Source organism: Ruegeria sp. BHSC029 (assembly GCF_059613085.1).
The window spans coordinates 109389-166742 of record NZ_JBXWRU010000002.1 but is presented as its reverse complement, the minus strand read 5'-3'; the positions used below and the strand labels follow the sequence as shown (position 1 = coordinate 166742).

51 protein-coding genes and 1 pseudogene (2 of these 52 running past the window's edge) are annotated in these 57354 nt (G+C 61.1%); 26 read left to right on the top strand and 26 right to left on the bottom strand.

Going from position 1 to position 57354, the window contains the following annotated elements; translation table 11 throughout:
* Both AC2FML_RS04425 and AC2FML_RS04420 read left to right on the top strand, forming a co-directional pair.
* On the top strand, positions 1–3274 hold the 3' portion of the coding sequence (locus AC2FML_RS04425) for a baseplate multidomain protein megatron (RefSeq protein ID WP_496782167.1). Its footprint begins 692 nt before the window's first position; the window shows 3274 of its 3966 coding nt (coding positions 693–3966); its start codon lies beyond the left edge, outside the window; its stop codon occupies positions 3272–3274.
* A 7-nt stretch (positions 3275–3281) separates the two neighbouring features.
* The gene (locus tag AC2FML_RS04420; RefSeq protein ID WP_170358782.1) at positions 3282–3578 is read left to right on the top strand and encodes a DUF7742 family protein; all 297 of its coding nucleotides are present in this window, start codon (positions 3282–3284) and stop codon (positions 3576–3578) included.
* On the opposite strand, the gene AC2FML_RS04415 is transcribed toward AC2FML_RS04420, so the two are convergent.
* Entirely contained in the window at positions 3559–3897 is a 339-nt protein-coding gene (locus AC2FML_RS04415; protein WP_170338608.1) for a TraR/DksA family transcriptional regulator, read from the bottom strand. The two genes, AC2FML_RS04420 and AC2FML_RS04415, sit on opposite strands and share 20 nt — an antisense overlap.
* A gap of 86 nt (positions 3898–3983) precedes the next feature.
* Between AC2FML_RS04415 and cysE the strand changes: the two genes are divergently transcribed.
* Positions 3984–4793, top strand: a complete 810-nt coding sequence (cysE, locus tag AC2FML_RS04410) for a serine O-acetyltransferase (protein ID WP_093962389.1) — start codon at positions 3984–3986, stop codon at positions 4791–4793.
* Between the two features lie 69 nt (positions 4794–4862).
* Here the strand turns inward: cysE and AC2FML_RS04405 are convergent, their stop codons facing one another.
* The 3 genes from AC2FML_RS04405 to pdhA are packed head-to-tail and all read right to left on the bottom strand — an operon-like array spanning position 4863 to position 8563.
* On the bottom strand, positions 4863–6170 hold the full coding sequence (locus AC2FML_RS04405; RefSeq protein WP_496735516.1) for a pyruvate dehydrogenase complex dihydrolipoamide acetyltransferase: 1308 nt from the start codon (positions 6168–6170) through the stop codon (positions 4863–4865).
* Positions 6171–6184: 14 nt separating this feature from the next.
* The gene (locus AC2FML_RS04400; protein WP_170358788.1) at positions 6185–7558 is read right to left on the bottom strand and encodes a pyruvate dehydrogenase complex E1 component subunit beta; all 1374 of its coding nucleotides are present in this window, start codon (positions 7556–7558) and stop codon (positions 6185–6187) included.
* Positions 7559–7573: 15 nt separating this feature from the next.
* Positions 7574–8563 carry a pyruvate dehydrogenase (acetyl-transferring) E1 component subunit alpha gene (gene pdhA, locus AC2FML_RS04395; RefSeq protein WP_093962386.1) on the bottom strand — a complete coding sequence of 330 codons (990 nt, stop codon included), beginning with the start codon at positions 8561–8563 and terminating at the stop codon, positions 7574–7576.
* Between the two features lie 462 nt (positions 8564–9025).
* On the opposite strand from pdhA, the gene AC2FML_RS04390 reads away from it, so the two are divergent.
* A complete protein-coding gene (locus tag AC2FML_RS04390; protein WP_496782165.1) occupies positions 9026–9265 on the top strand; it encodes a hypothetical protein in 240 nt (79 codons plus the stop codon).
* Here the strand turns inward: AC2FML_RS04390 and AC2FML_RS04385 are convergent.
* The 3 genes and pseudogenes from AC2FML_RS04385 to AC2FML_RS04375 form a co-directional block, all read right to left on the bottom strand.
* The gene (locus AC2FML_RS04385) at positions 9262–9561 is read right to left on the bottom strand and encodes an FtsB family cell division protein (protein WP_170338112.1); all 300 of its coding nucleotides are present in this window, start codon (positions 9559–9561) and stop codon (positions 9262–9264) included. The genes AC2FML_RS04390 and AC2FML_RS04385 overlap by 4 nt on opposite strands.
* Positions 9562–9725: 164 nt before the next feature.
* Positions 9726–10069, bottom strand: a pseudogene (locus tag AC2FML_RS04380) (lysozyme inhibitor LprI family protein).
* A 59-nt stretch (positions 10070–10128) separates the two neighbouring features.
* Complete coding sequence (locus AC2FML_RS04375) at positions 10129–11319, bottom strand: phosphoglycerate kinase (RefSeq protein WP_496782163.1); 1191 nt, start codon at positions 11317–11319, stop codon at positions 10129–10131.
* A 134-nt stretch (positions 11320–11453) separates the two neighbouring features.
* Between AC2FML_RS04375 and AC2FML_RS04370 the strand changes: the two genes are divergently transcribed.
* From AC2FML_RS04370 to AC2FML_RS04360, 3 genes are all read left to right on the top strand, one after another.
* On the top strand, positions 11454–11960 hold the full coding sequence (locus tag AC2FML_RS04370) for a peptidylprolyl isomerase (RefSeq protein ID WP_496782161.1): 507 nt from the start codon (positions 11454–11456) through the stop codon (positions 11958–11960).
* Positions 11953–12498, top strand: coding sequence for a peptidylprolyl isomerase (locus tag AC2FML_RS04365; RefSeq protein WP_170338115.1), 546 nt, complete (start codon positions 11953–11955; stop codon positions 12496–12498). The genes AC2FML_RS04370 and AC2FML_RS04365 overlap by 8 nt, the downstream gene beginning before the upstream one ends.
* Before the next feature lie 122 nt (positions 12499–12620).
* Positions 12621–13583 carry a DUF3179 domain-containing protein gene (locus AC2FML_RS04360; protein WP_496782159.1) on the top strand — a complete coding sequence of 321 codons (963 nt, stop codon included), beginning with the start codon at positions 12621–12623 and terminating at the stop codon, positions 13581–13583.
* 16 nt (positions 13584–13599) lie between these two features.
* Here AC2FML_RS04360 and AC2FML_RS04355 read toward each other — a convergent pair whose 3' ends face one another.
* From AC2FML_RS04355 to AC2FML_RS04330, 6 genes are all read right to left on the bottom strand, one after another.
* Positions 13600–14889 (bottom strand): hypothetical protein, encoded by a 1290-nt coding sequence (locus AC2FML_RS04355; RefSeq protein ID WP_496782157.1) that lies wholly within the window; start codon positions 14887–14889, stop codon positions 13600–13602.
* Between the two features lie 168 nt (positions 14890–15057).
* Positions 15058–15747, bottom strand: a complete 690-nt coding sequence (gene aqpZ / locus AC2FML_RS04350) for an aquaporin Z (protein WP_170455643.1) — start codon at positions 15745–15747, stop codon at positions 15058–15060.
* Between the two features lie 179 nt (positions 15748–15926).
* A complete protein-coding gene (locus AC2FML_RS04345) occupies positions 15927–16430 on the bottom strand; it encodes a bactofilin family protein (protein WP_170338122.1) in 504 nt (167 codons plus the stop codon).
* Positions 16420–17745: a DUF5930 domain-containing protein gene (locus AC2FML_RS04340; protein WP_170358803.1), complete on the bottom strand. Its 1326-nt coding sequence runs from the start codon at positions 17743–17745 to the stop codon at positions 16420–16422. The genes AC2FML_RS04345 and AC2FML_RS04340 overlap by 11 nt, the downstream gene beginning before the upstream one ends.
* 175 nt (positions 17746–17920) lie before the next feature.
* The gene (locus AC2FML_RS04335) at positions 17921–18739 is read right to left on the bottom strand and encodes a ferritin-like domain-containing protein (protein ID WP_170443710.1); all 819 of its coding nucleotides are present in this window, start codon (positions 18737–18739) and stop codon (positions 17921–17923) included.
* A 77-nt stretch (positions 18740–18816) separates the two neighbouring features.
* Positions 18817–19278, bottom strand: coding sequence for a peroxiredoxin (locus AC2FML_RS04330; protein ID WP_496735498.1), 462 nt, complete (start codon positions 19276–19278; stop codon positions 18817–18819).
* Between the two features lie 68 nt (positions 19279–19346).
* Here AC2FML_RS04330 and AC2FML_RS04325 point away from each other — a divergent pair, with 68 nt between their 5' ends.
* From AC2FML_RS04325 to AC2FML_RS04310, 4 genes are all read left to right on the top strand, one after another.
* Positions 19347–22733, top strand: coding sequence for a YhdP family protein (locus tag AC2FML_RS04325; RefSeq protein ID WP_496782154.1), 3387 nt, complete (start codon positions 19347–19349; stop codon positions 22731–22733).
* A 44-nt stretch (positions 22734–22777) separates the two neighbouring features.
* Positions 22778–23824, top strand: a complete 1047-nt coding sequence (gene queA, locus AC2FML_RS04320; protein WP_170368918.1) for a tRNA preQ1(34) S-adenosylmethionine ribosyltransferase-isomerase QueA — start codon at positions 22778–22780, stop codon at positions 23822–23824.
* A gap of 108 nt (positions 23825–23932) precedes the next feature.
* Positions 23933–25204, top strand: coding sequence for an MFS transporter (locus AC2FML_RS04315; protein WP_170358807.1), 1272 nt, complete (start codon positions 23933–23935; stop codon positions 25202–25204).
* Positions 25205–25312: 108 nt separating this feature from the next.
* Entirely contained in the window at positions 25313–25891 is a 579-nt protein-coding gene (locus AC2FML_RS04310) for a DUF924 family protein (RefSeq protein WP_170338132.1), read from the top strand.
* Here the strand turns inward: AC2FML_RS04310 and AC2FML_RS04305 are convergent.
* Complete coding sequence (locus tag AC2FML_RS04305) at positions 25888–26319, bottom strand: hypothetical protein (protein ID WP_496782152.1); 432 nt, start codon at positions 26317–26319, stop codon at positions 25888–25890. The genes AC2FML_RS04310 and AC2FML_RS04305 overlap by 4 nt on opposite strands.
* Before the next feature lie 211 nt (positions 26320–26530).
* On the opposite strand from AC2FML_RS04305, the gene lpdA reads away from it, so the two are divergent.
* Positions 26531–27925, top strand: coding sequence for a dihydrolipoyl dehydrogenase (lpdA, locus tag AC2FML_RS04300; RefSeq protein ID WP_170358809.1), 1395 nt, complete (start codon positions 26531–26533; stop codon positions 27923–27925).
* 158 nt (positions 27926–28083) lie between these two features.
* Here lpdA and AC2FML_RS04295 read toward each other — a convergent pair whose 3' ends face one another.
* Positions 28084–29469: a dipeptidase gene (locus tag AC2FML_RS04295; RefSeq protein ID WP_496782150.1), complete on the bottom strand. Its 1386-nt coding sequence runs from the start codon at positions 29467–29469 to the stop codon at positions 28084–28086.
* Positions 29470–29810: 341 nt separating this feature from the next.
* Here AC2FML_RS04295 and hemA point away from each other — a divergent pair, with 341 nt between their 5' ends.
* The 4 genes from hemA (at position 29811) to AC2FML_RS04275 (ending at position 34253) form a co-directional block, all read left to right on the top strand.
* Positions 29811–31034: a 5-aminolevulinate synthase gene (hemA, locus tag AC2FML_RS04290; protein WP_170338140.1), complete on the top strand. Its 1224-nt coding sequence runs from the start codon at positions 29811–29813 to the stop codon at positions 31032–31034.
* A gap of 129 nt (positions 31035–31163) precedes the next feature.
* The gene (locus tag AC2FML_RS04285) at positions 31164–32384 is read left to right on the top strand and encodes a helix-turn-helix domain-containing protein (RefSeq protein WP_170338648.1); all 1221 of its coding nucleotides are present in this window, start codon (positions 31164–31166) and stop codon (positions 32382–32384) included.
* Between the two features lie 72 nt (positions 32385–32456).
* Complete coding sequence (ispG, locus tag AC2FML_RS04280; protein WP_170358814.1) at positions 32457–33578, top strand: flavodoxin-dependent (E)-4-hydroxy-3-methylbut-2-enyl-diphosphate synthase; 1122 nt, start codon at positions 32457–32459, stop codon at positions 33576–33578.
* Positions 33579–33857: 279 nt separating this feature from the next.
* Positions 33858–34253: a hypothetical protein gene (locus tag AC2FML_RS04275; protein ID WP_496782148.1), complete on the top strand. Its 396-nt coding sequence runs from the start codon at positions 33858–33860 to the stop codon at positions 34251–34253.
* Between the two features lie 43 nt (positions 34254–34296).
* On the opposite strand, the gene AC2FML_RS04270 is transcribed toward AC2FML_RS04275, so the two are convergent.
* Both AC2FML_RS04270 and AC2FML_RS04265 read right to left on the bottom strand, forming a co-directional pair.
* Entirely contained in the window at positions 34297–35055 is a 759-nt protein-coding gene (locus tag AC2FML_RS04270; protein WP_170438938.1) for a DsbA family protein, read from the bottom strand.
* A complete protein-coding gene (locus tag AC2FML_RS04265; RefSeq protein ID WP_496782146.1) occupies positions 35052–36434 on the bottom strand; it encodes a M48 family metalloprotease in 1383 nt (460 codons plus the stop codon). The genes AC2FML_RS04270 and AC2FML_RS04265 overlap by 4 nt, the downstream gene beginning before the upstream one ends.
* Between AC2FML_RS04265 and AC2FML_RS04260 the strand changes: the two genes are divergently transcribed.
* From AC2FML_RS04260 to AC2FML_RS04250, 3 genes are all read left to right on the top strand, one after another.
* The gene (locus AC2FML_RS04260; protein WP_496782144.1) at positions 36433–37596 is read left to right on the top strand and encodes a pyridoxal phosphate-dependent aminotransferase; all 1164 of its coding nucleotides are present in this window, start codon (positions 36433–36435) and stop codon (positions 37594–37596) included. The genes AC2FML_RS04265 and AC2FML_RS04260 overlap by 2 nt on opposite strands.
* Before the next feature lie 65 nt (positions 37597–37661).
* Complete coding sequence (locus AC2FML_RS04255; RefSeq protein ID WP_496782142.1) at positions 37662–38882, top strand: N-acetylmuramoyl-L-alanine amidase; 1221 nt, start codon at positions 37662–37664, stop codon at positions 38880–38882.
* Positions 38883–38977: 95 nt separating this feature from the next.
* On the top strand, positions 38978–41467 hold the full coding sequence (locus AC2FML_RS04250; protein ID WP_170338660.1) for a penicillin-binding protein 1A: 2490 nt from the start codon (positions 38978–38980) through the stop codon (positions 41465–41467).
* Here AC2FML_RS04250 and AC2FML_RS04245 read toward each other — a convergent pair.
* The gene (locus AC2FML_RS04245; RefSeq protein WP_496782140.1) at positions 41461–42294 is read right to left on the bottom strand and encodes an aminoglycoside phosphotransferase family protein; all 834 of its coding nucleotides are present in this window, start codon (positions 42292–42294) and stop codon (positions 41461–41463) included. The two genes, AC2FML_RS04250 and AC2FML_RS04245, sit on opposite strands and share 7 nt — an antisense overlap.
* Positions 42295–42372: 78 nt before the next feature.
* Between AC2FML_RS04245 and prfB the strand changes: the two genes are divergently transcribed.
* From prfB to AC2FML_RS04230, 3 genes are all read left to right on the top strand, one after another.
* Positions 42373–43500 (top strand): peptide chain release factor 2, encoded by a 1128-nt coding sequence (gene prfB / locus AC2FML_RS04240; RefSeq protein ID WP_496782138.1) that lies wholly within the window; start codon positions 42373–42375, stop codon positions 43498–43500.
* Positions 43501–43605: 105 nt separating this feature from the next.
* Complete coding sequence (locus AC2FML_RS04235) at positions 43606–45006, top strand: amidase (protein ID WP_496782137.1); 1401 nt, start codon at positions 43606–43608, stop codon at positions 45004–45006.
* A gap of 24 nt (positions 45007–45030) precedes the next feature.
* Positions 45031–45834 carry a DUF2189 domain-containing protein gene (locus tag AC2FML_RS04230; protein WP_496782135.1) on the top strand — a complete coding sequence of 268 codons (804 nt, stop codon included), beginning with the start codon at positions 45031–45033 and terminating at the stop codon, positions 45832–45834.
* Between the two features lie 10 nt (positions 45835–45844).
* Here AC2FML_RS04230 and AC2FML_RS04225 read toward each other — a convergent pair whose 3' ends face one another.
* The 6 genes from AC2FML_RS04225 to AC2FML_RS04200 form a co-directional block, all read right to left on the bottom strand.
* Positions 45845–46066, bottom strand: a complete 222-nt coding sequence (locus AC2FML_RS04225) for a hypothetical protein (protein WP_170528838.1) — start codon at positions 46064–46066, stop codon at positions 45845–45847.
* Positions 46063–47220, bottom strand: coding sequence for an aromatic ring-hydroxylating oxygenase subunit alpha (locus AC2FML_RS04220; RefSeq protein ID WP_496782133.1), 1158 nt, complete (start codon positions 47218–47220; stop codon positions 46063–46065). Before AC2FML_RS04220 ends, AC2FML_RS04225 begins: the two co-directional genes overlap by 4 nt.
* Before the next feature lie 111 nt (positions 47221–47331).
* Positions 47332–48048: a helix-turn-helix domain-containing protein gene (locus AC2FML_RS04215; protein ID WP_496782131.1), complete on the bottom strand. Its 717-nt coding sequence runs from the start codon at positions 48046–48048 to the stop codon at positions 47332–47334.
* 278 nt (positions 48049–48326) lie between these two features.
* Positions 48327–48887, bottom strand: coding sequence for an acetolactate synthase small subunit (gene ilvN / locus AC2FML_RS04210; protein WP_093962354.1), 561 nt, complete (start codon positions 48885–48887; stop codon positions 48327–48329).
* A complete protein-coding gene (locus AC2FML_RS04205) occupies positions 48884–50140 on the bottom strand; it encodes a glycosyltransferase family 87 protein (RefSeq protein WP_496782129.1) in 1257 nt (418 codons plus the stop codon). Before AC2FML_RS04205 ends, ilvN begins: the two co-directional genes overlap by 4 nt.
* Positions 50141–50204: 64 nt before the next feature.
* Positions 50205–51956, bottom strand: coding sequence for an acetolactate synthase 3 large subunit (locus AC2FML_RS04200; protein ID WP_496782127.1), 1752 nt, complete (start codon positions 51954–51956; stop codon positions 50205–50207).
* A gap of 418 nt (positions 51957–52374) precedes the next feature.
* Here AC2FML_RS04200 and AC2FML_RS04195 point away from each other — a divergent pair, with 418 nt between their 5' ends.
* Entirely contained in the window at positions 52375–53220 is an 846-nt protein-coding gene (locus AC2FML_RS04195; protein WP_170358840.1) for a HalD/BesD family halogenase, read from the top strand.
* A gap of 44 nt (positions 53221–53264) precedes the next feature.
* Positions 53265–53639 carry a bleomycin resistance protein gene (locus AC2FML_RS04190; protein ID WP_496782125.1) on the top strand — a complete coding sequence of 125 codons (375 nt, stop codon included), beginning with the start codon at positions 53265–53267 and terminating at the stop codon, positions 53637–53639.
* Positions 53640–53669: 30 nt separating this feature from the next.
* Here AC2FML_RS04190 and AC2FML_RS04185 read toward each other — a convergent pair whose 3' ends face one another.
* Positions 53670–54314: a response regulator transcription factor gene (locus AC2FML_RS04185; protein WP_170338171.1), complete on the bottom strand. Its 645-nt coding sequence runs from the start codon at positions 54312–54314 to the stop codon at positions 53670–53672.
* Complete coding sequence (locus AC2FML_RS04180) at positions 54314–55747, bottom strand: cache domain-containing protein (RefSeq protein WP_170418374.1); 1434 nt, start codon at positions 55745–55747, stop codon at positions 54314–54316. Before AC2FML_RS04180 ends, AC2FML_RS04185 begins: the two co-directional genes overlap by 1 nt.
* A gap of 247 nt (positions 55748–55994) precedes the next feature.
* Between AC2FML_RS04180 and AC2FML_RS04175 the strand changes: the two genes are divergently transcribed.
* Entirely contained in the window at positions 55995–57077 is a 1083-nt protein-coding gene (locus AC2FML_RS04175) for a TRAP transporter substrate-binding protein (RefSeq protein WP_170338175.1), read from the top strand.
* Positions 57078–57201: 124 nt separating this feature from the next.
* Positions 57202–57354 carry the start of a TRAP transporter small permease subunit gene (locus AC2FML_RS04170; RefSeq protein ID WP_170338177.1) on the top strand. Its footprint extends 774 nt past the window's final position, so 153 of the gene's 927 nt are visible here — the first part of the coding sequence; the start codon lies at positions 57202–57204; its stop codon lies beyond the right edge, outside the window.

Sequence of the window (57354 nt, the reverse complement as noted above, 5' to 3'; positions counted from 1 at the left end):
GCAACAGATTGTCCGGGCCGTGGCCCTGATGCCTGGCACCGGGGAATACACGCTGGCCAGCACGCAGGTAAACTATTCCAAAGGGTCGGGCCAAAGCTGGGCCGCCAACGTCAATTCGCCCTCGGGCGAGCCCGATCTGGTGGCCTCGGTGCGTGCCCTGAACAAAGAACTTCCGGGCTGCAAGGCTGCGTCACTGGTGGTCTCTTGGTTCGGAGATGACTTGCGTTGCGGCGCTTGCAGCGTTCGACCCAAGGTGATCCGCGACGACGTGGACGGCGCAAACATGCCGTGGAAAGTCTCTGGGCTGAAGCGCAAATCGGCCCAGGTCGTGCAGCATGTGGACGGGCGACCGATCTATGGCGGTACCCCGGCCGATGCGTCGGTGGTTCAGGCCATTCAACACCTCAAGGAATCCGGCAGCCGGGTGATGTTTTATCCTTTCATCCTGATGGATCAGATGCAGGGTAATGGTCTTCCAGACCCATGGTCGGATGCCGGCGATCAGCCGCCTCTGCCGTGGCGCGGCCGGATCACGCTGGACGTGGCTCCGGGGCGTCCGGGGTCGGTGGACGGAACCGCAGGTGCGGACGCTCAGGTGGCAAGCTTCTTTGGTGCAGCCCAAGCCTCGGATTTCATCATCGGTAATGGCACTGTCACCTATACCGGCCCGGAAGAATGGAGCATGCGCCGTTTCATTCTTCACTACGCGGCGTTGTGCAAGGCCGCAGGCGGGGTCGAGGCGTTTTGCATCGGCTCGGAAATGCGTGGCCTTACCCAGATACGCGGCGCGTCCGGGTTCGCGGCCGTTGCTCAGCTGAAGGCATTGGCGGCGGAAGCGCGGCAGATACTGGGGCCAGACACCAAGATAGGCTACGCCGCGGATTGGACGGAATATTTCGGGTACCAGCCTGCCGATGGCAGCGGTGACCGATACTTCCATCTGGACCCTCTGTGGGCAGACGAAAACATCGATTTCGTCGGGATCGACAACTACATGCCGGTCTCGGACTGGCGGGATGGCAACGAGCATCTGGATGCGCTGGATGGTGCTAGGTCAATCTACGACCTGGATTATTTGCGCGGCAACATCGAAGGCGGTGAAGGATACGACTGGTACTATCCAACACCCGAAGAACAGGACGCGCAGATAAGGTATCCGATCGAGGACGGCGAACATGCAGAGCCATGGGTGTGGCGATACAAAGACATCCGCAACTGGTGGTCGAACTTGCACCACGAACGGATCGGAGGAGTGCGCAAAGCTGACCCGACCGATTGGGTTCCGGGATCAAAGCCGATCTGGTTCACGGAATTGGGCTGTGCGGCCATAGACAAGGGAACGAACCAACCCAACAAGTTTTTGGATCCGAAATCCTCGGAATCCGATCTGCCTAAATACTCGAACGGTCAACGCGACGATTTCATTCAGGTTCAGTATTTGAAGGCAGTTCTTGGATATTGGACCGATCCGCAGATCAACCCAGTTTCGGACATCTACGATGGTCCGATGGTGGACGTTTCGAACGCCTATGTATGGGCGTGGGACGCGAGACCTTTCCCGACATTCCCGAACCTGCGTTCACAGTGGAGCGACGGCGAAAACTACGCCCGTGGTCATTGGTTGAACGGACGTTCTGGTGCCAGGACACTGGCCTCGGTGGTGGCCGAGATTTGTCAGGCTGCCGGCGTCTCCGATTTTGATGTGTCTGCGCTGGACGGAGTTGTCCGTGGATACGTGATCGAAGATGTTTCGGACGCGCGGGCGGCCCTTCAGCCACTGATGCTGCGCTACGGATTTGATGCGATCGAGCGAGACGGTGTTCTGACATTCCGCATGAGGGCCGGGCGCCGGGCATTCGATCTGTCGCTGGATCAGGTCGCGGAAAGCCCCGAGGTCGATGGCAGGGTCCAGTACCAGCGCGAAGCCGAGGCCGAAATGGCCGGCCGCGTGCGTCTGCGTTTTGTTCAGTCGGATGCGGACCATGATGTGGTAGCGGAGGAGGCCGTGCTGCCCGATGATCGGACCCATTCTGTAGCCGTGAACGAAATGCCTCTGTCGATGACCCGCTCCGAAGGACGGCAGACGGTCGAACGCTGGCTGGCCGAGGCCCGCGTCGCGCGCAATACCGCTCGCTTTGCGCTGCCGCCGTCGCAGATGAATCTGGGCGCCGGCGACATTGTTCGACTTCCATCCTGGAATGGGGGAGCCGGTGCGCTGTATCGCATAGACCGGTTGGAACAGGCTGACATCCAGCTGGCAGATGCCGTGCGGATCGAGCCCGGGGTCTATTCCCCGTCTGACATGGCGGATGATGGGTATGTCTCACAACCCTTTGTGGCCCCAGTCCCGGTTCTTCCGATTTTTCTGGACCTGCCACTCATTACCGGCGCCGAAGAGCCGCACGCCCCTTATCTGGCCGTCACGGCCGATCCCTGGCAAGGCAGCGTCGCCGTCTATTCCTCGGACAGTGACGAGGGCTACGCGCTGCGCGATCTGGTGACTGGTCAGGCTGTGATCGGGTTCACCGAATCCTCCTTGCCTTCCGCGAGCGCAGGGGTTTGGGATGAAGGTGCGCCGCTGCGCGTGCGCCTTGTCGATGGCGTCTTGCAGTCGCGGTCGCGTGACTCGCTTTTGACGGGAGCCAACTTGGCGGCGATCGGAGACGGCACGCCCGGAACTTGGGAAGTGTTTCAATTCGCGGATGCCGTCTTGCAGGAACCCGGGGTCTATGCCCTGTCTGGCCGCCTGCGCGGCCAATTGGGTACGGACGCAGTCATGCCTGAAAGCTGGCCGGAGGGTTCCGTGTTCGTGTTGCTTGACGAGAGGGTTCTTCAGACCAGCCTGCTGCGGACCGAACGCCGAATTGCCCGGCACTACCGGATCGGGCCTGCCACCCGCGGATACGAAGACGATTCCTATGTCCATAAGGTCGAGGTCTTTGATGGAAGCGGTCTGCGCCCCTACGCGCCAGTTCATCTGAAGGTCGAAATACACGGGGGCGATGACCTCTTCACCTGGGTACGCCGAACCCGGATCGACGGCGACGATTGGGACGTGCTGGACGTGCCGCTGGGCGAGGAGTCCGAGACTTATCTGATCCGGATTCGGTCAGGTGGCACCCTTGTTCGGGAAGAGATCGCCACGACGCCAATTTGGACCTATTCCGCGGCGGCACAGTCTTCGGACGGGGTCACGGGCCTATACGAGGTCGAGGTGGCGCAGGTTTCGGCCAGCTACGGGCCGGGCGCGGCCGCGAGTCTGAGTGTGGGGTAGAGGGATCATGCGCCCTGTTTTGCACGGCGATGTCAGTTCTGCGGCGCGGGTTTTGCTGACCGTGCCGCAAGCCCAGCGTGAGCGGCTGTGCGCGCGCATGATCGCCGAGGCCGAGTTGGCTGACCGTCACGTGGCCGCGACGGGTCGTTTGCATCCTGTTTACGGGAACGGAGCATTGATGGCAGCTGCACGCAGCCGCCCGTTGGCAGACGAGCCAAGTTTCAGCGACACCGAGTATTGCCGGTGTTTCGAGACGGTACTGCGCCATCTTATCCGGTTTCAACTCAACCGGCCGCGCAGCTGACGCACTTGCTGGCGGCCGGGTCCAGGTCCAGCCGTCTGCGCGGAATGTCGTCACCGCAATCCTCGCAATACCCGAATTCGCCCTCGGCCATCCGGTCGAGGGCGGCTCTCAGCCTTCGGGCTTCGAGATCTCGTCGCGTTTGTTGCGCCTTGGCCATGGCCTGATTCTGCAACGCATCCATTCGGCTGAGCCGCCCGACCGCCTGCTGGTCAAGCTCGACCACGGATTGAGCGTCCTGACCGGCGAGGGAATTGCGTTCCAATTCCTCCAGCCGGGACAGGATAAGTGTTTCAAATTCCCTGAGTTCGGACCGGTTCATTTTCTGTTGTGTTGCACATCAAGGGTTTGCGTTTGGCCTTTTTGGGCCTAGATGGCTATTCTAGGCGCAGCAGAGGATCAAAAGCCATGTTTGAAACGCGCACCCAAGTTACGTCAGTTGACCCCGTCTGGGACCGGATCACGGCCGAAGCACAGGCCGCCGTCGAAAAAGAGCCTTTGATGGGCGGACTGGTGCATGCCTGTATCCTGCACCACAAGTCTCTGGAACGTGCGTTGTCCTATCGCATCTCTGCCAAGCTGTGCTCGAACGAGATGTCGATGATGGTTCTGCGTGAAATCGTCGAAGAGGCCTATGCCGATGACAAGGCGCTGATGAATGCCGCCCGCGCGGACCTGATGGCCGTGTACGAGCGCGACCCGGCCTGCCACCGTCTGCTGCAGCCAATTCTGTATTTCAAAGGCTACCAAGCCATGCAGGCCTATCGCGTGGCCCACTGGCTTTGGCAGAAGGGCCGGCACGATCTGGCCTATTTCTTCCAGATGCGCAGTTCGGAAATCTTCGGGATCGACATTCATCCCGCCGCGAAGATCGGCAAGGGCATCATGATCGACCACGCGCATTCTATCGTAATCGGTGAAACTGCGGTTGTGGGTGACAATGTCTCGATGCTGCATTCGGTGACCCTGGGCGGGACCGGCAAGGAAGAAGAGGACCGCCATCCCAAAATTGAGGATGGCGTTCTGATCGGGGCCGGGGCCAAGGTTCTTGGCAATATCCGCGTCGGTCATTGCAGCCGCATCGCCGCCGGTTCGGTGGTGCTGCAGGATGTGCCCCCCTGCAAGACCGTGGCCGGCATCCCCGCCAAGATCGTGGGTGAGGCGGGATGCGACCAGCCCTCGATCTCGATGGATCACATGCTGGGCAAGGATCAGTAAGCCTGTTCTCAGGTGCGAAAAAAGCCGCCTCGGGGTCCGAGGCGGCTTTTTTGATTTTTGTGACTTGGATCAGGCCAGCATGACCATCGGATTTTCCAGGTTGTCCACGATGGCCTGCAGGAGCTGTGCTCCAAGCGCGCCGTCGATCACCCGGTGATCGACCGACATGGTTACCGACATCACGGTCGCCACGGTCAACTCGCCGTCTTCGCCCACGACCGGCTTCTTGGCACCGGTGCCGACGGCCAGGATGCCCGCATGCGGCGGGTTCACGATGGCGTCGAAATTGTCGATGCCATACATGCCCAGGTTCGAAACCGCGAAGGTGCCGCCTTGATACTCGTGCGGGGCCAGCTTGCGTTCCCGCGCACGCGCGGCCAGGTCCTTCATCTCGGTCGAAAGGGCCGACAAAGATTTGGTGTCGGCGTCCTTCAGGACCGGGGTGAACAGGCCGCCTTCGATCGCCACGGCCACGGCCACGTCCGAAGGTTTCAACTGCAGCACCCTGTCGCCCGCCCATACGGCGTTGCACTCGGGCACCTGCTGCAGCGCGTTGGCGACGGCCTTGATTATGAAGTCGTTGACGCTCAGCTTCACGCCGCGGGCTTCCAGCTGCTTGTTCAGCTGGCTGCGGAATTTCAGCAGCGCGTCCAGCTTGATGTCGCGGCGCAGGTAGAAATGCGGGATGGTCTGCTTGGCCTCGGCCAGACGGGCGGCGATGGTCTTGCGCATGCCGTTCAGCTTGACCTCTTCGTACTCGCGGCCTTCGTACATGCGGGCCACCATGTCGGCCGAGGGGCCTGCAGGAGCAGCAGCAGGGGCGGGCGCCGCGCTTGCCGAAGCAGCCGGTGCCGCTGTCGGAGCGGTTGCGCCTTCGACATCCGCTTTGACTATGCGGCCATGCGGGCCCGAGCCCTTGATCTGCGCCAGGTCCAGACCCTTTTGGGCGGCAATGCGACGGGCCAGCGGCGAGGCAAAGATGCGACCGCCATCGGCCTTGGTCGGAGCCGCCGGAGCCGGGGCAGGGGCGGGCGCCGCGGATGCCGCAGGGGCGGCAGCCTCGTTGTCCGCGTCGGCTGCGGGCGCAGCCTCGGGTGCCTTGGTCGGGGCCGCGGCGATGTCATCGGCGCTTTCGCCCTCTTCCAGCAGAACGGCGATGGGGGTGTTCACCTTGACCCCCTCGGTGCCTTCAGGAACCAGGATCTTGCCGACGACGCCTTCGTCAACGGCTTCGAACTCCATCGTGGCCTTGTCGGTCTCGATCTCGGCCAGCAGGTCGCCGGAGGAGACGGTGTCGCCTTCCTTGACCAGCCATTTGGCGAGCGTGCCTTCCTCCATGGTCGGCGAAAGGGCGGGCATCAGAATTTCGGTGGGCATCTGTCAGTCGCTCCTTACCGATAGGTCACTTGTTTGACGGCGGCGATCACTTCGTCGGTGGTAATCAGCGCCAGCTTTTCCAGGTTCGCCGCATAGGGCATGGGCACGTCCTTGCCGGTCAGCGTGATGACGGGCGCGTCCAGATAGTCGAACGCTTCCTGCATGACCACGGAGCTGATGTAGCTGCCGACCGAGCCTTGCGGCCAGCCTTCTTCCACTGTGACCAGACGGTTGGTTTTCATCACCGAATTGATGATCGCACCGGTGTCCATCGGGCGGATGGTGCGCAGGTCGATCACCTCGGCGCTGATGCCATCCTCAGCCAGCTTGTCGGCGGCTTCCAATGCGTATTGCATACCGATCCCAAAGCTGACGATGGTCACATCGGTGCCTTCGCGCCAGATGCGGGCCTTGCCCAGCGGCACGGTCAGATCATCGACCTGCGGCACGTCGAACGACCGACCATAAAGGATTTCGTTTTCCAGGAACACGACCGGGTTGGGATCGCGGATCGCCGATTTCAGCAGGCCTTTGGCATCGGCTGCCGAATAGGGCATCACGACCTTCAGGCCCGGGATCTGCATGTACCAGGCGGCATAGTCCTGAGAGTGCTGGGCCGCCACGCGCGCGGCGGCGCCGTTGGGGCCGCGGAACACGATCGGACAGCCCATCTGACCGCCGGACATATACAGCGTCTTGGCGGCAGAGTTGATGATCTGGTCGATCGCCTGCATGGCGAAGTTGAATGTCATGAACTCGACGATCGGCTTCAGGCCGCCAAAGGCGGAACCCACGGCAATGCCGGTAAAGCCATGCTCGGTGATTGGCGTGTCGATCACGCGTTTTGCGCCGAATTCGTCCAGCAGGCCTTGGCTCACCTTGTAGGCGCCTTGGTATTCACCGACTTCTTCGCCCATCAGGTAGACGTCTTCGTCCGAGCGCATTTCCTCGGCCATCGCGTCGCGCAGAGCCTCGCGGACCGTCATCGATTTCATCTCGGCATCTGCTGGCCAGTCCGGCGACAGGTCCACGGTTGGCACGGCCGGTGCAGCAGGGGCAGGAGCGGGGGCCTCAACCGCCGCCGGGGCGGCTTCGGCCTCCGCTGCGGCTGCGGGGGCAGCCGCGGTCACGGCCGAGGCGTCTTCGCCCTCTTCGACCAGGATCGCGATCGGCGTGTTGACCTTCACGCCTTCGGTGCCCTCGGCAATCAGGATTTTGCCGACGATGCCTTCATCGACGGCTTCGAACTCCATCGTGGCCTTGTCGGTTTCGATCTCGGCCAGAATGTCGCCAGAGCTTACGGTGTCGCCTTCCTTGACCAGCCACTTGGCCAGTGTGCCTTCCTCCATGGTCGGCGAAAGGGCGGGCATGAGAATTTCGGTTGCCATGTCTTATTCGTCCTCTCAGGCGTAAATGTCGGTCCAGAGCTCGTCCAGCGACGGCTCGGGGCTTTCCTTGGCGAACTCGGCGGCCTGGTTGACGACCTCCTTGATTTCCTTGTCGATCGCCTTCAGGTCATCCTCGGTGGCGTGCTTGCCGGTCAGCAGCAGCTCGCGCACGTGTTCGATCGGGTCGCTCTGCTCGCGCACCTTCTGCACCTCTTCGCGGGTGCGGTACTTGGCGGGATCCGACATCGAGTGTCCGCGGTAACGGTAGGTCTTGACCTCGAGGATGTAAGGGCCCTTCCCAGCCCGGCAGTGCGCCACGGCCTTTTCGCCGGCCTCTTTCACTGCCAGCACGTCCATTCCGTTGACGATTTCGCCCGGGATGCCGAACGCCTCACCGCGGTGATAGATGTCCTTGGTCGAGGTTGAGCGCGATTGCGCCGTGCCCATCGCGTACTGGTTGTTCTCGATCACGAAGACCACCGGCAATTGCCAGATGGCCGCCATGTTGAAGGTTTCATAGACTTGACCCTGGTTCGCTGCGCCGTCACCGAAATAGGTAAAGGTCACGCGGCCGTTGTCTTTGTACTTGTCTGCAAAGGCAAGGCCCGCACCCAGCGGAACCTGTGCGCCGACGATTCCATGGCCACCATAGAAATGCTTTTCTTTTGAGAACATGTGCATCGAGCCGCCCTTGCCCTTGGACAAGCCGCCTTCGCGTCCGGTCAATTCAGCCATGACGCCGCCCGGATCCATGCCGCAGGCCAGCATATGGCCGTGGTCGCGGTAGGAGGTGATGCGCTTGTCGCCATCCTCGGCCGCAGCTTCGAGCCCCACGACGACGGCTTCCTGACCGATGTAGAGGTGGCAGAAACCGCCGATCAGACCCATCCCGTACAGTTGACCGGCCTTTTCCTCGAATCGGCGGATCAGCAGCATCTCGCGGTAGTAGGTTTTGAGTTCTTCCGCAGAAACATTTGGTTTCTTTGTGGTTTTTCGCGCAGCCATCGTGGCGACCTCTCCCTTCCGGCAAGATAGTTTAGCGTTAAACTATCTCATAAAGCATTTCGTGCTTTCTGGCGAGCGGAAATGTGACGCAGCGTCCTGGGCGGGGTGGGGGTATCTGTTTCTACCCGAAATCCGGCAGGTTTTCGCCTTTCTGATAGGCAGTTAACAGACCGAGCCAAGGGCGAAGTCCATGCTCGCTACCCTCACAATGGGATCGGCGTGGTCAATCGGTATCTGTCCGGTATTGCGGAGGGCTGCAGCAGCATTTGCGTTGAGAGAAACCCTTGGGACAAGGCTGTCTCAGCGTTCTATTTCTGGATGCATCAGCGCGGAACACAGATAAACGACGCAAGCGCACTGTTCCTGAGCTTTTGCCGGACTCGCCTGAAGTTCTTCTCTGACTTCCATCTTTATTCTGAGGGCGGGGAGATCGCGTTTGATCGGGTGTTGCGATACTAAAGCTTGGACAGCGATCTGGCGCAGGTGCTCGATGACTTCGGCCTTGGCGATGTCAGTCTCGGCGACAAGCGTTTGAATTCCGGCATTCGGAAATCAAAGCAGTTCGATGTTTTCTACGGCGAATACTGGGACGGTGAAGCCGTGGACCTGGTGGCTGACCTGTTCCGACGGGAAATCGACGCTTTCGGATATCAGTTGCCAACTGCAGAGGAACCCGGGGCGGTCAGGCAAACAGCTAGTTAGCGGATGACGATTTCATCAGCCCGGATCATTCCCAAAACGGTTCGGGCCTGCTGATCCAGCAGGTCGAGATCCAGGTAGGTGTCCGAAAGGCGTCGGGTCAGGTTTTCCATCCGAGCGATGTCGGCGTTCAGCGCCGCAAGGTCGCGTGACAGAGCGTCCCGTTCCGCTGAAATCTCGATCCGTCGGAACAAGCCGTAGTCGCCCTGAACGGCAGCAAAGGTGAAATAGACACCCAGCATGAAAGCCACCGAGAAGAATGCGACTGCGCCCAGACCGGGCCGATTGGAACGGGACACTCTGTTGACCGCCGTATGAATACTGCCTCAAAAAACGTGCCCTTTGCGGGCATCTGTCGGCACTATGTCACAGGTGATTCGGGTTGTGAATCCCCCGATTCGCACTTTTTGCAATTCGACGAAAAAAGTGATGCTCGAAGAGCCATGACCGCGTAGGTATCCGCTCAACGCAAAGCGGTCAGTTCCCTATTTCGCTTCAGGGTCTGTTCTTCCATGCAGGACCAATAGAACATATGCGCGGCACTGCCATCGCTTTTGAGTTCGGGATCACAAGTTGCATCCCTGCGTTTCAACCAGTACGCTGTTCGTTCAACAAAGCCTCGCCGTTTCCGCGCCTGTCCGCCGCTGATTTGACCTCTTTCCAGAGGCGGTTCAGTTCTTTGTCAGCGATTTCCCATTTCTCTTTGGCACAGAAAGTGGCGTCGATCTGAGTTTGCCCGGCGCAATGGGACTGCGCGCCAGAAACACTGGGCAGGAGGATAACAGCGAACGTGGCAACGGCTTTCATGGCCCATCTCCCGGTCTGTGGGAGAATACCACGAATGCAGATCACCAACTAGAATGGGTTTATTGGGCCAGCGCTGCCACACCGGGCAGGGTTTTGCCCTCCATCCATTCCAGGAACGCACCGCCGGCGGTCGAGATGTAGGTGAAGTCCTGCGCGGCACCCGAGGCGTTGAGGGCTGCAACCGTATCGCCGCCACCGGCGACCGACACAAGTTTGCCCGCCCGCGTCAGTTCTGCGGCTTTCAATGCAGCGGCATTTGTCGCCGCGTCGAAGGGTTCCAGTTCGAATGCCCCCAATGGGCCGTTCCAGATCAGAGTCTTGCTCTGTTCGAAGATGGTGCAGATTGCGGCGACGCTGTCCGGCCCGGCGTCCAGGATCATCGAATCTGCGGGGCACTTGTTCGCTGGGACGACCTTGTGTGGGGCGTGTGCTTCGAATTTCTCTGCAACGACAACATCGCTGGGCAGGACGATGCGGCAGCCTGCCTTGTCTGCTTTTGCCATGATTTCGGCTGCAGTATCGGTCATCGCGTGCTCGGCCAACGATTTGCCAACGTCCAGCCCTTTGGCCAGCAGAAAGGTGTTGGCCATGCCGCCGCCGATGATCAGGTTGTCGACCTTCTCGATCAGGTTGCCCAGCAGATCCAGCTTGGTTGATACCTTGGCCCCACCGACCACGGCGGTCACCGGACGCTGAGGGTTGCCCAGAGCGGCTTCGAGTGCGCTGAGCTCTGCCTGCATCAGGCGCCCGGCGCAGGAGGGCAGAAGGCGCGCCAGTGCCTCGGTCGAACTATGCGCCCGATGAGCCGCCGAGAAAGCGTCATTGCAGTAGATGTCTCCCATCTTGGCCATACCTTCGGCCAAGGTCATGCTGTTCTGGGTCTCTTCGGCGTGAAAGCGGGTGTTCTCCAGCAGCAGAACCTCGCCGTAGCCCTGGTTTGCGGCAGCGATTTCAGCCTCGTATCCGACGCAATCCTCTCCGAAACGGACCTTCGTGCCAAAGGCGGCTTCCAGTGTGGGCACCAGCTGTTTCAGCGACAGGTTCTGCCGACGTTCACCGCCGGGTCGGCCGAAATGGGCCAGAAGGATGGGTTTGCCGCCAGCGGCCAGAATGTCGCGGACCGTGGGCACGATCCGCTGGATCCGGGTGTCATCGGTCACGGCGCCATCCAGAACCGGGACGTTGATGTCCACGCGCACAAGAACGCGCTTGCCCTGCAAATCCATGTCGTCCAGAGTTTTCCAGCCCATCGTATCATCCTCGCCGTTGTCACCACGCGTAAGCGGTTCTTTTCCTGCATTTTGCCCTCAGGTCAATGCGTCACTTGGCTTTCGCGCGTCTGGCGCATAGGTATTTGCGCAAATCAATTCCACAGGAGGGCCCCATGGCCGAGATCAAGGATCCCGAAAACATCATCATCATCGAGCTGAAGGACGGCAACGTCGTCATCGAACTGCTGCCCGACGTGGCGCCTCAGCACAGCGAGCGCATGAAGGAACTGGCGCGCGCGGGCGAGTATGACAACGTGGCCTTTCACCGGGTGATCGACGGCTTCATGGCCCAGACCGGCGACGTGCAGCACGGCGATATGGAAGACGGCTTCAACATCCGCATGGCAGGCACTGGCGGGTCGTCCTTGCCGAACCTTCCGGCCGAGTTTTCCAAGCTGCCGCATGACCGGGGCACGCTGGGTGCCGCCCGTTCGGCCAACCCGAACTCGGCCAACTCGCAGTTCTTCATCAACTTCAAGGACAACCATTTCCTGAACGGCCAATACACCGTCTATGGCCGCGTGATCGAGGGGATGGAGCATGTCGATGCCATCACCCGTGGTGAGCCGCCTGCGAACCCCGACCGCATGATCAGCGTCAAGGTGGCCGCCGATGTATAAGCTGGCCGCCGTTTTTACCTTGTTGGCCAGCCCCGCGCTGGCCGCAGGCCTGCAGATCGAAGTCGAGGGCGAGGCCAACGGCACGATCACCATCGACCTGTTCGAAGACGTCGCGCCCAAGCATGTCGAGCAGATCACCGCTCTGGCCGCCGAAGGCAAGTATGACGGGGTGGTGTTCCACCGTGTGATCGAGGGGTTCATGGCACAGACCGGGGACGTGGAATACGGTAAACTGGGCAGCGACATGCGTCGCGCCGGTACCGGCGGTTCAAGCCGTCCGGACCTGCCTGCCGAGTTTTCCGAAGTTCCGTACGAGCGCGGCATTGTCGGAATGGCTCGCGCCAGCAATCCGAACAGCGCAAATTCGCAGTTCTTCATCATGTTCGAACCGGCCCCGACCCTGAATGGCCAGTACACGGTGGTGGGCAAGGTGACCGACGGCATGGACGTTGTTGATGCGATCAAACGCGGCACAGGCCCGAACGGCGCGGTGGTCGGCCAACCGGACGTCATGACCAAGGTGACCGTCACCGAATGATCCCTGGACCCGGCGCGGATTGCGCGCCGGGTTGTCCGCGCACGGCGCTTCACGTCCCTGTGTAAGGGGCTTGGCCCGGCCGCACGGCCTGACGCACGATGGCAGGTAGCCAAAGGTGCCTCATGCGATGCCGTCTGTTTGCCCTTCTGCTGTTCTGCGCAACCGCGGTGTCCGCGGACCCGAACCTGTGGCGCGACGAATGGCCCAAAACCGATTTTGCGGTCACCTCGATCGGTGACTGGTCTGAGGTCCGGTCCGGCGGACCGCCGAAAGACGGCATCCCTGCCATCGACAAACCCGAGTTTGTCCCGGCTTCGGCGGAAACCGGGTTGGGGCTGACCGAGGCCGTGATCACGGTGGAACTGCCCGGTAAGCGCTCGCGCGCCTATCCCCTGCGTTACCTGATCTGGCATGAGATCGTGAATGATCGCATCGGCAACCGTCCAGTCGCGGTTACATATTGCCCATTGTGCAATTCGGGGCTGGTTTTTGATCGGCGTATCCCGGGACGGGTTCTCAGTTTCGGCGTGTCCGGCAAGCTGCGAAATTCGGACATGATCATGTATGACCGCGAAACCGAAAGCTGGTGGCAGCAAGCCACCGGCGAAGCGATTGTGGGCCAGCTGACCGGTACCCAGTTGACAGCGCTGCCAGCGTGGATGGAAGGGTGGGATCAGTTCCGCAAGCGCAATCCCGACGGTCTGGTGATGGCCGAGCCGAATTTTGCGCGGGACTACTGGCGCAACCCTTATCGCGGGTATGACAGCGCGCGCAGACCGTTCCTGTATGACGGCGCGCTGCCTCCGCATGGTATTCACCCGCTCGAACGGGTGGTGCGTGTCGGTGAGCGGGCCTGGCCTCTGACGCGATTGCGTGCGGCTGGGCGATTGTTAGAAGCAGGCGTTGTCATCGTTTGGTCGGCGGGGCAGGCTTCGGCTCTGGACGCCGGGCGCGTCGACAAGGGACGCGACATAGGATCGATCCGCGTCACGGATGGTGCCGGACGGGATGTCGTGCATGATGTGATGTTCGCGTTTGCCTTCCACGCCTTCTGGCCCGACGGTATCTGGATGACAGGGCGCTGACCCGCGCGCCGCGCGATCAATTCACCTGTCTGGCAACGCTCCGGGTCCAGCCGCTCAGGCCGCGTCGGATGCGGGCCAGAAGACCGTATTCGTTCACGTGCTTTTTGTAGGCTCGGTAGGACGGCGCGCGTGACAGGCAGCGCTCTTCGTGCCAGGCCCGTGCGAAATAGATCAGGTTCACACCCAGCAGGGCCAGACAGTTGGCCAGGCCTGCCCAAAAGTCGACCGCGATGAACGGGATCGAAATCATCCACCAGGTGATGTTCTTGCTGATGTAGGACGGGTGTTTGCTGATGTTGTAGGGAAAGTCACAGGCCAGCCCGCGATAGGTCAGGTTCGAGAACCGCAGACCCATGCGCGCGGCGGTCAGGCAATAGACCGCCAGGAAGAACAGGATGGTGCCGCCCCACAATCCGTAGAGGACAGGGTAATCCCACAGCCAGACACCCCAGGCGAACCCATCCTCGACATAGTTGAAATAGCTGCGCGACAGCAGTTGCCAGAACGGGGCATAGCAGATCACGCAGACCAGCCATCCGCTCACCGTCGTCTCGGTCCAGCGGATGTGAGAGGTCAGAAGCCGGGTGGCGGTGGCATAGCCGATGGTGACGATCGTCAAGTCCAGAAAGAAGGCAAAGCGGTAGAGATATGCGTAGATCTGTTGAAAGTCCTGCGCATCCCACAGCGAACGGGTCTGCAGAAAGCTCCAGTCATAAACCAGATAGCAGAACATCAGTGGCAGAAAGAACCCTTTGACGCCCAGCCCAAGAAGAAAGGATTTCAACTCGCGGGCCCCGGTGGATTGGCGGCCGAAAGACAAAACCACACGTCCCAGATGCCACATGCCGTCGCGAGGATGTCGCATCGAGAAATGAACCGCCGTGACAACGGAAAGGACAATCGCAAGGATCAGCGGCCAGTAGTCGCCGAACAGCGAAAAGAACGGCTGATACCATTCATCCCGGTAGAGGTCGGCGGTGGAGTAGAACAGCGCAAGCAGCGCAAGACTGGCCGCCAGACCAATAAGTTTGATCCAGAAATCAGCCAGATACGCCGGGTTTTTGAAGTTTTCCGGGTTGTAGACCAAACCGCTGCCCGGCTTGCGATGGATTCTGGCGATGAAAATCTCGGATAGGGCCAGAATGGCAAAGATCGTCAGAGCGAACAGAACAGTCTGATCCCGATCAGAGACCGCGCCGAGGTCTGGCCAGAAATAATGAACCAGCGGAATACTGGCCATCGCAATCCAGGCGGTGGATGCGGGAATTGCGGAAGCGGGGCGCCGGAACTTTGGCCAGGAAATCATGATCAGGTCTTTCACAGAGTTCTGCGAATTCTGGCGGTTCGTTCCGGAAATTCAACCACCCTGATCCGACCGGTCGAATTCTTGCCGCGGGTGTGGCCCACGCAACCGTATAACAGAGTCACCTCCCGGCGTAGGCCGGGAGGGGGTTTGCATTAGTAGGACGGGTTTCTATTCGTCCGAGGCCATCATTTTCCAGATCGCGGCCCCCAAAGCGCCACCTATCAGCGGGGCGACCCAGAACAGCCACAGCTGCGCCAAGGCGGGGCCATCGGCAAACAGCGCCACCCCGGTCGAGCGGGCCGGGTTCACCGACGTATTGGTGACCGGGATCGAAATCAGGTGGATCAGCGTCAGCCCAAGACCGATGGCAATGGGCGCGAACCCGGCCGGAGCCTTTTCGGATGTCGCGCCCAGAATGATGATAAGGAAGAAGGCGGTCAAAACGATCTCGATCACCAGCGCCGACATCATCGAGTATCCTTCGGGCGAGGCCCCGCCATACCCGTTCGAGGCAAAGCTGCCAACGCCTTCGAAGCCGGGTGCGCCGCTGACGATCACGTACAGAACGGCTGCGGCCAGTATCGCTCCAAGCACCTGCGAAGCCCAGTAGGGCAGCAGATCCTTGGACGGGAAACGCCCACCGATCATCAGCCCGAGGCTGACGGCGGGGTTGAAGTGACCACCCGATATGTGGCCGACCGCAAAGGCCATGGTCAGGACCGTCAGGCCGAAGGCGAACGACACGCCCAGCCATCCGATGCCCACATCGGCGACCCCGGCAGCCAGCACCGCGCTGCCACAACCGCCGAGAACCAGCCAGAACGTGCCGAAGAATTCGGCCATCAGTTTTGCTCGCATGATAAAACCTCCCAATTTCAACGAGGTGAAGTTTAATTCAAAAAACACCTTTTGTGAAAATGTATCGCGCGTGCAGGGCTTTGCGGCCCTGATAGGGGTCCGGATTGTTGTCTGATGGGCATAGAAAAACGCCGCGGACAGTGGCCGCGGCGTTCTTGGAATTCGGTACTCGGAGCGGTTTACTGGCTGACTTCAGCCGCCGGATTGGCTCCGGTTTTGCCGCTGCGTCCCGGGTTCAGCGGATCGTCCTGACGCTGAACCGAGCCTTCGAAATGCGCGCCGCTTTCGATGGCGATGGTCTTGTGGATGATGTCGCCCTCAACCCGGGCGGTCGAGGTCAGACGTACTTTCAGACCCCGTACACGACCCACGATGCGGCCGTTCACGACCACGTCATCTGCGGTCACTTCGCCTTTGATGGTCGCGGTTTCGCCGATAGTCAGCAGATGCGCACGGATGTCGCCTTCGACGGTTCCTTCGACCTGGATGTCACCGGTGGTCTTGATGTTGCCGGTGATGTGCAGGTCCGACGACAGAACCGATGCCGGCGGCTTGGGCTTGGGCGCGGTGCTTGCGGCCTTCTGTTCGGTCGGGGCAGGGGTCGCCTGAGGCGCCGGGGCTGCCGGCTTGGCCGTTTCGGATGCCTTGGGTGCGGGCTCGTTGATTTTGCTTTTAGAAAACATTGTTCGCAGCCTTGATGAAGTCCATTGGGTTTACAGGTTTTCCGTTCACGCGCACCTCGTAGTGCAGATGCGTTCCGGTCGACCGTCCAGAATTACCCATATCAGCAATGTGATCCCCGCGCGAGACCCTTTGGCCGACCTTCACGCGGATCTTCGAGTTATGGGCATAAAGTGTCTCAACCCCGAAGGCGTGCTTTATCTTGATCAGACGGCCATAACCGGATTGCCAGCCCGCATGGGTCACGACACCGTCGGCGGTGGCGAAGATATCCGTGCCCGTCGGGGCCGCAAAGTCGGTGCCCTTGTGCATCCGGCGCCCGCCGGTTTTGGGGTCGCGGCGATAACCATATCCGCTGGTGAACCGGAACGCCGATTTGACCGGTGTGGCAAACGGGGCCTTTTCGGCCGCTATGCGATACAGATTCAGCTGGTCCATCTGCTGCAGAAGCTGATTTGCGCGCACCTCATCTGCCGAAAGCTCTTCGCCGCGGGTGCTGAAGGAAATCGGCGTCAGCGGGCCGCCCATGCCGCTGTAGCCGCGCCGCACTTCGTCAAGCATCCGGTCGGTGGGCATTCCGGCCTCGCGGAACATCTTGTCCAGCGGTTCAACAGAGATCACCATGGCTTCTTCCAACTGGCGGAAGATCTCGTCATTGCGTTCCTGCATCAGCAGGATTTCCAGCTCAAGCTCATCGCGCTGGTCCAGTGCCGCCTGTGCATCAGTTGCGATCTGGTCCCGCTGCTGTGCTGTCCGGGTCAGGGCGTCGGCCATGAATTCGATCTGTGCCGGAGCGGCAGAGGCGAACATCGCAACCGATGCGCCATCGGATTTCTCCTGAAGCTCGGCGAGTTGCGCCCGGGCTTCCTCACGTTGCTTCATGGTCGACCGCAGGGTGGTCTGAATCACCTCGATGCCGGTTTCCAGCTCGCGTCGACGGTTTTCGGATTCCAGCAGTTCCGACTGCATCGCCGAGATCTGCTGAAGCGCCGAGTTGAACCGGGCGTGCGCGGCCAGTGCTTCCTGGGCCCGCGCGTCGCGTTCCTGCGACAGGATGTTCAGCCGTTCCTGATAGGTCGCCTGATCGCGCTTGGCCTGTTCACGGAAGTTGCCCGACCCGATGCTGTCCATCAGCAGGATCGCCGTGGCGACCGCCGTCCAGCCGACCATGATCGAAACGCCAAGTGCTGCCACGATCTGCGTCTCCGAGCTGAGCCGGATGAAGCGTGTGTCATTGTCGGATTTCAGGAAGACCCGGCGTTCCGGGAAGTGCCGTTCGAGCAGTGAGTGTAGTTTGATTGCCAGACGGGTTCTCACGCGCCTTACCTCTCATCCCCAATGTCGGGACCGGTCGTGAGTGGATCGCCGCCCCTTGGGCCGATTGCTTAAAGGGCCGGTCCCGGTTGGGCAAGTTTGTTAACCGATTGGTCGACAATTACGGTGTTTTCCCGCACGTCATCGGCAGAAAATTGCCGAAAGCGGCGCGATTCCGTCAGCGTTTCGCGTCTCCCGGGGGCGGCAGATCCTCGGTCAAAGGCCAGTAGAAATCGGGCGGCAGGCCGGCTTCGGCCCGCTTTTCCTCGTTGAAGGGCGGCTTGAGCGCGCCATGAAAATAGCGCCGGACCAGTTGGTGGAACACGTCCTTGGGGTCGGCATTCTCGCGGCCGCACAGAAAGTGGAACCATTTCGAGCCATAGGCTACATGCCCGACTTCTTCGGCATAGATCACTTCAAGCGCGGCCACGGCCTGATCGGCCTTGGCCTTGCGGAAGATGTCGATCATGCCCGGTGTCACGTCGAGGCCGCGCGCCTCGAGCACCATCGGCACCACCGCCAGCCGGCCCATCAGGTCTTCGGCGGTGTCCTCGGCCGCACGCCACATCCCGGCATGGGCCGGGAGGTCGCCGTAGTGGCTGCCCATCGCTTCCAGGCAGTCGCAGATCATTTCGAAATGGCGCGATTCCTCCTCGGCGCATTTTACCCAGTCGTCGTAGAAACCGACCGGCATCGGCACATGCCCGAACCGGGCGATGATGTCCCAGTGCAGGTCCACGGCATTCAACTCGATATGGGCCACAGCGTGCAGCAGCGCGATGCGTCCAGCCTCCGAGCCGGGGCGACGGCGCGGCACGTCGCGCGGCGACAGCAGCTCGGGCTTGTCAGGACGCGACGGATGCAACGGTGGCGTGGCTGTCCCGACTTCGATCGCGGGGGCGTCGCTGTTGCGCGCCGCAAACCATTTGGCGGCATAGCGTTTGGAAAGGGCGGTCTTGGACCGCCCATCCGCAGTGGTCAGAACCTCGGTTGCCATCTGGGTCAGGGTTTTGGCCACGGTAATCCTCGGGTTGGATGAAAACTGCCGCCTCTTAGACCGGATGGCTCGCAGCGTCAAAGCGCGCGTACGGCCTCCAGCACCTCATCCACATGGCCGGGAACTTTGACCTTGCGCCAGACGCGGGCGATCTTTCCGTCGGCGTCGATCAGGAAGGTCGAGCGCTCGATCCCCATCGACTTCTTGCCATACATGTTTTTTTCGACCCAGACGCCGTAAACCTCGCACACGGTCGAACCTTCGTCGGACAGCAGCGGAGTGGTCAGCCCGTGCTTGGCGACGAACTTGTCGTGCTTGGCGACACTGTCGCGAGAGATGCCGAAAACCTGTGCACCGGCGTCGGCAAAGGATTGAAGCTGCTCCGAGAAACCGATGGATTCCTTGGTGCAGCCCGGCGTATCATCGCGGGGATAAAAGAACAGAACAACGGGACGACCTCGCAGGTCCGACAGGGTGACCGTGCCGCCGCCATCGCGGGGCAAGGTGAAATCGGGGGCGATGTCTGCAACGTCAGGCATTTTGAACTCCGGTCAGGATTTGTAGGTGATGCCGCGTATCATAGGGCGGCTCGGGCAGGTTGAAAGACGTGGACGGCAAATTGGCGCAAGACGAACAGGACGAGGCTGAGAAGGGCGGGAAACCGCTGCGCCGCCGATCCCGTCGGCGGACAGCCGGGCTGTGGGCCTTGCGCGGGGTGTTCCTGCTGGTGTTTCTGGCCGTCCTGTCCGGGGTCATGGTGTTTGGCCATCGGATCCACGCGCCGGAATGGCTGCGCGACCGGGTCGAAACGCGTCTGGAAAACGCTTTGGGCGGCCTGCAGATCCGGTTCGGCGATGTCAGCTTTATCATCAATCAGGAATGGCGCCCGCGTCTGCGGCTCAGCGATGTTTCGATCAGCGACGCCGAGGGGCGCCAAATCGCTCAGGTCTCAAGCATGCAGGCCAGCCTGGCGATGCGCCCGCTGCTGCGCGGCCATGTCCGGCCCAAGCGGATCACCCTCAACGGCGCGCAGATCGCATTGACCCGAGCCGAGGACGGATCGCTCTCGCTGACCGTCGGTTCCGGCAGCGCGCCCGTGCAGAATGCGCCAACCTTGGCCGAATTGATCGAACAGTCCGATCAGGTGTTCCTGTCACCGGTCCTGTCGGCCCTGACCTCGGTCGAGCTTGACGCCATTACGCTGGATTATCGGGATCTGCGCCTTGGGCGGTCCTGGGTTCTGGACGGCGGGCATATTCTGGCGACGCGGAGCGAAGGCGCCCTGCGCTTGGCGACCGGGTTCTCGGTGTTGGCGGGCCGTGACTATGTCAGCATGATCGAAGCGAACTACACCAGCACGCTCGGCTCACCCGAGGCGCAGTTCGGGATTTCGATCACCGATCTTCCGGCGACCGACGTGGCGGCGCAATCCCCGGCACTGGCCTGGTTGCAGGTATTGGACACGCCGATCTCGGGCGCATTGCGCGGCAGTATCGACGGGGCCGGCGCGCTCGGGCCGGTATTCGCAACCTTGAACCTTGGGGCCGGGGCCGTTCAGCCCAACCCCGAGACCCGACCGGTTCCGTTCGACTCGGCCCGCACGTATTTCACCTATGACCCGGCGCAGCAGGTTCTGGATTTCAACGAGGTTTCCGTGGTTTCGGGCTGGGGCAGCGTACAGGGCGAGGGCAAAGCCTATCTGAAGGGTGTAGAGGCCGGCGCGCTGGAAAGCATGGCGGTGCAGTTCCGTCTGAACGGTATCCGGGTGAACCCAGCCGACCTGTTCGTTGATGCACTAGAGGTCAAGCAGGCCGATCTGGACTTTCAAGTGCGCCTGAACCCCTTCCGGCTGCAGCTGGGGCAGGTCGTGGTCGAGGATGGCGAAGACCTATTGCGCGCTTCGGGCGAGCTTGTGGGCCTGCCGGAGGGGTGGAGCGTGGATCTGAACGCGCGGCTGGGGCACATGGCATCGGACAAGCTGCTGCATTACTGGCCGCCCCGATTGGCTCCGAAGCCGCGCAAATGGGTTACCGAGAACCTGTACGAAGGCAATCTGTCGGACATGGACTTCGTTCTGAGACTGCGGCCCGGAGATTCCAAGCCCGAACTGTATCTTGATTTCGATTTCGATGATGCGCTGGTTCGGTTTGCCAAGACCTTGCCACCGATCCAAGGCGGGCGTGGGCAGGCCACGCTGATTGGCCGTCGATTCACGGTGACCGCCCGCAAGGGCGTGGTGATCGCCGATGACGGTGGCGCGGTTGATGCCTCTGGGACGTCGTTCATCATCCCGGATACAGACATCAAAAAGAATACACCGGGCATTGTGCGTGTTCAGGCCAGTGGCAGTGTGACCTCGGCCTTGTCGTTGCTTGACCGGGCGCCGCTGCAATTGCTGACCAAGGCAAACCTTCCGGTTGATCTGGCTTCGGGCAGCGTGCGACTGGGCGGCACTCTGTCTCTGCCCTTGATCAAGGGGTTGAAATTCGAGGACACGCAATTTCACTTTCTGGGAGAATTGATTGATCTGGATACGGAAAAACTGGTTCCGGGCTTCCGCATCAGCGCCGCCAAACTGCGCCTGAGCGGGGATCAGACCCAGGTGGCCATAGACGGAGACGGTCTGTTCGGTGAGGTGCCGATACAGGCGACTTGGCGACAACCGATCGGCGGCAAGACAGCACAACGCAGCACACTCAGTGGGCAGATCGAACTGTCCCCGCGGTTGATGGATGAACTGAAGGCCGGATTGCCGTCCGGTATGCTGACCGGGCAAGGCGTGGCTGAGATCAGTCTTGGAATTGGAGGGGGAGAGCCGACAAAGCTGACCGCGACCTCTGATCTGGTCGGCGTCGGAATGGCAATTCCCGAACTGGGGTGGCAAAAATCCGCAGCCACTGCCGGGACGTTGGCCACCGAGGCGACGCTGGGCGATCAACTGCGAGTGGACAGCCTGCGGATTGATGCCGCCGGATTGCGCGCGGTGGCCTCGATCTCGATCGCAAATGGCGCTTTGGATCGGGTTCAGTTCAGTTCTTTTGAACTGGGCGATTGGTTGGCTGTTCCGGCCGAGTTGATCGGCCGTGGTGCCGCGGCGCCGGATATCCGCGTTTTGGGCGGCGTTCTCAACCTGGGCAAAGCGACGTTCGGCAGCGGCAGCGGCGGCGGCGCGTCATCGGGTCGAGGTCCGAACCTTGACGTGGCGCTGGACCGGCTGCAGGTGACCGAGGAAGTGGCCCTGACCGGTTTGAAGGGCAATTTCGAAACGACCGGAGGGTTGAAGGGTGGATTTTCCGCTCAGGTCAACGGAGGCGCCCCGGTCCAGGGGCAGGTTGTGCCCAGCGGATCGCGCAGTGCGGTCAGCCTGCAATCCGTGGACGCCGGTGCGGTACTGCGGTCTGCCGGTTTGTTGACCCAGGCCAGAGGAGGAAAGCTGCAACTCCGGTTGAATCCGGTGGCTGGCCCGGGCAACTACGATCTGACCCTGAAAATCACGGACACGCGGATCCAGGATGCTCCGGCCATGGCGGCGTTGCTGAATGCCATCAGTCTGGTCGGTCTACTGACCGAGATGGCCGGGCAGGGGATCTACTTCTCATCAATCGACAGCGAGATGCGGATCACGCCGACCGAGGTCAAGATTCTCAGCGGCAGTGCGGTTGGACCGTCGATGGGGCTGTCCTTCGACGGGACTGTGGATACCGAACGAAAGTTCCTGAACCTGCGCGGCGCGATCTCTCCTATCTATATGGTGAACGCGATTGGCAGCGTCCTGACCAAGAAGGGCGAGGGCGTTTTCGCGTTCAACTATACGCTGGTGGGCCCGATCTCGGCCCCGCAAGTGTCGGTGAACCCGCTGTCCGGTCTGGCGCCACTGTTTCTGCGCAACCTGCTGCGAGAACCTGCCCCAACCGTTTCCGACGGCCCAAATGCAACGCCTGTCGCACCGGACGGACCCAGCCCGTCGGTGGGAAGCCGGGGCGAGGACCGCTGACGCAGAGTGTGGCCGAATCTGTTCGGGCGATGTATGGCGCGGCCATGAAGCTGAGTGATTTCGATTTCGACCTGCCAGATGACCTGATTGCCACGCGGCCCGCCAGCCCGCGGTCTTCGGCGCGCCTGCTGGTGGCACAGGGTGACGCGATCTCGGATGATCGGGTGTTCAACCTGCCCGACTGGCTTCGCCCCGGTGATCGGCTGGTGCTGAACGACACGCGCGTCATCCCGGCCCGGCTGAGCGGCCGGCGTCATCGCGACAGCGCCCAGGGTCCGGTCTCGGCCGCGATCGAGGCCACCTTGCTTGAGCCCCGCGCCGACGGCACCTGGGGCGCATTGCTGAAACCGCTCAAGAAGATCCGGGTGGGCGAAGAGATCGTGTTCTCCGACGACCTCAGCGCGGTTCTGGAAGGGGTCGCTGACGGCCAGGCCCATCTGCGCTTCAATCTGAAGGGCGATGATTTCGATCGGGCGCTCGAGCAGGCCGGAGCAATGCCTTTGCCCCCCTACATCGCGGCCAAACGGCCGGCGGACGAGCGTGACAAGACCGATTATCAGACCGTTTGGGCGCGGCAGGCCGGGGCTGTGGCGGCACCGACCGCCTCTCTGCACTTTGACGAGCCATTGTTGCAGGCCCTTGCGGATCGGGGAGTCGAGTTCACCCATGTTACCCTGCACGTCGGGGCCGGAACGTTCCTGCCGGTCAAGGTCGAGGATGTGACGACCCACAAGATGCACGCCGAATGGGGACAGGTCAGCCCGCAGGCCGCAGCCGAGATTCAGGCGACCAAAGCCTCGGGTGGTCGCGTCATCCCGGTCGGCACCACCGCCTTGCGACTGATCGAAAGTGCCGCGCGCGATGGATCGATCCAGCCTTGGGAGGGGGAGACCGACATCTTCATCTACCCCGGCTTCCAGTTTCAGGTCACCGACGCGCTGATGACCAATTTCCATCTGCCGAAATCGACGCTTCTGATGCTGGTTTCGGCGCTGATGGGACCGGACAGGATGCTGCGGGTCTATGATCATGCGATCAAAAGTGGCTATCGCTTTTTTTCCTATGGAGACGCGTCGCTTTTGATCCCTTAGAGGGCGGGATCGCGGGATCGAATCTGGCGAATGTCGTAGACAAGCGCGACCGGGACATCGTTTGATCCTTTAACGAAAGCCATTGTTCAGCGGATTTGGAGTGCAAACATGCTTCAGGTACTTGCCAGCGCGTGGGCGCTTCTACTCGGAATGGGTCTGCTGATGATCGGCAACGGCCTGCAGGGCACCCTGTTGGGTGTCCGGGGCGAGATCGAAGGGTTTTCGACCCTGCAGATGTCATTTGTCATGTCCGCGTATTTCGTGGGCTTTCTGGGCGGATCCCGTCTTGCACCCGAGATGATACGGCGGGTCGGGCACGTGCGGGTCTTCGCGGCGCTGGCGTCCTTCATCTCTGCCGTGATGATCAGCTATCCGATGCTGACCGATCCAATCGCGTGGTCGCTGGGCCGTGTTGTGATCGGGTTCTGCTTTTCCGGCGTGTACGTGACCGCCGAAAGCTGGCTGAACAACGCCGCGAGCAACGAAAACCGTGGCCAGGCTTTGTCGCTTTACATGATCGTCCAGATGATCGGTATTGTCAGCGCGCAGGCACTGATGCTTGTCGGTGACCCGGCCGGGTACGAAACCTTTGTGATTGCCTCGATCCTGGTTTCCGTTTCCTTTGCGCCGATCCTTTTGTCGATTTCACCGACGCCGGCGTTTGATACGACCAAGCCGATGACGCTCAGGCAGTTGATGGACACGTCGCCCTTGGGCTGTGTTGGCATGTTCCTGTTGGGTGGCATCTTCTCGGCTCAGTTCGGCATGGCCGCGGTTTACGGCGCGCGGGCCGGGCTGACACTGGTCGAGATTTCGACCTTCGTGGCGTCATTCTACATTGGCGCGTTGGTTCTGCAGTATCCGTTGGGCTGGTTTTCGGATCGTATGGACCGGCGCCTGTTGATCCTGCTGGTGTCGGTCGTGGGCGGCATCAGTGCGGCGGTGGGCATGGTTTTCGGGGTCGACTTCCCGGTTTTGCTGGCTGCGGCCTTTGTCATCGGTGGTATGTCCAATCCGCTGTATTCCCTGCTGATCGCCTACACCAACGACTACCTCGAACACGAAGATATGGCAGCCGCGTCCGGCGGGCTGATTTTCATCAACGGGCTCGGTGCAATTGCCGGCCCGCTGATCACCGGCTGGTTGATGGGGGATGCCGTGTTCGGGCCGTCCGGCTTCTTCCTGTTCATTGCCGCACTACTGTTTGCCATGGCGGTCTATGCGGTCTACCGGATGACCCAGCGGGCCTCGGTGCCCGTGGACGAAACCGGCACCATGTCGCCGCTGTACCCGACGGCATCGCCGGTCGCACTGGAAGTTGCGCAAGAAGTCGCGATCGAAGCCGCGCAGGACGAAGAGGAAGAACACCAACCTGCCTGACCGCCGGATTTATGTCGTCAATGTTGCAATATGTTACTGTAACAAGTCTGTAAAACCGACTTATATGACGTTACGTCCCTCGGGGGGGAACAGACGGAGTCAAGGGCAATGGTTGGTCCTGAAGAAGTACTGAGTTTCTGGTTGGATGAAGTAGGCCCCGAGGGGTGGTACCGCGAAGATGAAGCGCTGGATGCGCAGATACGGGACCGCTTCCTTGAGACATGGCAAGCCGCGTGCGAGGGTAAGTTCTCTCTGTGGTTGACATATCCCAGCGGATCGCTGGCCTACATCATCCTCATGGACCAGTTTCCGCGCAACATGTTCCGAGGCAGCGGCAAAGCCTTCTCATCCGACAAGGCGGCACTGGCAGCAGCGAAATGTGCCGTCGACAAGGAATGGGATCTGAAGATCGACGAGCCAGCCCGACAGTTCTTCTACCTGCCGATGATGCACTCAGAGAACCTGTGCGATCAGGAGCGCTGTGTGCGCCTGATGTGCCAGCGCATGCCGGAACATGGTGCAAGCAATCTGCTGCATGCCCGCGCCCATCGTGAGGTGATCCGCAAGTTTGGGCGTTTCCCATACCGCAACGCGGCGCTAGCCCGTGAGACCACGGCACCCGAAGCCGCATATGTCAGCGGCGGCGGATACGGCACAACGGTGCGTGAGTTGCAGGCGGCGGGTTAGGCCGCCTTCCCACATCCGCGCAATTCGATCAGCCTGGCCGTTGTGGCATCGACGGCCGTGGTGACTGCGTAATCAATCAGTAGCTGAGGGTTTTCGACCAGTTCGTTGAGGCGGGCCTGCGTGGTTTCCAGCTTGGCCTGGACCTCGTCCAATCGCACCAGCGCCTGCTGAAGCTTCTGCTTCAACTCCGGCTCATCATCTCCCAGGATGCGAATACCGGACAGATCAGCGCGCAGACTTGCAAGATCCTCTCGGACGCCCTGCGCCTGTTCACGCAGCGGCTGAACGATTTGCAGGCTTTCTCTGAAGTTGTCCTGAATATTCTCGACGCTTCGCGCCAGCTTCCAACCAAGGAACAGACACAGAGCCACAAGGATCAGTGTGGCGTTCAAAAGGGCAAGCAACAAATCTTTGAGAGTCTTGGCCATGATTGGTTTCCCTAAAATCTGCAGATCCGAAATTCGAACATGGTTGCAGGTCTTTTCTAGCCTTCAAGGGGCGCGGGGTATAGGCTGAATACCGCGCGCTCTTGTTTTGATGACCCTGCGTCACATATGTCGCGGGGCAGCATATTGATGCGTTCAAAAAAATAGTTTAACGGTAAACTAGTTTTCAATCGACCTGCGCCGAGAGGTAAACATGGCTGCACAATCCTTTGATCTGATCGTAATCGGTGCGGGCCCCGGCGGCTATGTGGCTGCCATTCGTGCGGCCCAACTAGGCCTCAAGACCGCCGTGGTCGAGCGCGAGCATCTGGGCGGCATCTGCCTGAACTGGGGCTGCATCCCGACCAAGGCCTTGCTGCGGTCGGCCGAAGTGTTCCACCTGATGGAGCGCGCAAAGGATTTCGGTCTGAGTGCCGACAAGATCGGTTACGATCTGGACGCGGTCGTCAAACGCTCGCGCGGGGTTGCCAAGCAACTGACCAGCGGCGTCGGTCATCTGCTGAAGAAGAACAAAGTCACCGTCGTGATGGGCGAGGCGACAATCCCGTCGAAAGGCAAAGTGACGGTCAAGACCGACAAGGGCACCGAGGATCTGACGGCGAAGAACATCATCTTGGCCACCGGTGCCCGTGCGCGCGAGTTGCCGGGCCTGGAAGCAGATGGCGATCTGGTCTGGACCTACAAACATGCGCTGCAACCGGCCCGGATGCCGAAAAAGCTGCTTGTTATCGGGTCCGGAGCGATCGGGATCGAGTTTGCCAGCTTCTACAATACGTTGGGCGCAGACACGACCGTGGTCGAAGTGATGGATCGGGTCTTGCCGGTCGAAGATGCCGAGATCAGCGCGTTCGCCAAGAAATCGTTTGTCAAACAGGGCATGAAGATCATGGAGAAATCCATGGTCAAGCAGCTGGATCGCGGCAAAGGCAAGGTGACGGCTCATATCGAAACCGGCGGCAAGGTCGAAAAGCACGATTTCGATACTGTCATCTCTGCCGTTGGGATCGTCGGAAATGTCGAGAACCTCGGGCTTGAGGCGCTGGGCGTCAAAATTGACCGCACCCATGTGGTGACGGATGCATACTGCCGGACCGGGGTCGATGGCCTCTATGCAATCGGCGACATCGCCGGGGCGCCTTGGCTTGCGCACAAGGCCAGCCACGAAGGCGTGATGGTCGCAGAACTCATCGCTGGCAAACATGCCCATCCCGTGAAACCGGAGAGCATCGCTGGATGTACCTATTGTCATCCCCAGGTCGCGTCGGTTGGCTATACCGAGGCCAAGGCCAAGGAGCTTGGCTTTGATGTCAAGGTGGGCCGCTTCCCGTTCATCGGCAATGGCAAGGCAATTGCATTGGGCGAGCCGGAAGGCATGATAAAAACCGTATTCGACGCGAAAACCGGCGAGTTGCTGGGCGCCCATATGGTTGGTGCGGAAGTGACCGAACTGATTCAGGGCTATGTCGTCGGTCGCCAGTTGGAGACTACCGAAGAAGACCTGATGAATACAGTCTTCCCGCACCCGACCTTGTCGGAAATGATGCATGAATCGGTTTTGGACGCCTACGGGCGCGTGATCCACATGTAAAACGGTCTGTCCGCGGGCTGCGGCTTATGGGGGCGGTGCCCCCGGCCGCGTTGCCCGCGACACCCCCGGGATACTGCCGGCCAGATGAAGTTCGCATCCGCGCTTCACCCGGCTCGGAATATCCCGGAGCGCAAGGCTGCGCCTTGCGATATTCGCGGCTATCGGCTCAGAGCGTCCAGAATTCGGGCCCACGAGCGGATCCCTTTGTGAAAGCTCTTCACGTCGTATTTTTCATTGGGCGAATGGATTGCGTCATCGTCGTTGGCATAGCCGACCAACATTGAATCCAGACCCAGGACCGTATTGAAATATCCCACCACCGGGATCGATCCTCCCATGCCGGTGAAAACGGCTTCGCGCCCCCATTCGTCGGACAGTGCGGCGCGTGCCGCTTCGAATTCCGGGCGATCCAGGTTCATCACGGATGCGGGGGAGCCCTCGAGATCATTGTCCCAGACGACTTTGGCGTCAGCAGAGAGCCGGTCTTCAACATGCTTCCGGATCTTGTCGCGCAGTTTGTCCGGGTCCATTTCACCGACCAGGCGACAGGTGATCTTGCAATGTGCCTTGCTGGGGATCACCGTTTTCGAACCGGCGCCGTTGTAGCCGCCCCACAACCCGTTGATCTCCAGCGTCGGGCGCGTCCACTGCTGTTCCAGGGTCGAGTACCCTTTCTCACCATGCGGTCGCGTGTAACCCACCGAGTTGAGGTATTCGGCCTCGTCGAAACCACAGTTCTCCCACTGGCGCAGCTGCTCGGCGGAGACTTCGTGGACCCCTTCGTAGAAACCTTCCACAGCGACCCGTCCGGTTTCCTCATCGTAGAACGAGGCAACGATCCGCGAGATTTCCCGCAGCGGGTTCAAGCCGGGGCCGCCGTAGTGGCCGGAATGCAGGTCGATGCGCGGACCGATGATGGTGAATTCGTCCTTGAGCATGCCGCGCAGTTGCGATGCGATCGAGGGCACACCGCGTGAGACCATCGAGGTGTCGCAGACCAGCGCCAGATCGGCCTTCAACTCTTCCTTGTTGGCCTCGAGAAATGGGACTAGCGAAGGTGAACCGGATTCCTCTTCGCCTTCGAAGAAAAATGTGATGCGGCAAGGCAGCTTGCCGTTGACCGCCTTCCAGGCGCGGCAAGCTTCGACAAATGTCATCAACTGGCCCTTGTCATCCGAAGAGCCCCGTCCGCGGATGACCTGACCGTGTTCTGTCTCTTCCAGCGCCGGGTCGAACGGGTCACGGTTCCACAGGTCCAAGGGATCAACGGGCTGCACATCGTAGTGGCCGTAGAACAGCACGTGCGGGGCGTCCGCATCGTCGCCGACATGGCCCACGACCATCGGGTGGCCCGGGGTGGGGTGCTTTTTCGCATCGATCCCGATGCTTTTGAGGTCGTCGACCAACCAGTCGGCTGCCTTGTCCACGTCTTTCTTGAAGGCCGGATCGGTGGAAATCGACGGGATTCGCAGAAACTCCATCAGCCGCTCGATGGAGGCTGAGAGGTCGGAGTCGATTTTGCTCAGAGTGGCGTCAAGCGACATGGGTGTACTCCTGAATGTATGAGATATTGCGGCGGACCCTAACAGCGCTGGCAGCGCCGTCCAGCCCGTAGCGGCGGGAAAACGCGCGTCTGATCGGAAACATTCTGCGCGAAACGGCACGTAACCTGCGTCGTTTCCTCGCGCCTTATGGTCTCAACTTTACTTGTCGCTGCGGGTTCAAGGCGATAATTGATGCAAATCAAAGTTGCGACCCCTGTCTGGGCGTTAGGCAGGAAACCTGAAAATAGGCGCGGATGCGGCCGAAAAATCGGTTATGATACGCATCGGAACACAGCCTTGCCGTGCAATCACCCTGCGGCGGGGTCACGAAGGAGGGTCCTTTGGACTACACTGCTCAGCTCGACTCAGCGATTGCCAGGCTGCACGACGAAGGCCGTTACCGGACCTTCATCGACATCGAACGCCGCAACGGACATTTTCCCCATGCCGTGCGTACGCGTCCCGACGGGTCACAGCAGAACATCACCGTCTGGTGCGGCAACGACTACCTTGGCATGGGGCAGCACCCCGTCGTGCTGGAGGCGATGCACGAGGCGATCGACGCAGCCGGAGCGGGCTCTGGCGGGACGCGCAACATCTCGGGGACGACCGTCTACCACAAGCGGCTCGAGGCCGAGCTGGCCGATCTGCACGGCAAGGAAGCGGCCCTGCTGTTCACCAGCGCCTACATCGCCAATGACGCCACGCTCAGCACGCTGCCCAAGCTGTTTCCCGGGCTGATCATCTATTCCGACGAGCTGAACCACGCGTCGATGATCGAAGGTGTCCGCCGAAATGGCGGGGCCAAGCGGATCTTCCGTCACAATGACGTTGAGCACCTGCGCGAGCTGCTGCAAGCCGACGATCCGGCGGCGCCGAAGCTGATCGCGTTCGAGTCGGTCTACTCGATGGATGGCGACTTCGGTCCGATCGAACAGATCTGTGATCTGGCCGACGAATTCGGCGCGCTGACCTATATCGACGAAGTGCACGCGGTTGGGATGTACGGCCCGCGCGGCGGCGGTGTGACCGAGAGAGACCGCCTGGCGCACCGGATCGACATCATCAATGGCACTTTGGCCAAAGCCTACGGCGTGATGGGTGGGTATATCGCAGCAAGCGCGAAGATGTGCGATGCGGTCCGTTCATATGCCCCGGGCTTCATCTTCACCACCTCGCTGCCACCATCGGTCGCGGCCGGTGCTGCGGCCTCGGTGGCGTATCTCAAGACAGCGCCCGAACTGCGTGAGCAGCATCAGACCCAAGCCAAGATCCTCAAGCTGCGACTGAAGGGTCTGGGCTTGCCGCTGATCGATCACGGCAGCCACATCGTTCCGGTGATCGTGGGCAACCCGGTGCACACCAAAAAGCTCAGCGACATGCTGCTGGATGACTACGGGATCTACGTGCAGCCGATCAATTTCCCGACCGTTCCTCGGGGAACCGAGCGTCTGCGCTTTACGCCTTCGCCGGTCCATGGACCCAACGAAATGAACCGTCTGGTCCAGGCCATGGACGAACTTTGGTCACATTGTGCGCTAAATCGCGCCGAACTTGCTGGTTAACCTAACGCCGACATGTGCAACTTGTTTGCCGCGTGTTAAGCTTACGCTAACAAAAGTAGCGGACGAATCGTTATGGGGATGATTCGCCGTTAGCGTGAAACACGCGATGGGCAGAATGGGGCAGCAGGAATGATTGGGCGCAGGACACAGCGCAATTCCGAAGAAGACGTGGACGTCAGGCCCAAGGGGTTCGACGACTACGAAGTACGGCTTGGCGACGTGATGCGCGGTGAGCGCGCAACGATGGGCAAGTCTCTTCTCGACGTACAGCGCGAACTGCGGATCAAGGCCAACTACATCGCTGCCATCGAGAATGCCGATCCCGACGCATTCGACACACCCGGCTTCATCGCCGGGTATGTGCGTTCTTACGCCCGTTATCTGGGGATGAACCCTGACGACACTTTTGCCGCGTTCTGCAAGGAAAGCGGGTTCGAAGTGGCCCATGGAATGTCTGCACAGGCATCGGTCGTCAAAAAATCGGTCGGGGACCTTCCGAACCGTGGCCCGATGGGGCGCGATCCGTTCATTTCGCCGAACACGCCCTACATTCCCGGCCGCGAGTCCGTGTTCAGCCAGATCGAGCCGCGCGCCGTAGGCTCGTCGCTTGTCCTCCTCGCGCTGATCGCCGGGATCGGATATGGCGGCTGGTCGGTTCTGAACAAGATCCAGCAGGTTCAGGTCTCGCCCGTCGAACAGGCCCCGGTCGTGCTGTCCGATCTTGACCCGCTGTCGGCCATCCGGACCGAGTCCGGAACGACCGAGGTTGCGGCCGCTGAAATTCCCAGCCCCGAAGCGCTGGACCGTCTCTACCGCCCCCAAGCACTGGATGTACCGGTGATGGTTGCACGGGATGCCCCGATTTCCACACTCGATCCTCGGACCGTAGGCACGTTCCGTCCGCCGGAAGTCCCGGAAATCGCGCTGGCTGAAATTCATACCGTCGAAAGAACTGCCGCGACCCTTCCACAGGTGGTTGAAAAGGTCGACACGTCGCTGAAAATCGTCGCGGTCGAACCGGCCTGGATGCGGGTCACCGCAGCGGATGGCAGCGTGATCTTCGAAGGCACGTTGGGAACCGTCGAAAACGGCAAGAGCTTTGAGGTTCCCTTGACGGAAGAGCCGCCGCAACTGCGGGCCGGTGCGTCGGGCAACGTGTATTTCTCGATGAACGGCGAGCTCTATGGGCCGGCTGGTGCACCGGGAACCGTCGCCAAGGGTGTGGTTCTGTCCAAGGACGCTGTGGCCGAGACTTATGCCGTGGCGGATCTTGAGGCTGAGCAAAACATTGCGCTCAAACAGCTGGTGGCTGAGCTTCAGACACAATCCGCCGAGGCGCCGGCAGAGTGATCTTGCCATTGCGGCGGGCTTGCCCCCGGACTATCTAAAGGCCAGACCCCAGGCTGACGCGGATCCGTTTTCATGTCTCTGAACCATGTGCGCCCTTGGCGCGACATCTATCGCCGCAAATCCCGCCAGATCATGGTTGGCAATGTCCCGGTAGGTGGCGACGCGCCGATTGCCGTTCAGACCATGACCAACACGCTGACGACCGATGTCGCCGCGACCGTGGCGCAGGTACAAGCTGCGGCAGAGGCGGGGGCCGATATCGTGCGCGTTTCGGTCCCGGACGAGGCGTCGTCGAAAGCGTTGAAGGAGATCGTGCGCGAAAGCCCGGTGCCGATCGTGGCGGATATCCATTTCCACTATCGCCGCGGGATCGAGGCCGCCGAGGCCGGTGCCGCCTGCCTGCGCATCAATCCGGGCAATATCGGTGACGAGGCGCGGGTGAAAGAGGTCATCAAGGCCGCACGCGACCACAATTGCTCGATCCGCATCGGCGTGAACGCGGGCAGCCTGGAAAAGCACCTGCTGGAGAAATATGGCGAGCCGTGCCCTGAAGCGATGGTGGAAAGCGGGTTGGAGCATATCCGTATTCTGCAGGATAACGATTTCCACGAATTCAAGATCAGCGTGAAGGCCAGCGACGTGTTCCTGTCGGCCGCGGCCTATCAGGGCATCGCCGAGGCCACCGACGCCCCGATCCATCTGGGCATCACCGAGGCCGGTGGGCTGGTCAGCGGCACGATCAAGTCGGCCATCGGGCTGGGCAACCTGCTGTGGATGGGCATCGGCGACACGATCCGCGTCAGCCTGTCCGCCGATCCGGTCGAAGAGGTGAAGGTCGGGTTCGAGATACTCAAGTCTCTTGGCCTGCGCCATCGGGGCGTGAACATCATCTCGTGCCCGTCCTGCGCGCGGCAGGGGTTCGACGTGATCAAAACCGTCGAGACGCTGGAACATCGGCTGGAGCATATCAAGACGCCGATGAGCCTGTCGATCATCGGCTGCGTCGTCAACGGCCCGGGCGAGGCGTTGATGACCGATGTCGGTTTTACCGGCGGCGGCGCAGGCTCGGGCATGGTGTATCTGGCGGGCAAGGCCAGCCACAAGATGTCGAACGAACAGATGATCGACCACATCGTCGAGCAGGTGGAAAAGAAGGCGGCCGAGCTGGAAGCCGCGGCCGAGGCGGCGGAGTAGTACTTTAACTTCGATCCGGAACTAATTCATCATAAGCCATTTTTAGGCCCATTTTTGCGGTATCAATCGCGATATCGACTGTCTGGACCGGAGTTCGTTTCTTTGAAACCAATGCCTTTTGTGACGGCCCTTGCCGTCATCCTTCTTTCTGCGTGCAGCAGCCCCTCTACCGGGTCGGACAAACGCCCCGGTTTCTTCAGTGTTCCAGTTCCGCAGTCTGCACCGGGGACGCAATTTGGGTATATGTCGGTGCATGTGTCCGGTTTCGGAAATGACGGAGTGACAACGCGCGCAGACGTCCGGCTCAGCCCGGGCGGGACCGGCAAACCGCGGGGCCGTTTGACCCCGATCATGAATGTCGACCCGCAGCTGGCGTCTCGGGTCGCGGTATCGTTCAAAACCGGTCAGGATGCCCAGGCGGCCTATGCTTTGGCGAAACAGATCGCCAGGGCGACCTACTGCCCAACCGGCCCAATTTCTGAAAACACCGGTATTCGCAAGTACGACAATCCCCAGGACCTGCAGGCAATTCTGGCTGGAAGCAAACGGCAGGGGCGTGACGTCATTCCATCGGGAATTCGGGGCAAATCCGTACCCGCGACCCAATTTAGAAAAACTGGAACTCCGACATGGGTCGTGTCGATGAAATGCGACGCCCCGTATCCAAACGACTAGGGCGTCGTTTCAACGGGGCGGCGATCAAGCCGCCCCAGCTGCTTCAGCCGCGTTCAGCCCGCACACCGTCAGCGATCTGTTTCATCTGATCTGCGGGCAGGAAGCCCCGCAGCATCTCGGTGCCCAGAACAAAGGATGGGGTGCCCGAAATCCGCATGCGCTGCGCCAGTGCCCGCGTCTTGGCAATTTCTTCGGTCACTTCGTCGCTGTCCATCGCCACAAGGATGGCGTCACTGTCCAGTCCCAGCCCGTCCGAGATCCGGCGCAGCGTCACTTCCGAAGGCTCGCCCGTGAATTCCAGCAGGGCGTCATGGACTTGCTTGTACGCGTCATCCCCGGCGACCTGCTTGGTGGCGATGGCAAAGCGCGACGAAAGAACCGACGCATCGCCCAGAATTGGGAACTCCTTGATGATCAGGCGGATGTTGCCATCCTCGGCCAGCAGCGCGTCCACTTCGGGGACCGCGCGGCGACAGTATCCGCAACGGTAATCCATGAACTCGACGAGGGTGATGTCGCCGTCCGGGTTGCCACCGACCCAGCTATAGCCGTCATTGAACAGCTCGTCGGCGTTTTCAGCGATCAATTGCTGGTCGGCCTGTGCTTCGGCCGCAGCGTTGCGTTGCTCAAGGATGTTGATCGCCTCGAGAATGACTTCGGGATTTTCCAGGAGGTATTCCCGCACTTGCGCGCCGAACTCTGCTCTTTCGGAGTCGGTCATCGAGGACAGATCCAGCGCATTGGCCGGACCGGTAATCAGGGAAAGCCCCAGAAGGGCAGGTGCTGCGTGTCTGAGGATCATTTCCGGTTCCTTTTCGATTTCTCAGCTTGTTCTGCGGCAATCAGCACATCCTGTGCCCGTTGCCAACCCGTCGAGCCTTCGGGCAACTGACCGATGGCTCGTCTTGCGTGAATTCCGGCATCCAGCAGGCGCCCCTCAAGAGCGAAACGCTCGGCAGTGACGGCGGATGCCATACCGTTGTTGCCGACCTTTGAATAGGCCATTCCCAGATCCTGCATCAGGCGGCCGTTCCGGTAGTCGCGGGCGCGCGCGCTTTCCAACACCTGCAGGGCCTTTCTCGTCTGTCCGTCAGCAAGCAGGGCGCGCCCGTAGCCTGCCATGATCAATGCATCGGTCGGAGCCAGCTCGGACGCCCTGGCATAGGCCGTGACCGCCTCCGAAACCCGAAGGTTCTCCAAAAGGATCTGCCCCTTCAGTTCGTGATAGAACGGATCGTCAGGGCGGATGGCCAGCGCACCATCAATGGCTGCCCGCGCAGCCGAAAGGTTCCGGTTCTGATGATGGGCGGCGGCCTCGCGCATCAGGCGAATATCCTGCGCCGTTTCTTCCTTGGCCCGCCGCAGGGTCCAGCCGGGAGAGCGCAGAAACGCGGACAGCTTGCCCTTGACCCGCGCAAACCAGTAGTCGGCATTGGGGTTAGATTTCGCCCGATCCCCGAATTGGTACAGAAATTCCTCGGCGGCGCGCAGACGTTCACGGCTGGTCGGGTGCGAGCGCATATAGGGATCCTGATTGATCTCGCTCAGCAATTCCTGGCCGGCGAATTTGCGGTGCAGTTCGACCATGCCGATGGGAGAAATCTCGGCCCAACGCAGGTAGCTGGCGGCGCTGCGATCCGCCGAGGATTCTTCGGCCCGCGTGTGGCCCAGAAAACTGCGGATTGCGGCCCCTTGGGTGCCGGCGGCAATGCCCGCGGCGGCCTCTCCGCCGCCCGCAGCGGCGGCAATCAGAGCCAGCGCGGTACCGAAACCGGCCGCGCGTTGAGCCGCCCGAAGGTTCTCGGCCCGGCGGGCGAGGTGCCCGTTGGCGATATGGGCCGCCTCATGCGCGATCACGGCCTGCAGCATCTCGGGGCTGTCGACCGTCAGGATCAGTCCGTGGTTCAGGTAGATCGTGTTGTAGTCGATGACGAACGCGTTGAACGTGCCGTCCTTGACGACCATCACCCGCACGCGGTTGGTGTTCAAGCCGGCGGCGCGCAAGATCGGAAAGGCAAGTTCGCGTAGCCCGTGTTCTATATCGGGGTCGCGGATCAGGCTTTGCGCGTGGCTTTGCGCGGTCGACGCCATCCACAGCGCCACCGCCAGCAGAATTGCCGGGATTGACGCCAGCCGGGATCCGCGTTCAAAAGCCATGGTCGCAACATGGGAGATGGGCATGCGAAACTCAACCCGGTCGGGCGTTGATCCCTTCATCGTGATGGACGTGATGGAGGCCGCGCGCCGCGCCGAAGAGGCAGGGCGCCACATCATCCACATGGAGGTCGGCCAACCCGGAACCGGCGCCCCGCAAGGCGCGCTGGAGGCGCTGGCCGACGCGATGCGGCAAGGCCCGCTGGGCTATACCGTCGCGCTGGGTCTGCCGGCGCTGCGGCAACGCATCGCACGGATGTACGGCGAATGGTACGACGTCGACCTGAACCCCGAGCGGGTGGTGATCACTCCCGGATCCTCGGGCGGATTCCTGCTGGCCTTCACTGCGCTGTTCGACAGCGGCGACCGGGTGGGGATCGGCGCGCCGGGCTATCCCTCCTATCGGCAGATTCTGCGGGCGCTGGGTCTGGTGCCGGTCGATCTGCCGACCGCGCCGGAAAACCGCCTGCAACCCGTGCCACAGGACTTTGCCGGGCTCGACCTGCAGGGGCTGATGGTGGCCTCGCCCGCGAACCCGACCGGAACCATGCTGGACCACGCCGCCATGGGTGCGCTGATCGAGGCCGCGCGGGGGCAGGGGGCCTCGTTCATCAGCGACGAAATCTATCACGGGTTGGAATACGAGGCCAAGGCGGTCACTGCGCTGGAACTGACCGACGAGTGCTATGTCATCAACTCGTTTTCCAAGTATTTCTCGATGACCGGCTGGCGCGTCGGCTGGATGGTGGTGCCGGAAGATCAGGTGCGCGTTGTCGAGCGCATCGCCCAGAACATGTTCATCTGCGCGCCCCATGCCAGCCAGGTCGCCGCGCTGGCCGCGATGGATTGCGAAGACGAACTGCAGGGCAACCTGGCCGTCTATCGCCGCAACCGCAACCTGATGCTGAAGGGCCTGCCCGAGGCCGGGTTCACCAACATCGCGCCACCCGACGGGGCGTTCTATGTCTATGCCGATGTCTCGGACCTGACCCAGGACAGCCGCGCCTTTGCCGCCGAGATCCTGGACAAAGCCGGCGTCGCCGTGACGCCGGGGCTTGATTTCGACCCGGTGCGCGGCCACACGACCCTGCGCTTTTCCTACGCCCGGTCGACCAAGGACATTGAACAGGGCCTTGAACGGTTACGCAGCTTCATGGCGGATCGCCGGACGGCGCAGAAGTCGGCCTGAGGCGTTCACAAACCGGCCACGCTGCGATAGGCTCCTGCCAAACGATCTCGGGAAAACTTGAGGCCATGAGCAGGATCTTCTTCGTATGTGCGCTGATTTGGGCGCTGGCCGGAGCCGTTTGGGCGCAGGAATTCAACGCCTTGGCGCGGGTCCTGCCCGAGCAGAGCCGGATCACTGACGGCAAGGGTGCGGGGGTGACGCTTGAGCTGGGGCTCAGTCAGGGCGTCCCGTATCGCGTTTTCACGCTTCAAGACCCTTACCGTATGGTCATCGATTTCCAGGAGGTCGACTGGAGCGGCCTTGATCGGGCCAAGCTGTTGCAGACCCGTCGGATCAGCGGCGTCCAGTTCGGCGCCTATGTGCCCGGATGGTCCCGGATGGTGCTGGATCTGGGGGCGCCCTTGGCCGTCGATACGGCGGCCATGCGCGTGGACCCCGACAGCGGGGCCGCGGTTCTGACGCTGAATCTGAAAGGTACGGATTTCGACAATTTTGCCGCCAGCGCGGGTGCGCCGCGCAATCCGGGCTGGGATTTGCCTGCGCCTGCCGTCACGCCCCCGGTCGTGCCGCGAGATGGCGAAAGACCGCTGCGCGTGATGCTGGACCCGGGGCATGGTGGCATCGACCCCGGCGCGGAATCGGGTGGCGTTAACGAAAAAACCCTGATGCTCACGTTTGCGCGCGAACTGCGGGAACACTTGCTGCGCGCTGGCGAATACGAGGTCGTGATGACCCGGGTGGACGATCACTTCGTGTCGCTCGAACGCCGAATATCTCTGGCCCATCGGGCCAGCGCCGATGTGTTCATTTCGTTGCACGCGGATGCATTGTCCGAGGGGCAGGCTCATGGGGCCACTGTCTATTTCCTCTCCGATGAAGCCTCGGACGTGGCCAGCCAGAAACTGGCCGAGCGGCACGACCGCAGCGACCTGATCGCGGGTATCGACCTGAGCGGCTCGGACGACCAGATCGCTGACGTTTTGCTGGACATGGCACGGCAGGAGACCCAGCCGCGCTCGGAAGCTTTGGCCCATGCGCTGGCGCACGGCATGGGGCAGCAGGGCGGCCCCATGAATCGGCGCCCGATCCGCAGTGCGTCGTTTTCCGTCCTTAAGGCAGCCGACATTCCCTCGGTTCTGGTCGAGATCGGATTCATCTCCAGCCCCAGAGACCTGAAAAACCTTGTAAATCCCGAGTGGCGCATCGGAATGGCGCAGGGAATCCACAAAGGTCTTGAAGCCTGGCGCCAGCAGGATCTGATCCGCCGCGGCTTGATTGGGCAGTGACCCTGCGGCGCAAAGTGGCTAGAATGCGCCCGTGTGTTTTGACCCTTGGGTGCAGCGACACTATATAGGCGTCACCGCGAACAAAAGGCAGCAACGTGATCCGGTTCATTCTTTCGATTTTCGGGGCGGTTTTCAGCCTCGTCACCTTGGGTATTTTCATGGTCGCGCTGGTGATTGGCGCGGTCTTCTGGATGTATGGCCGCGACCTGCCCAGCCACGAGTCGCTGGCCCAGTACAAGCCGCCCACCATCAGCCGTATCTATTCGGGCAAGGGTCAACTGATCGACGAATTCGCGCAGGAGCGCCGTCTGTTCACCCCGTCCGAAGAAATCCCGGACCTAGTGAAGCACGCGTTTATCTCGGCGGAAGACAAGAACTTCTATTCGCATCAGGGGTACGACCCACGCGGGATCATCGCAGCCGGAATCGAGGCGGTCCAATCCAAGGGCGAGACGCTGCGCGGCGCGTCGACCATCACCCAGCAGGTGATGAAGAATTTCCTGCTGTCCGGCGACCGGCGGGTCGAACGCAAGATTCAGGAAATCATCCTCGCGACCAGATTGGAAAAAACGCTGAACAAGGAACAGATCCTTGAGCTGTATCTCAACGAGATCTTCCTTGGCCAAAACTCCTACGGCGTGACCGCCGCTGCACAGACGTATTTCAACAAGACTTTGCAGGAACTGGCCCCGCATGAAGCCGCGACGCTGGCTGCGATGCCCAAGGCGCCTTCGGACTATCACCCGGTGCGCCAGAAACAGCGTCTGTTGGATCGCCGCAACTACGTGCTGCGCGAGATGTATCAGAACGGATATATCGATCAGGCAACCTATGAGACTGAAGTGGCGCAACCGCTGCGTTCGGTTCAGAACGGTGATTTCGAAAGCTTCCGCACCGCACTGCCACCGCGCGACTATTTCACCGACGAAATCCGCCGCCAGCTGAGCGAGGACTTCGGCGAGGGTGAGTTCTTTACCGGTGGTTTCACCGTCCGGGCCTCGGTTGACGAGGAGATGCAGGTTGAAGCCGCACGCGCCCTGCGCGAGGCGCTTCAGAAATATGACCAGTCGCGCGGCAAGTGGCGCGGCACGGGTGAAACCATCCCCGAGGAAAAACTGGCAGACGAAGCGCAGTGGCGCGAAGCTCTGGCGATCATGGAAATTCCGCGGGACGTGGTGCTGCCCACGCAATGGTACCCCGCGGTGGTGCTGGATGTGGCCGATCAGCAGTTGACGGTAGGGATCGAGAACGGTCCGGCTGACGGCATCATCCCGCGCAGCGACATCAAATGGATGCAGGGTGACTTCAAGGCAAACTTCAAACGCGGCGACGTGATCCTGGTCGTTGCCGGGGAAGAGGGCCAGTGGTCCGCCCGTCAAGTTCCCGAGGTCCAAGGCGGCTTCGTGGCGATGGATGTGAACTCGGGCCGCGTTCTGGCGATGCAGGGCGGGTTCTCGTACCAGGACTCGGTGTTCAACCGGGCAACCCAGGCGCAGCGCCAACCGGGATCGGCCTTCAAGCCTTTCGTCTATGCGGCAGCACTGGACAGTGGCTACAGCCCAGCGACCATCGTCGTAGACGCCCCGATCGAGGTGAACACACCGCAGGGCTTGTGGACCCCGAAGAACTCGACCAACAAATTCTACGGGCCGACGCCCCTGCGCACCGGGATCGAGCAGTCGCGAAACCTGATGACCATCCGACTGGCGCAAGAGGTTTCGATGCCGGTGGTTGCGGGATACGCGGAGCGGTTCGGTGTGTATGACAACATGGGTCCCTACCTGGCCAATGCGCTGGGGGCCGAGGAGACGACGCTCTACAAGATGGTGGCGGCCTATGCGATGTTCGCCAACGGCGGCGAGCGGGTCGAACCGACTCTGGTCGACCGGATCCAGGACCGGTTCGGCAAAACGATCTATCGGCATGATGACCGGCAGTGCCTGGATTGCAACTCCAGCTGGCTGGAGCCCGACGCCTCACCCACGATCGTGACCGACCGAGAGCAGGTGATGGATGCAATCACGGCTTATCAGCTGACGTCGATGATGAAGGGCGTGGTTGATCGCGGCACCGCGTCACGTGTGGTCAATCTGCCGGTTCCGACGGCTGGCAAGACCGGTACGACCAACGAATCCAAGGACGCCTGGTTCATCGGCTTCACCTCGAACATCGTTGCCGGGTGCTACATCGGGTATGATCGCCCGCGCCCGATGGGGCGGGGTGCTTACGGCGGCACGCTGTGCGGTCCGGTCTTCCAGAGCTTTATGGAAAAGGCCGTCGAGAAATACGGCGGCGGTCCGTTCGAAGTGCCGCCGGGTGGGCACTTCATCAAGATCGACCGTTTCAGCGGTGCCCGTCTGCCGGATGACGCATCGGGTGACTATGTGGTGGCCGAGTATTTCCGTGATGGCGTCGACGGGTTCATCGACCGTGTCTATGACGGTGGTTTTGCGATGGGGTCCGATCTGCCGTTGTTCGAAGAAGTGACCAATGGCGGGCGCCAGGTCCAGACCTCGACCGGGCAGACCATCATCGTGGGGCCCAAGGCCAGCCAGGGCGATCTTCAGGGCGGCGGACTTTACTGATCTGCAGCGCTTAGAAACAGGCGCAGCAGATCGGCCTCCGGGTCACTCTCGACCGATCCGCCGGACCGCCAGCATATGGACAGGGCGCATTTGGCCGCCGCCCATCGGGCCAGACGCGTCCGCGAAACATTCATCGCCGCGGCGTATAGATCCAGGCACGCGGAAATCTGCCCGACTTCGCGCACAAGGTCCGGCATGCCTTTTGGGTGCCGCAGCGCATTTGCCAGTTCGAACGCCGGATCCCCGACATAACCCTTGGCATCGATCACGCGCGGGCCGGACGCAGTCAAGATGACATTGTCGGGGTGCAGGTCTCCATGCAGGGGGAGATGCACGGGTTGCGTCTGCAGCAAATCCTGAGCCAAAGCTATGGCGCGCCTCATATCGGTTTTCAGGGGCCGCGTACATTGATCGGCAAATCCGACGTCAAAAAGCGGGGCGAACACTTGCTCCAAAGGCCTCAGCCCGCTCACTTCGACCATCGGATCAGCCTGCAGGTTCCGCGCCGTTTCAGCCAGTAGTATCAGGGCGTCGGCCACGTTGCCCGCCCGTGCATGATCGCCGAGGGTCGGACCCTCGAGCCACTCCATCATGACCGCCCGGCGGTCTTCGGCCAGGATCGCGACGGCGCCCCGGTTGCGCCAGGCAGCCAGCAGGCGGCATCCCGGCGCCTCGTTGCCGCGATCGGCGCGGCGATAGAGTTTGAGCGCGACTTCAGACCCGTCCTCACGTTTGGCCCGCCAGACACGCGCCGCGCCGGTATCCGCCGCCAGCCGCGGGTCGGCCAGATGCCATTTCTTCAGGAACTGCTCCGGTCCGTGCTGCATTTGCCTTTCGGGTCATCTTGTGGTGGCCTGAACCTCTTGCTATCACGCAGGCCTGATTGAGCAAGTTGGGACCTGACCATGCGCGCCGAAATCCAGAACATCGTGGCCGAGATCCAAAAATCGCTGGAGCTGCTGGCCCAGCGTATGGACTATGAAACCGCGCCGCACCGGCTGGAGGAGTTCAACGCCCGCGTCGAGGACCCCAACCTGTGGGACAACCCCGAAAACGCGCAGAAGCTGATGCGCGAACGGCAGGTTCTGGTCGATGCCATCGAAACCTACGAGTCCATCAAGACCGATCTGAACGACAACATCGAACTGATCGAGCTGGGCGAGATGGAGGACGATGAAGAGGTCGTCAGGGATGCCGAAGAGGCCCTGAAGAAACTGCGCGACAAGGCGGCCGAAAAAGAGCTCGAGGCGCTGCTGGACGGCGAGGCTGACGCCAACGACACCTTCCTTGAAATCAACGCGGGCGCCGGGGGCACCGAAAGCTGCGACTGGGCCTCGATGCTGGCGCGGATGTATGTCCGCTGGGCCGAGAAGAAGGGCTACAAGGTCGAGCTGCAGTCGGAAACCCCGGGCGAAGAGGCGGGGATCAAGTCGGCGGCCTACAAGATCTCGGGCCACAACGCCTATGGCTGGCTGAAGTCCGAAAGCGGCGTGCACCGGCTGGTGCGCATCTCGCCCTATGACTCGGCGGCCAAGCGGCACACGTCGTTCAGCTCGGTCTGGGTCTATCCGGTGGTGGACGACAATATCGAGATCGAAGTGAACCCGGCCGATATCCGTGTCGATACCTACCGGTCCTCGGGGGCGGGCGGTCAGCACGTCAACACCACCGACTCGGCGGTGCGGATCACCCACATCCCGACCGGCATCGTGGTGACCAGTTCGGAAAAATCGCAGCACCAGAACCGCGACATCGCCATGAAAGCGTTGAAATCGCGCCTGTACCAGATGGAACTGGACCGCCGCAACGCCGAGATCAACGCCGCGCACGAAGCCAAGGGCGATGCCGGCTGGGGCAACCAGATCCGGTCCTATGTTCTGCAGCCCTATCAGATGGTCAAAGACCTGCGCACCAGCTACGAGACGTCGGACACCAAAGGGGTTCTGGACGGTGATCTGGATGCATTCATGGCGGCCACTCTGGCTCTCAAGGTCTCGGGCAAAAGCCGGGCCGAGGCGCAGTCGGACGAGTGATGCTGCGCAGTTGAACTGCGTGGAAAAGATATATCCAAAACACCGGGTTTAAATGCACACATGGGGTCGCTAGGCTGAGCGCAAGCAAAGCTCGGACGTAACCCCATGAACCTAAGCGATACTTCAGCCGCTGATCTTCTCGAGAAACTCGCGACAGGGCATTTGTCAGCCGCTGAGTTGATGCGCGCGACGCTCGACCGGATTGCCCAGGTGAACGGGCAGGTCAATGCAATCGTCGCGCTGCAGGACGAGGATGTGCTTATGGCACAAGCCCGGGCCGCCGACGACAAGTCGGGCCGCGGGCCGCTGCATGGGCTTCCGATTGCCGTCAAAGACCTGGTCAATGTGGCTGGCATCGCGTCGACCCAGGGGTCGCCGGTCTTTCGCAATCACGTCCCAGCCGTCGACGACCTGATCGCAGCACGGTTGCGGGCCGCCGGAGCTATTCTGATCGGCAAGACGAACACACCGGAGTTCGGGTTGGGCTCGCACACCTTCAATCCGGTCTATGGCGCAACCCGGAACCCCTATGATCCGGCCCGGTCCTGCGGCGGGTCGTCGGGTGGTGCAGCGGTGGCCTTGGCCACCGGGATGGTCGCGCTGGCGGATGGGTCGGACATGATGGGCAGCCTGCGCAATCCGGCCGCGTGGAACAACGTGTACGGCTTCAGGCCCAGCTGGGGCCGGGTTCCCTCGGAACCGCAGGGCGATTTGTTTCTGCACCAGCTCTCGACCTTGGGACCGATGGCCCGCAGCCCGCAGGATATCGGACTATTGCTGGATGTGATCTCTGGCCCCGATCCGAGGCAGCCTTTGAGCGTTCCCTGCGAACCCGTCACCCCATTGTCTGTCGAAAGCCTGGACGGGATGCGGATCGGATGGCTGGGCGATTGGGGCGGCGCATTCCCGACTGAGGAAGGGATTTTGACCCAATGCAGCAACGAGTTGGCGATTTTTGAGGGACTCGGCGCAACCGTCGAGGACGTACCGCCGCCCTTCGATGCCGAACGCCTGTGGAACAGCTGGATCACCCTGCGGTCGTGGAGCGTAGCAGCAAGTCTGCTGCCTTTGGCCGACCGAAAAGACGCCCTTAAGGACACCGCGCAATGGGAGCTGGAGCGAGGTCTGGCCCTGACGGCGATGGAGGTCTATGCAGCCAGCGTCACCCGTTCGGATTGGTACCGTCGGGCGGTCGAACTGTTTGCCGAGTATGATGCGCTGGTGTTGCCGGCAGCTCAGGTGTGGCCGTTCCCTGTGGATCAGCCGTATCCGCGCAGGATTGGTGGGGTCGCGATGGACACCTATCATCGCTGGATGCAGGTGGTCACGCCGGTCAGCCTGATAGGTCTGCCCTGCCTTTCGATACCGGCGGGGTTCGGCCCCGGAGGGCTGCCGATGGGAATGCAACTGTTCGGGCCGCGCGGCAGCGACGCGCAACTGCTGGCTTTGGGGGCCGCCTATCATGCCGTGACGCATTGGCCGCAAAAACGCCCGGCCATGGCCTGAGGGCAAGGGGAGGAGAAACGGAACATGGGAAAGCCATTCGGAGTGCCAACGCTGAAACCGGCGGATACCGGCATGTTGCGCACGGCGCTGCATCGCGCCTGGCAGGATTATCGCCGCGCACCGGTCTTTGGCCTGCTGTTCGGCGGCTTCTACGTTCTGATCGGGTGGTTGATGGCCTGGGTAACCGTGCAAACGGGCACCTCGTTCTGGCTGGTGCTGGCCGCCATCGGCTTTCCGCTGATCGGACCGTTCGCCGCCGTGGGTTTGTACGAGGTATCGCACCGGCTCGAGCGGAATGAGCCGTTGGACTATGGCGCCATCTTCGGTGTCGTGATCCAGCAAAGCCGCCGTCAGTTGCCGTCGATCTGCGCGATCATCGTCGTGATGTTTCTGTTCTGGTTCTTTCTCGGCCACATGATCTTTGCGCTGTTCATGGGGCTGTCGACAATGACAAACGTATCGTCATCGCTTGAAGTATTTCTGACACCCAACGGTCTGGCCATGCTGGCTGTCGGCACTGCTGTAGGCGCGATCTTTGCCATCCTGCTTTACATGATCACCGTGTTGTCGATCCCGATGCTGCTGGACCGGGAACTCGACTTCGTCACTGCCATGATCTCGAGCTATGCCTATGTCAGCGTGAACAAGCGGGTCATGCTGGGCTGGGGTGCCTTCATTGCGGTCACGACCTTTGTCGCCATGGTGCCCTGGTTTTTGGGATTGCTGATCGTGTTGCCTCTGTTCGGTCATGCCAGCTGGCACCTGTATCGGCAGATCACCGAAGACGACGCAGCGGCAGAGCCGGTTGTCGAATCGGCCCAAGCCTAGGTTCTCGGGGTCAGGAATCGGGCACTTCGCGGCCCATGTCGACCAGCATCTGACGCAGACGTCCCGCGCGGGGCAGGTTGGCTTCAAGCGCATGGACATAGGCATGGGTCAGAAAAAAGCTCCGGGCGTCGTCGTCTTGCTGACTGGCGGCGGCCAGTTCGTACAATTCAGCCAAAGCCGTGATGTCACCCGCCGCATGCGCCTGCAGAAGGCGGGTGTGCAGGTCGGTCATTCAGCGGCCAGTTCGTTGCGATGTGCCATCAGACGCTGAGCCACCCAGTCGTGGAACAGATGGGTCGGCCCGTCCATCGCCGGCGAGAAATGTCCGCCGTCAAACCCCGGCGCCGCGCGGCCACGCTGCATCCCTTCTACGACGAACACATCCTCTTCAAAGACCACTTTCCACTGCTCGGCATTGCGGGCGCGCAGATCCGCATCGGTATCCGGCGCCGAATAGAACAGGTGGATGTGCTCCGAGGTCCGGTTCTGGGCCTCGGGCCGCAGAATGATGGCGAAGGCGTGGTCCCGGTGCACGCCCAGCAGCACGTTGGGGAAAGCGGCAATGTATTCGGCTGCGGTGTCCCATTTCTCGCTGAGACCTTCGAAATCGGGAAAAACCCGACCGTCCTCAGTTTTCAGTTGCCGATAGACCAAGGTTCCCTGACCTGAATAAAGGCCGGGCTCCTGGATGTGATAATGATCCTCAAGCCGCGAGTAACTGTTCAACCCGGGATGTACCCACGGCAGGTGATAGCTTTCGCAGTAGTTCTCGACCGCCAGCTTCCAGTTGCAATTGACGTCCAACCGAAAGGAACTTTCCGGGCCGCCGTGGTACAGCGGCTTGTCGAACTCGGCCCACCGCTCGATCAGCCTGGCGTTGGCATCCTCGAACGCCGGCGCGTCGCCCGAGACGTTGATCCACACCACGTCGCGCCAGATATGGCTACGCACCTCGATCAGGCCGAGTTCCGATTTGCTGACCGCGTCATGTGCGTTCTGGCCCGGACCGCCCACATGCGGCGTGGCGACCAGCCGGCCTTCGGTGGAATAGCACCAGCTGTGATAGGGGCAGCGAATGGCGCCTTCGATCTTGCGGGGCTCTTCGACCAGGATCATGCCGCGGTGACGGCAGATATTCTGAAACACACGGACCGTACCGGAACGGTCACGCAGCAACAGCAGCGGAATACCCATGAACTCCAGCGGAACCGCGTCCCCGGGCTCGGGGACATCGGCGGTGACCGCGAGACCGGCCCAGCCATCCAGCAGCAGAGCCCGAGTTTCTTCGGCGTGCAGGGCAGGGTCGGTATAATGTGCATTGGGCAGGCCCAGAGCGGTTTCAATGCTCTGACGAACAGCCGACAGATCGGTTGGGGTGCTGGCCATCTGGTTCTCCTCGCTTCTCCACCAGCCTAGGCATCCGGGGCCAGCCCTCGCTTACACTTCTGCGACTCCGGCTTTTCTCACAACGACATGCAAGGGAGTTTGGGCGGTTTCCTATGTCCGGCGCGCCAGTCTTGCTGCCTCCAGCGTTGCCCGGAAATCGTGGCCCAGATGGCGGATTTCCAATCTGTAGATGTGCGGAGTAGCCGCAGAGTGCTCCATGCACGAACCGATCCAGACGCCGTTGCCATCGGTCATGTCCTTGCGGATCACCATCGTCTTGCTGTCACGACCAGCCTCGCGCGACAAGACTGCGTAGATATTGGGTCCGGCGCAGGCGGCGAAGCCACGAAGTTCACGGCCCGTGGCGGAACGCGTACCGGCCATGGCCGGCGGCAGGAAGCCGCGCAGGACAGCACACTGATGCAGGTACCGGGTTTGAACCAGCCAATGATGGGCGCGTGGATCGGCTTCGCCGCCATGTTGCGTCACAAGATAGACGCCGCTTGGAAACGTGTCCTCGGTCAAGGCTGCCAGTCCGGGCCGAAGGAACTGGACCACGCTTTCGGGCAGGTCACAGCGCCGGGGCGCGGGGATTTCCTCAAGCGGTTTCAACAGAATGCGGGCATCCACGTCAAAGAACCGGCAGATGCGGTCCAGAACGTCCGGGCGTGGAAAACTCTCGCCAGAAAGATACCGGTTGAACTGCGTGCGGTTGACGCCCAGCTGTCTGCACAGTTCGGCGACCGAAGGATAGCGGTCGGCAAGTTGCCTGAGATTCGCCCCCAGCATGCTGCGCAGCTCGGCGGGCGTGCGAGTGTCTACGGCCATGTCTCACTCTGGTTTGCAACGGTTCGGGAAACACGACCGGAGCGGCCAGAAAGGCCGGTCGCCAGTCAAGAAATCGTAAAATTGACCCCATGGAACACGCAGTTTGCTTGTTCTGGTCCAAGCGTAACGCGCTCAGGCGCGAACGCAATAGGCATTAAGCCCATTTGTATGGTCTTTTTCCTGTCAGTGCTCAGTTGCGCACCTGCAGGAAACGATCCGACAACGCAAAACGCCCCGTCAACGAGGGCGACGGGGCGTTTTGATGGGTTCGCGAAAAATCAGTTGCCGCGCAGCAGGGCCGCGACACCTGTTCGTGCAACCTCGACAGAGCCCAGCGGGCGCATCAGGTCGGCGAATGCATCGATCTTGTCCGGCGCGCCGGTGATTTCGAAGATGAACGAATTCAACGTGCTGTCCACGACATTGGCCCGGAAAATGTCGGCAAGGCGCAACGCTTCGACCCGCTTGTCGCCTTCGCCAACGACCTTGATGATCGCCAGTTCCCGTTCGACCGAAGGGCCTTCGACAGTCAGGTCATGCACGTCATGCACCGGGACGATACGGCCCAGCTGAGCCTTGATCTGTTCGATCACCTGCGGTGTACCGGTGGTGACGATCGTGATGCGGCTGAGGTGTCCGGTATGGTCAACCTCGGCCACGGTCAGGCTTTCGATGTTGTAGCCGCGCCCCGAGAACAGCCCGATGACCCGGGCTAGAACCCCCGGTTCGTTTTCGACCAAAACAGCAATCGTGTGGCGTTCCTGCACGTCCGAGAAGGTCGGGCGCAGGTTGTAGGCCGAGTGGCGGGTGGAACCTTTTCGGATCTTGAGTGCAGTCATTGGAAGACCTCATCGTTGGCAGAGGAATTGTCTGGCGCCCGCAGCCGTTGAACAACGGCACCGATGCAAACCAGACAGGAAAGATACAAAAGCGGTGCAAAAAGCAGGCGGATCGAGATGTCGACCTCGCCGCGGAACAGAAAGGCGAAGAAAGCGGGGGCGGCACCCAGCCACATCGCTCCGGCCAGCGCCATGCCCCATGGGCTGTTCGTCAATACACCTGCGCGCAAGAGGAATAGTCCCGCAGCGGAGATCAGAGCAGATTCGTAGAACCACAGGTATGGGGTGGACAGCATAACCGCCAGCGCCAGCACCGCGGCACGCAGGTCAAAACCGATCCGGGGGCTGCGCCATGTGATCGTGACCATGATGGCCGCGCAGGCTGTGATCGTCCACTGAACGGCCAAGGCGACAGGCTCGGGCAGCCCAAAGCTGGCGAGCGTCGAATAGGGGCTAAGCATCAGATTGTTTTCGACGATGGTTTCACGCACCACCGAAAAGTGGACCGCCATCATGTTGCGCATTTCCAGCCAGTATTCCGGACCGTAGAGCGCAGTCGCCAACCCCGAGATGACCAGGGTCGTGACGCCGGCCGAAATGATGGTCGGCCACGCCCGGCACGCCAGCAAAGCAAAGGGAATCAGGATGCCCAGCTGAGGTTTGAGCGTCAGAAGGCCGATAAAAAAGCCGGCAAGAACCAAACGTTGGTTCTTGAGCGCTGCAAGTGCCGCCAGCAAACCGGCCATCCACAGGGCTGCGGTCTGCCCCATGAACAGGGTCGGCAATATCGCGGGTGGCAGCGCAAATGCGAACCAGACCGGTGTGATGCCTTCCGCGAACGGCCGGGCGGCGAATATCATCGCGACGATCGACGCGATCGAGAAGACCAGCCAGGCAATGGGGAAGGGAAGGGCGCCCAAGGGTTGCAGCGTTGCAAGAAACGCCGGCGGGTAAGACCAGGGCATCCAGTCATCTTCCTTGATGACGTTGTGCATGGCGGTCAGGCTGTCGACACTGAAAGCCGACAGAGGCTCACCCAGATGGGCCAGACGTCCGGCGGCCCAGAAGACCCGAAAGTCGATCGGAAAGCCGGCGCTGCCATTGGCCGCGATCTCGCTCCAGCTGAGGCCGAGCCAGATGACAAAGACCCCAAGCACCAGCGCAGGGACAAGAATGCCCAACTGCCAGCCGCGACGCCCCGCAAAAATCTGCAGGTTCTCGCGTGGAGATGTCTGAGTGGGGATGCCGGGCATGTTCCGTCCTGTCCTGTGAGCGTCCATCAGGGCCAACAGCGTGGCCCTGTGTCCGCAAGCAATATCAAACCAGCACCGCGCCGCCAGCCTGAATGACACCCTTCGTTTCGGCCTCGCCCAGCAGCATCTCGTTATGGGCCTTGCCCGACGGGATCATGGGGAAGCAGTTCTCGTGCTTTTCCACCAGACAGTCAAAGATCACCGGACCGTCGTAATTGATCATCTCCATGATCGCGTCATCCAGATCGGCGGGGTCTTTGCAGATGATCCCCTTGGCCCCGAAGGCCTCGGCCAGCTTGACGAAATCGGGCAGGGCCTCGGACCACGAATGCGAGTAGCGTTCGCCGTGCAGCAGTTCCTGCCACTGGCGCACCATGCCCAGGCGTTCGTTGTTCAGGATGAACTGTTTCACCGGCAGGCGGTATTGGACGGCGGTGCCCATCTCCTGCATGTTCATCAGCCAACTGGCCTCGCCCGCGACGTTGATCACCAGCGCGTCCGGGTGTGCCATCTGCACCCCGATCGAAGCCGGGAAGCCATAGCCCATGGTGCCCAGCCCGCCCGAGGTCATCCAGCGGTTGGGGTCTTCGAACCCAAGGAATTGCGCGGCCCACATCTGGTGCTGGCCCACCTCGGTACAGACATAGCGATCGTGGTCCTTGGTCAGCGCCTCGAGCCGTTCCAGCGCATATTGGGGTTTTATCGCCTTTTCGCTGTTGGTGTAGGCAAGGCAGTTGACCTTGCGCCAGTCCGAGATCTGGGCCTGCCACTTGGCGATCGCTTCGGTGTTGGTTTTGCGACCACGCGCCTTCCAGACCTTCAGCACGTCTTCCAGAACATGCGCCACGTCCCCCACGATGGGGATGTCCACCCGGATCACCTTGTTGATCGAGGACGGGTCGATGTCGATATGCGCCTTCTTCGACTTGGGCGAGAACGCGTCGATACGCCCGGTGATCCGGTCGTCGAAACGGGCGCCGACATTGATCATCAGGTCACAGTCATGCATGGCCATGTTCGCCTCGTAGAGGCCGTGCATGCCCAGCATCCCGATCCAGTTCTTGCCCGATGCGGGGTAGGCGCCCAGTCCCATCAGGGTCGAGGTGATGGGGAACCCGGTCGCGTCGACCAGCTCGCGCAGCAGTTGGCTGGCAGCGGGGCCTGAGTTGATCACGCCGCCGCCGGTGTAGAACACGGGCCGCTTGGCGGTTTCGATGGCGGCGACCAGTTCGGTGATCTCTTCGATGTCGCCCTTGAGCGCCGGTTGATAATGCGAGGTCGATGGTTTCGGCGCGTTGTATTTGCCGGTGGCAAACTGAACGTCTTTGGGGATGTCGATCAACACAGGACCGGGACGGCCCGCGGTGGCGACATGAAACGCCTCGTGCATGGTTTCCGCCAACGAGTTGGTGTCTTTGACCAGCCAATTGTGCTTGGTGCAGGGCCGGGTGATGCCCACCGTGTCTGCCTCTTGGAACGCATCCGAGCCGATCATGAACGTCGGCACCTGACCGGTCAGAACCACGATCGGGATCGAATCCAGAAGCGCGTCGGTCAGGCCGGTTACCGCGTTGGTCGCGCCGGGCCCCGAGGTCACCAGTGCGACACCGGGTTTGCCGGTTGAACGGGCATAGCCCTCGGCGGCATGTATCGCGCCCTGTTCATGCCGCACCAGGATGTGACGGATGTCATTTTGCAGAAAGATCTCGTCATAGATCGGTAGCACGGCGCCGCCGGGGTATCCGAATACCGTGTCCACGCCCTGATCCTTGAGGGCCTGGACCACCATCTTTGCGCCGGTCATCTCACGTGTCATCTGCTTTGCTCCGTTCGCGACATGTGTCTTGCGTTTGACAAAAAAAAGCCCCCGAAGTTTCGGAGGCGCATGGGTTCGATTATGGTTTACCGTTACCGGCCCATGCGCGTGGTTCCTACGATTACGACTAGCGTTCTCATCGCCAGAGGCTCCTTTTTGCGTGGGGCAGACATTATGGGCGGCGCGAAGAGGCGTCAACAGGCAATCTGGCCAATTTCCTGACTCTGGTGTCGAATTTTGCGACATTTTGTTGCGCAGATTGCCGCATGTGGGGAAATTTCCGGAAATACTGGCCGAGTTTTGCCGAGTTCCGAGCTGTGGTCGAGGTCAGAATGCGTCAGAGCGATGTCTGAAACGGGCATGATGCGGGGGCCGGGCTGGGTCAGGCTGGGGCTGCGAACAAGTCAGGGAGGACGGCATGCTGATGGATCTGGTGGACCTCGGGCGCTATCCGATAGATCGTCCGAATTCGGCGGCCTATGATCGGTTGATCGATGACATTCGTCGTGACCTCGACAAAGATGGTTGCGCAGTTTTACCCGGATTTGTCCACGAAGACGGGTTGGGTCAGTTGCTGACCGAAGCCGAAGCCGTCGCGCCGAGCGCGCATCGCAGTTTCAACCGGACCAACGCCTATTTCACCAAGGACGATCCCCGCTTTGGTATCGCCCACCCGATCCGTCGGTTCTATGACCGGTCGAACGCCTTTGTTCCGGCCGACAATTTCCCGTCTACCGGTCCCCTGCGCAGAATCTACGAGTTCGAAGGATTTCTGCCCTTCATCCGCGAAGCGCTGAATGAACCCGCGGATCGGTTCTTTCGCTACGATGATCCATTGGCGGATGTGATCATCAACGTGGTCGAAGAGGGGCAGGGCTTTCCGTGGCATTTCGACACGAACAACTACACGGTTACTCTGGCGATCCAGAATGGCGAGCAAGGCGGCGCCTTTGAATACGCGCCGAACCTGCGCACCGCTGAGGAGGAGAACTTTGACAAGGTGGCCTCGGTTCTAGACGGCAATATGGGAATGGTACGCCAGTTGGAGCTCAATCCCGGTGATCTGCAGATCTTTCGGGGGCGCTATTCCTTGCATCGCGTGGCGCCAGTGTCGGGTGCACGGCCGCGCTACGTGGGGATATTCTCCTTTGTCGAGGCCGAAGGAATGTGTGGCGGGGTCGAGCGTACTCGACAGCTCTACGGCCGTGTGCTGCCGTGTCATCGCGACAGGGAGGGGGTGCGAAACGATGAGCTTCTGGACTGACCCGTGCTAGGGTGGAGCAGTCAGATCCTGCCAGGGAGTGCAAGGTGCCACGTATTCTTCAGCTAACCCCTTTTGTCCTGTGTTCCTCGCTGAGCCGACAAATTGCATTCTACTGCGATCGTCTGGGTTTCGCGTGTGGGTTCACGCAAGACAACTATGCTTTTCTCAAGCTTGGCCCGGTTGCAATTCGCCTGCTGGAATGCCCGCCGCGCGCGGATGGCCTGCCGCTGGGCCACGAGCAATCCTTCTATATTGATGTCGAGGATATAGACGACTTGTACGAAAGCCTGCGTCCCAAACTCGAAGACCTGCCCGAAGGGCGGGTTCGTGCGCCATTTGATCAGCCATATCAACAGCGAGAGTTTCACGTTCTGGATGAGGACGGCACGCTGATCTTTTTCGGCGAAGGAATCCCTTGAAGCGCGGAAGCTGCGCTGATGGCGCGGCCGTCAGAAGGCCACGCCGGTTCCTTGCAGAACGCCATGTTCCAGCGCGTATCGGGTCAGGCCGGCAGTCGATGAGATGCCCAGCTTGCGCTTGATGTTTTTGCGATGGGTTTCGACCGTGCGAACCGAAATATCCAGCGCCAGCGCGACTTCCTTGTTCGACTTGCCCTGCGCCAATTCCAGAAGGATCGTCTGCTCGCGTCCGGTGAGTGCTTCGCGCGCCGCATCCTCTTTCGGTTCCAGCGATCCGATCGCCCCGGTGCACAGATAGCGCTCTCCACGCATGACCGCGTCTATGGCCTGCTTGATTTCGTCCGTAGGCACATCCTTGAGAACATAGCCCTTGGCCCCGTGGCTCAATGCGGTCGAGATGTATTCCGGGCTGTCATGCATCGACAGAATGAGAATGCGGGTGTCGGGCAGCCGTTCGAGGATCAGCTCCGTGGCGCTGAGCCCCCCGAGCCCCGGCATGTTCAGATCCATCAGGATGACATCGGGCTGCAGGCGCGCGGCCTGATCCACCGCGTCACGGCCATTGCCCAACGTCCCGACGACCTTGATGTCGTCAAAACTCTCGAGGATCGACTGGATGCCCTCGGCGACCATGGGGTGATCGTCGACGATAAGGACTCGGATCGTTTCGGTCATCAGGAACCGGCCTTTCCTTTGGGTGTCGCGTCTTCCTGCGGCGGCAACAGGTGGCTCAGCGGCAGGCTGACTTCGATCACTGTACCACTTTGTGCGCCGCGTGATGACAGGATACGCAGGGATCCGTCAAGCTGTTCTATGCGCTCTTGCATGTTGCGCAGCCCGATCCCGGTGCTGACCCGGCCCGGTCGTGACCGAAGGCCACGGCCGTTGTCGGTGATGCGCATGGTCGCGCCCTTCTTGTGGCCGCGCAGGTCGATCGTGACGCGGGTTGCGCCAGAATGGCGTTCGATATTCGTCAGCGCCTCTTGCGCGATACGGTAGAGGGCGATCTTGCTGTCCTGGTCCAGACGATTGCGGAACACGACGGTCGAGAACTCGGTCTCGATCCCGGTCCGTTCGCGGAAATCATCGGTCAGCGCCTTCAGGGCCGGGCCAAGGCCCAAGTCATCCAATACGCCGGGCCGCAGGTCGCGACTGATGCGACGCACTTCGGTAATCGCGGTGCCCAGGTTGTCGATGCCCTTGTCCAGCGGCGCACGTGCGCCGTCATGATCGCCCTTGGACAGGCGCCGCCGGGCATTGTCCAGTGCATAGCGCACCCCGACCAGGATCTGGCTGATCCCGTCATGCAGTTCACGCGCCACGCGGCCGCGCTCTTCCTCCTGCGCGTCGATGACCCGCTTGGTCAGTTCCTTCAGCTTGGCATCCGCAAGCCGGCGTTCGCGGATGTTCAACAGCATCCCCGAGGCGAAGACGATCAGAACCGCCGCCAGAACGATACCGCCTATATACAGGAACGTGCGTTGTACGCGCGCTTCGACTTCGGCGCGGGCATTTGCAACGGTGGCCACGATGTCGTCGATGAATACACCGGTTCCCACGGCCCAACGCCAATCCTGCAGGCCGACGACATAGGCGATCATCATCGCCTCTTCCCCGGTCGAGGGCTTCTGCCACATGAAACTGTGCCATCCGGCACCCTGCCGGGCCAGGCGGATGAACTCGTCGACCACCGGAACACCCTCGCTGTCCGTCAGGCCCTCCCAGTTCTGATTGATGAACTCGGTCTGGCGCGGGCTGACAAGGTTGTTGCCGTCATAATCGTATACGAAGAAGAACCCGTCCTTTCCGTAGATCATCGCCGACAGGATCTGGGTCACCAGATTCTGGGCCACCTCGTCATCCGGAGACGCGCGTCCGTAGATGTATGCGAACCCGTTTCGGGCCTGTGTCACGTAGTTGCGCAGCTCTTCCTTCTTGGCCTCGATCAGCCGACGCTCCAACGCCTTGATCTCGCGTTCAGCCGTCGCGCGGGATTCATAGGCAACCATAACCGCGATTGCGGCCACGGCCACCACGAGCGGAATGGCCGCAACCAGCGACAGCTTCTGAGCATAGGTCAGTGAAAGCAGAGCGCGGAATTTCCCCATGGTCGAATCGATACGCAAGCGGGGGTGAAATTGCAAAGAGATTGGGCATTCCGGCGCTCGGAACGCCCGGAACTCGCGGTTTGCGGGTAGAAATGAGCCCGGGAATTGCGCGTTCTGCAGAAAAAACCATCTGATCTACGTAGTAATAGGTATTCCTTTTCAACCGGCCATCATTAGGGTGACGCTACCGTAAACGACTGGCTCGGGCGCTGCCCGAGTCGTGACTATGAAGGGGAGGAATACTCTTATGGATCGTCGTAAGTTTCTAAAGACGTCGGCACTGGGCGGCTCGGCCGCAGCGGCAACCGCACTGGCGGCACCTGCCTATGCGCAGGGCAAGCGCACGCTGACCATGGTTACCTCGTGGGGCCGCGGTCTGGCTGGCGTGTTCGACAGCGCGCAGCGTTGCGCCGACAGCATCACCGCAATGTCCGACGGCAACCTGACCGTTGACATCAAGGCCGCGGGCGAGCTGGTGGGCGCGTTCGAAGTGTTCGACGCGGTCTCGTCGGGTCAGGCTGACATGTATCACGCCGCTGACTATTACTTTGTCGGTCAGCACCCGGGCTATGCGTTCTTCACCGCCGTTCCGTTCGGAATGACCGCGCAGGAACTGGTGAACTGGTACTATTTCGATGGCGGCATGGAGCTGCATGACGAACTGGGCCAGATCTTCGGCCTGAAATCGTTCCTGGCAGGCAACACCGGTGCGCAGGCCGGCGGCTGGTACTCGAAAGAGATCAACAGCCCCGAAGACTTCAACGGCCTGAAGTTCCGTATGCCGGGTCTGGGCGGCAAGGCTCTGGGCAAACTGGGCGCATCGGTTCAGAACATTCCGGGTTCGGAAGTGTACCAGGCACTGTCCTCGGGTGCCATCGACGGCACCGAGTGGATCGGTCCCTGGGCAGACGAAAAGGCCGGTTTCCAGGAGATCACCAAGATCTACTACACCGCCGGTTTCCACGAGCCGGGCGCAGGCCTGTCGCTGGCCACCAACCGCGACGTGTTCGAAAGCCTCTCGCCGGCGCACCAGAAGATCATCGAGATCGCTGCCGGCGAAGCGCACCAGTGGAACCTGGCACAGTTCCTGGCCAACAACGGCGCGGCGCTGCAGCGTCTGCAGGCCGGTGGCGTAAAGGTCATGGAATTCCCCGACAGTGTCTGGGATGCCTTCGGACAAGCCAGCCAGGAAGTTCTGGCCGAGAACATGAGCGACGAGCTGTTCAAGAAGATCCACGACAGCGCGATGGCATCGATGAAAGCCTCGTCGTCGTGGCTGAACATGTCTTCGGGCGTCTACACCGCTCAGCGCGACCGCGTTCTGGGCTAACTGGCCGTCTGGCAATCAAACGGTTTCCCCGCCACGTGCGGGGAAACCTTTCCTGTTGCAGATGCGCGGATCGCACGGTTTTCCGCTATAATCAGCGTCGCAACCAACGGGACCTGGGGACATTATGCAGGACGAAAACGGTATCTCGTTCTTCGGCGCCCTGTGGAACGGACTGGTCTGGTTCGTTCAGAGCATCGCCGAAGCCTTCTATAATTTCGGATACGCCATCACGCATCCGCAGCTGTGGCTGAACTGGTCGGACAAAGAAGCAATCATG

Bases quoted from the DNA above. Each gene is read 5' to 3' on its own strand.
- AC2FML_RS04265 (WP_496782146.1), bottom strand. From the start codon at position 36,434: ATGCCCATCTCCCATGTTGCGACCATGGCTTTTGAACGCGGATCCCGG.
- AC2FML_RS04180 (WP_170418374.1), bottom strand. From the start codon at position 55,747: ATGGGGAAATTCCGCGCTCTGCTTTCACTGACCTATGCTCAGAAGCTG.
- prfB (WP_496782138.1), top strand. From the start codon at position 42,373: ATGCGCGCCGAAATCCAGAACATCGTGGCCGAGATCCAAAAATCGCTG.
- AC2FML_RS04200 (WP_496782127.1), bottom strand. From the start codon at position 51,956: ATGACACGTGAGATGACCGGCGCAAAGATGGTGGTCCAGGCCCTCAAG.
- AC2FML_RS04285 (WP_170338648.1), top strand. From the start codon at position 31,164: ATGATTGGGCGCAGGACACAGCGCAATTCCGAAGAAGACGTGGACGTC.
- AC2FML_RS04365 (WP_170338115.1), top strand. From the start codon at position 11,953: ATGTATAAGCTGGCCGCCGTTTTTACCTTGTTGGCCAGCCCCGCGCTG.
- AC2FML_RS04260 (WP_496782144.1), top strand. From the start codon at position 36,433: ATGCGAAACTCAACCCGGTCGGGCGTTGATCCCTTCATCGTGATGGAC.
- aqpZ (WP_170455643.1), bottom strand. From the start codon at position 15,747: ATGCGAGCAAAACTGATGGCCGAATTCTTCGGCACGTTCTGGCTGGTT.
- ilvN (WP_093962354.1), bottom strand. From the start codon at position 48,887: ATGACTGCACTCAAGATCCGAAAAGGTTCCACCCGCCACTCGGCCTAC.
- queA (WP_170368918.1), top strand. From the start codon at position 22,778: ATGAAGCTGAGTGATTTCGATTTCGACCTGCCAGATGACCTGATTGCC.
- AC2FML_RS04225 (WP_170528838.1), bottom strand. From the start codon at position 46,066: ATGACCGACCTGCACACCCGCCTTCTGCAGGCGCATGCGGCGGGTGAC.
- pdhA (WP_093962386.1), bottom strand. From the start codon at position 8,563: ATGGCTGCGCGAAAAACCACAAAGAAACCAAATGTTTCTGCGGAAGAA.
- AC2FML_RS04175 (WP_170338175.1), top strand. From the start codon at position 55,995: ATGGATCGTCGTAAGTTTCTAAAGACGTCGGCACTGGGCGGCTCGGCC.
- AC2FML_RS04205 (WP_496782129.1), bottom strand. From the start codon at position 50,140: ATGCCCGGCATCCCCACTCAGACATCTCCACGCGAGAACCTGCAGATT.
- AC2FML_RS04220 (WP_496782133.1), bottom strand. From the start codon at position 47,220: ATGGCCAGCACCCCAACCGATCTGTCGGCTGTTCGTCAGAGCATTGAA.
- AC2FML_RS04245 (WP_496782140.1), bottom strand. From the start codon at position 42,294: ATGCAGCACGGACCGGAGCAGTTCCTGAAGAAATGGCATCTGGCCGAC.
- AC2FML_RS04305 (WP_496782152.1), bottom strand. From the start codon at position 26,319: ATGGCCAAGACTCTCAAAGATTTGTTGCTTGCCCTTTTGAACGCCACA.
- AC2FML_RS04415 (WP_170338608.1), bottom strand. From the start codon at position 3,897: ATGAACCGGTCCGAACTCAGGGAATTTGAAACACTTATCCTGTCCCGG.
- AC2FML_RS04345 (WP_170338122.1), bottom strand. From the start codon at position 16,430: ATGTTTTCTAAAAGCAAAATCAACGAGCCCGCACCCAAGGCATCCGAA.
- AC2FML_RS04270 (WP_170438938.1), bottom strand. From the start codon at position 35,055: ATGATCCTCAGACACGCAGCACCTGCCCTTCTGGGGCTTTCCCTGATT.
- AC2FML_RS04315 (WP_170358807.1), top strand. From the start codon at position 23,933: ATGCTTCAGGTACTTGCCAGCGCGTGGGCGCTTCTACTCGGAATGGGT.
- AC2FML_RS04330 (WP_496735498.1), bottom strand. From the start codon at position 19,278: ATGCCTGACGTTGCAGACATCGCCCCCGATTTCACCTTGCCCCGCGAT.
- AC2FML_RS04255 (WP_496782142.1), top strand. From the start codon at position 37,662: ATGAGCAGGATCTTCTTCGTATGTGCGCTGATTTGGGCGCTGGCCGGA.
- AC2FML_RS04185 (WP_170338171.1), bottom strand. From the start codon at position 54,314: ATGACCGAAACGATCCGAGTCCTTATCGTCGACGATCACCCCATGGTC.
- AC2FML_RS04295 (WP_496782150.1), bottom strand. From the start codon at position 29,469: ATGTCGCTTGACGCCACTCTGAGCAAAATCGACTCCGACCTCTCAGCC.
- cysE (WP_093962389.1), top strand. From the start codon at position 3,984: ATGTTTGAAACGCGCACCCAAGTTACGTCAGTTGACCCCGTCTGGGAC.
- AC2FML_RS04375 (WP_496782163.1), bottom strand. From the start codon at position 11,319: ATGGGCTGGAAAACTCTGGACGACATGGATTTGCAGGGCAAGCGCGTT.
- AC2FML_RS04215 (WP_496782131.1), bottom strand. From the start codon at position 48,048: ATGGCCGTAGACACTCGCACGCCCGCCGAGCTGCGCAGCATGCTGGGG.
- AC2FML_RS04235 (WP_496782137.1), top strand. From the start codon at position 43,606: ATGAACCTAAGCGATACTTCAGCCGCTGATCTTCTCGAGAAACTCGCG.
- AC2FML_RS04335 (WP_170443710.1), bottom strand. From the start codon at position 18,739: ATGGCAACCGAGGTTCTGACCACTGCGGATGGGCGGTCCAAGACCGCC.
- AC2FML_RS04230 (WP_496782135.1), top strand. From the start codon at position 45,031: ATGGGAAAGCCATTCGGAGTGCCAACGCTGAAACCGGCGGATACCGGC.
- AC2FML_RS04400 (WP_170358788.1), bottom strand. From the start codon at position 7,558: ATGGCAACCGAAATTCTCATGCCCGCCCTTTCGCCGACCATGGAGGAA.
- ispG (WP_170358814.1), top strand. From the start codon at position 32,457: ATGTCTCTGAACCATGTGCGCCCTTGGCGCGACATCTATCGCCGCAAA.
- AC2FML_RS04355 (WP_496782157.1), bottom strand. From the start codon at position 14,889: ATGATTTCCTGGCCAAAGTTCCGGCGCCCCGCTTCCGCAATTCCCGCA.
- AC2FML_RS04370 (WP_496782161.1), top strand. From the start codon at position 11,454: ATGGCCGAGATCAAGGATCCCGAAAACATCATCATCATCGAGCTGAAG.
- lpdA (WP_170358809.1), top strand. From the start codon at position 26,531: ATGGCTGCACAATCCTTTGATCTGATCGTAATCGGTGCGGGCCCCGGC.
- AC2FML_RS04420 (WP_170358782.1), top strand. From the start codon at position 3,282: ATGCGCCCTGTTTTGCACGGCGATGTCAGTTCTGCGGCGCGGGTTTTG.
- AC2FML_RS04405 (WP_496735516.1), bottom strand. From the start codon at position 6,170: ATGCCCACCGAAATTCTGATGCCCGCCCTTTCGCCGACCATGGAGGAA.
- AC2FML_RS04310 (WP_170338132.1), top strand. From the start codon at position 25,313: ATGGTTGGTCCTGAAGAAGTACTGAGTTTCTGGTTGGATGAAGTAGGC.
- AC2FML_RS04360 (WP_496782159.1), top strand. From the start codon at position 12,621: ATGCGATGCCGTCTGTTTGCCCTTCTGCTGTTCTGCGCAACCGCGGTG.
- AC2FML_RS04195 (WP_170358840.1), top strand. From the start codon at position 52,375: ATGCTGATGGATCTGGTGGACCTCGGGCGCTATCCGATAGATCGTCCG.